The 57,671-nt window shown below is 64.6% G+C and carries 44 protein-coding genes and 1 pseudogene (1 of these 45 running past the window's edge); 21 read left to right on the top strand and 24 right to left on the bottom strand.

Features of this window, described 5'->3' with window-relative positions:
- Nucleotides 1-261 carry the beginning of a DEAD/DEAH box helicase gene (locus EDF71_RS14510; RefSeq protein ID WP_133857290.1) on the bottom strand. 1,518 nt of this gene lie to the left of the window's left edge, so the window shows 261 of its 1,779 coding nt (coding positions 1-261); its start codon is at nucleotides 259-261; the stop codon falls past the left edge of the window.
- A gap of 254 nt (nucleotides 262-515) precedes the next feature.
- Between EDF71_RS14510 and ettA the strand changes: the two genes are divergently transcribed.
- From ettA to EDF71_RS14475, 7 genes are all read left to right on the top strand, one after another.
- Nucleotides 516-2,177 (top strand): energy-dependent translational throttle protein EttA, encoded by a 1,662-nt coding sequence (gene ettA, locus EDF71_RS14505; RefSeq protein ID WP_133857289.1) that lies wholly within the window; start codon nucleotides 516-518, stop codon nucleotides 2,175-2,177.
- A gap of 63 nt (nucleotides 2,178-2,240) precedes the next feature.
- Complete coding sequence (locus EDF71_RS14500) at nucleotides 2,241-4,253, top strand: DUF1631 family protein (RefSeq protein ID WP_133857288.1); 2,013 nt, start codon at nucleotides 2,241-2,243, stop codon at nucleotides 4,251-4,253.
- A gap of 199 nt (nucleotides 4,254-4,452) precedes the next feature.
- Nucleotides 4,453-5,475, top strand: coding sequence for a tripartite tricarboxylate transporter substrate binding protein (locus tag EDF71_RS14495; RefSeq protein WP_021025452.1), 1,023 nt, complete (start codon nucleotides 4,453-4,455; stop codon nucleotides 5,473-5,475).
- A 136-nt stretch (nucleotides 5,476-5,611) separates the two neighbouring features.
- Entirely contained in the window at nucleotides 5,612-9,199 is a 3,588-nt protein-coding gene (recC, locus tag EDF71_RS14490) for an exodeoxyribonuclease V subunit gamma (RefSeq protein WP_208301059.1), read from the top strand.
- Nucleotides 9,196-13,029: an exodeoxyribonuclease V subunit beta gene (gene recB, locus EDF71_RS14485; protein WP_208301058.1), complete on the top strand. Its 3,834-nt coding sequence runs from the start codon at nucleotides 9,196-9,198 to the stop codon at nucleotides 13,027-13,029. The genes recC and recB overlap by 4 nt, the downstream gene beginning before the upstream one ends.
- Nucleotides 13,030-13,040: 11 nt before the next feature.
- On the top strand, nucleotides 13,041-15,251 hold the full coding sequence (recD, locus tag EDF71_RS14480; RefSeq protein ID WP_208301057.1) for an exodeoxyribonuclease V subunit alpha: 2,211 nt from the start codon (nucleotides 13,041-13,043) through the stop codon (nucleotides 15,249-15,251).
- A gap of 455 nt (nucleotides 15,252-15,706) precedes the next feature.
- Complete coding sequence (locus EDF71_RS14475) at nucleotides 15,707-16,036, top strand: hypothetical protein (RefSeq protein WP_133857287.1); 330 nt, start codon at nucleotides 15,707-15,709, stop codon at nucleotides 16,034-16,036.
- Between the two features lie 84 nt (nucleotides 16,037-16,120).
- On the opposite strand, the gene EDF71_RS14470 is transcribed toward EDF71_RS14475, so the two are convergent.
- Entirely contained in the window at nucleotides 16,121-16,516 is a 396-nt protein-coding gene (locus EDF71_RS14470) for a nuclear transport factor 2 family protein (RefSeq protein WP_133857286.1), read from the bottom strand.
- A 118-nt stretch (nucleotides 16,517-16,634) separates the two neighbouring features.
- Between EDF71_RS14470 and EDF71_RS14465 the strand changes: the two genes are divergently transcribed.
- The 3 genes from EDF71_RS14465 to EDF71_RS14455 all read left to right on the top strand — a co-directional run bounded on the left by EDF71_RS14465 (nucleotide 16,635) and on the right by EDF71_RS14455 (nucleotide 19,216).
- Nucleotides 16,635-17,057 (top strand): helix-turn-helix domain-containing protein, encoded by a 423-nt coding sequence (locus tag EDF71_RS14465; protein WP_243854317.1) that lies wholly within the window; start codon nucleotides 16,635-16,637, stop codon nucleotides 17,055-17,057.
- Nucleotides 17,058-17,130: 73 nt separating this feature from the next.
- Nucleotides 17,131-18,678, top strand: a complete 1,548-nt coding sequence (rlmD, locus tag EDF71_RS14460) for a 23S rRNA (uracil(1939)-C(5))-methyltransferase RlmD (RefSeq protein ID WP_133857285.1) — start codon at nucleotides 17,131-17,133, stop codon at nucleotides 18,676-18,678.
- Between the two features lie 130 nt (nucleotides 18,679-18,808).
- Nucleotides 18,809-19,216 (top strand): heme-binding protein, encoded by a 408-nt coding sequence (locus EDF71_RS14455; protein ID WP_116925544.1) that lies wholly within the window; start codon nucleotides 18,809-18,811, stop codon nucleotides 19,214-19,216.
- Nucleotides 19,217-19,295: 79 nt separating this feature from the next.
- Here the strand turns inward: EDF71_RS14455 and EDF71_RS14450 are convergent, their stop codons facing one another.
- Nucleotides 19,296-20,585, bottom strand: coding sequence for an MFS transporter (locus EDF71_RS14450; protein ID WP_133857284.1), 1,290 nt, complete (start codon nucleotides 20,583-20,585; stop codon nucleotides 19,296-19,298).
- Between the two features lie 169 nt (nucleotides 20,586-20,754).
- Here EDF71_RS14450 and EDF71_RS14445 point away from each other — a divergent pair, with 169 nt between their 5' ends.
- The 3 genes from EDF71_RS14445 to EDF71_RS14435 all read left to right on the top strand — a co-directional run bounded on the left by EDF71_RS14445 (nucleotide 20,755) and on the right by EDF71_RS14435 (nucleotide 24,969).
- Nucleotides 20,755-22,965, top strand: coding sequence for a TonB-dependent receptor (locus EDF71_RS14445; protein WP_133857283.1), 2,211 nt, complete (start codon nucleotides 20,755-20,757; stop codon nucleotides 22,963-22,965).
- Nucleotides 22,966-22,985: 20 nt separating this feature from the next.
- The gene (locus tag EDF71_RS14440) at nucleotides 22,986-24,233 is read left to right on the top strand and encodes an MFS transporter (protein WP_243854316.1); all 1,248 of its coding nucleotides are present in this window, start codon (nucleotides 22,986-22,988) and stop codon (nucleotides 24,231-24,233) included.
- A 70-nt stretch (nucleotides 24,234-24,303) separates the two neighbouring features.
- On the top strand, nucleotides 24,304-24,969 hold the full coding sequence (locus tag EDF71_RS14435) for a TetR/AcrR family transcriptional regulator (RefSeq protein ID WP_133857281.1): 666 nt from the start codon (nucleotides 24,304-24,306) through the stop codon (nucleotides 24,967-24,969).
- A 20-nt stretch (nucleotides 24,970-24,989) separates the two neighbouring features.
- On the opposite strand, the gene EDF71_RS14430 is transcribed toward EDF71_RS14435, so the two are convergent.
- The 6 genes and pseudogenes from EDF71_RS14430 to EDF71_RS14410 form a co-directional block, all read right to left on the bottom strand.
- On the bottom strand, nucleotides 24,990-26,075 hold the full coding sequence (locus EDF71_RS14430) for a metallophosphoesterase (RefSeq protein WP_133857280.1): 1,086 nt from the start codon (nucleotides 26,073-26,075) through the stop codon (nucleotides 24,990-24,992).
- A 147-nt stretch (nucleotides 26,076-26,222) separates the two neighbouring features.
- On the bottom strand, nucleotides 26,223-26,738 hold the full coding sequence (locus tag EDF71_RS14425) for a dihydrofolate reductase (RefSeq protein ID WP_133857279.1): 516 nt from the start codon (nucleotides 26,736-26,738) through the stop codon (nucleotides 26,223-26,225).
- Nucleotides 26,739-26,867: 129 nt separating this feature from the next.
- On the bottom strand, nucleotides 26,868-27,515 hold the full coding sequence (locus EDF71_RS25440) for a glutathione S-transferase (protein ID WP_279586291.1): 648 nt from the start codon (nucleotides 27,513-27,515) through the stop codon (nucleotides 26,868-26,870).
- A gap of 15 nt (nucleotides 27,516-27,530) precedes the next feature.
- Nucleotides 27,531-28,493: pseudogene (locus EDF71_RS25435) on the bottom strand (rhodanese-related sulfurtransferase); the annotation flags it as partial.
- 288 nt (nucleotides 28,494-28,781) lie between these two features.
- On the bottom strand, nucleotides 28,782-29,312 hold the full coding sequence (locus EDF71_RS14415) for a DUF3617 family protein (RefSeq protein WP_133857277.1): 531 nt from the start codon (nucleotides 29,310-29,312) through the stop codon (nucleotides 28,782-28,784).
- A 167-nt stretch (nucleotides 29,313-29,479) separates the two neighbouring features.
- Nucleotides 29,480-30,355 (bottom strand): LysR substrate-binding domain-containing protein, encoded by an 876-nt coding sequence (locus EDF71_RS14410; RefSeq protein WP_133857276.1) that lies wholly within the window; start codon nucleotides 30,353-30,355, stop codon nucleotides 29,480-29,482.
- A gap of 115 nt (nucleotides 30,356-30,470) precedes the next feature.
- On the opposite strand from EDF71_RS14410, the gene bla reads away from it, so the two are divergent.
- Entirely contained in the window at nucleotides 30,471-31,361 is an 891-nt protein-coding gene (bla, locus tag EDF71_RS14405; RefSeq protein WP_133857275.1) for a class A beta-lactamase, read from the top strand.
- 82 nt (nucleotides 31,362-31,443) lie between these two features.
- Here bla and argA read toward each other — a convergent pair whose 3' ends face one another.
- Complete coding sequence (gene argA / locus EDF71_RS14400; protein ID WP_133857274.1) at nucleotides 31,444-32,790, bottom strand: amino-acid N-acetyltransferase; 1,347 nt, start codon at nucleotides 32,788-32,790, stop codon at nucleotides 31,444-31,446.
- 261 nt (nucleotides 32,791-33,051) lie between these two features.
- Between argA and EDF71_RS14395 the strand changes: the two genes are divergently transcribed.
- The 4 genes from EDF71_RS14395 (at nucleotide 33,052) to hrpA (ending at nucleotide 39,718) form a co-directional block, all read left to right on the top strand.
- Nucleotides 33,052-34,047 carry a tripartite tricarboxylate transporter substrate binding protein gene (locus EDF71_RS14395; RefSeq protein WP_133857273.1) on the top strand — a complete coding sequence of 332 codons (996 nt, stop codon included), beginning with the start codon at nucleotides 33,052-33,054 and terminating at the stop codon, nucleotides 34,045-34,047.
- 79 nt (nucleotides 34,048-34,126) lie between these two features.
- Nucleotides 34,127-34,732, top strand: a complete 606-nt coding sequence (locus EDF71_RS14390; RefSeq protein WP_133857272.1) for a flavin reductase family protein — start codon at nucleotides 34,127-34,129, stop codon at nucleotides 34,730-34,732.
- Nucleotides 34,733-34,789: 57 nt separating this feature from the next.
- Complete coding sequence (locus EDF71_RS14385; protein WP_133857271.1) at nucleotides 34,790-35,566, top strand: hypothetical protein; 777 nt, start codon at nucleotides 34,790-34,792, stop codon at nucleotides 35,564-35,566.
- 81 nt (nucleotides 35,567-35,647) lie between these two features.
- The gene (hrpA, locus tag EDF71_RS14380; protein ID WP_133857270.1) at nucleotides 35,648-39,718 is read left to right on the top strand and encodes an ATP-dependent RNA helicase HrpA; all 4,071 of its coding nucleotides are present in this window, start codon (nucleotides 35,648-35,650) and stop codon (nucleotides 39,716-39,718) included.
- A gap of 55 nt (nucleotides 39,719-39,773) precedes the next feature.
- On the opposite strand, the gene EDF71_RS14375 is transcribed toward hrpA, so the two are convergent.
- The 4 genes from EDF71_RS14375 to EDF71_RS14360 are packed head-to-tail and all read right to left on the bottom strand — an operon-like array spanning nucleotide 39,774 to nucleotide 43,137.
- On the bottom strand, nucleotides 39,774-40,439 hold the full coding sequence (locus tag EDF71_RS14375; RefSeq protein WP_133857269.1) for an isochorismatase family cysteine hydrolase: 666 nt from the start codon (nucleotides 40,437-40,439) through the stop codon (nucleotides 39,774-39,776).
- A gap of 47 nt (nucleotides 40,440-40,486) precedes the next feature.
- Complete coding sequence (locus EDF71_RS14370) at nucleotides 40,487-41,329, bottom strand: ABC transporter permease (RefSeq protein ID WP_243854315.1); 843 nt, start codon at nucleotides 41,327-41,329, stop codon at nucleotides 40,487-40,489.
- A 2-nt stretch (nucleotides 41,330-41,331) separates the two neighbouring features.
- Nucleotides 41,332-42,120, bottom strand: coding sequence for an ABC transporter ATP-binding protein (locus tag EDF71_RS14365; RefSeq protein ID WP_133857268.1), 789 nt, complete (start codon nucleotides 42,118-42,120; stop codon nucleotides 41,332-41,334).
- Nucleotides 42,121-42,129: 9 nt separating this feature from the next.
- Nucleotides 42,130-43,137: an ABC transporter substrate-binding protein gene (locus EDF71_RS14360; RefSeq protein WP_133857267.1), complete on the bottom strand. Its 1,008-nt coding sequence runs from the start codon at nucleotides 43,135-43,137 to the stop codon at nucleotides 42,130-42,132.
- A 276-nt stretch (nucleotides 43,138-43,413) separates the two neighbouring features.
- Here EDF71_RS14360 and EDF71_RS14355 point away from each other — a divergent pair, with 276 nt between their 5' ends.
- Both EDF71_RS14355 and EDF71_RS14350 read left to right on the top strand, forming a co-directional pair.
- Complete coding sequence (locus EDF71_RS14355) at nucleotides 43,414-43,986, top strand: hypothetical protein (RefSeq protein ID WP_208301056.1); 573 nt, start codon at nucleotides 43,414-43,416, stop codon at nucleotides 43,984-43,986.
- 69 nt (nucleotides 43,987-44,055) lie between these two features.
- Entirely contained in the window at nucleotides 44,056-45,795 is a 1,740-nt protein-coding gene (locus tag EDF71_RS14350) for a long-chain-fatty-acid--CoA ligase (protein WP_133857266.1), read from the top strand.
- Between the two features lie 40 nt (nucleotides 45,796-45,835).
- On the opposite strand, the gene EDF71_RS14345 is transcribed toward EDF71_RS14350, so the two are convergent.
- From EDF71_RS14345 to EDF71_RS14335, 3 genes are all read right to left on the bottom strand, one after another.
- Nucleotides 45,836-46,060: a hypothetical protein gene (locus tag EDF71_RS14345; RefSeq protein ID WP_133857265.1), complete on the bottom strand. Its 225-nt coding sequence runs from the start codon at nucleotides 46,058-46,060 to the stop codon at nucleotides 45,836-45,838.
- A gap of 77 nt (nucleotides 46,061-46,137) precedes the next feature.
- Complete coding sequence (locus EDF71_RS14340) at nucleotides 46,138-46,452, bottom strand: cupin (RefSeq protein WP_116925560.1); 315 nt, start codon at nucleotides 46,450-46,452, stop codon at nucleotides 46,138-46,140.
- 22 nt (nucleotides 46,453-46,474) lie between these two features.
- Nucleotides 46,475-48,523, bottom strand: a complete 2,049-nt coding sequence (locus EDF71_RS14335) for an ATP-binding cassette domain-containing protein (protein ID WP_133857264.1) — start codon at nucleotides 48,521-48,523, stop codon at nucleotides 46,475-46,477.
- Nucleotides 48,524-48,765: 242 nt separating this feature from the next.
- Here EDF71_RS14335 and EDF71_RS25055 point away from each other — a divergent pair, with 242 nt between their 5' ends.
- A complete protein-coding gene (locus EDF71_RS25055; RefSeq protein WP_243854314.1) occupies nucleotides 48,766-49,659 on the top strand; it encodes a ferritin-like domain-containing protein in 894 nt (297 codons plus the stop codon).
- 30 nt (nucleotides 49,660-49,689) lie between these two features.
- On the opposite strand, the gene prmB is transcribed toward EDF71_RS25055, so the two are convergent.
- The 7 genes from prmB to phaZ form a co-directional block, all read right to left on the bottom strand.
- Nucleotides 49,690-50,601: a 50S ribosomal protein L3 N(5)-glutamine methyltransferase gene (prmB, locus tag EDF71_RS14325; RefSeq protein ID WP_133857263.1), complete on the bottom strand. Its 912-nt coding sequence runs from the start codon at nucleotides 50,599-50,601 to the stop codon at nucleotides 49,690-49,692.
- 82 nt (nucleotides 50,602-50,683) lie between these two features.
- Nucleotides 50,684-51,832: a succinyl-diaminopimelate desuccinylase gene (gene dapE, locus EDF71_RS14320; RefSeq protein ID WP_133857262.1), complete on the bottom strand. Its 1,149-nt coding sequence runs from the start codon at nucleotides 51,830-51,832 to the stop codon at nucleotides 50,684-50,686.
- Between the two features lie 93 nt (nucleotides 51,833-51,925).
- Nucleotides 51,926-53,086: a PilT/PilU family type 4a pilus ATPase gene (locus EDF71_RS14315; RefSeq protein WP_133857261.1), complete on the bottom strand. Its 1,161-nt coding sequence runs from the start codon at nucleotides 53,084-53,086 to the stop codon at nucleotides 51,926-51,928.
- A 159-nt stretch (nucleotides 53,087-53,245) separates the two neighbouring features.
- Nucleotides 53,246-54,070, bottom strand: coding sequence for a 2,3,4,5-tetrahydropyridine-2,6-dicarboxylate N-succinyltransferase (gene dapD / locus EDF71_RS14310; protein ID WP_116925564.1), 825 nt, complete (start codon nucleotides 54,068-54,070; stop codon nucleotides 53,246-53,248).
- A gap of 3 nt (nucleotides 54,071-54,073) precedes the next feature.
- Complete coding sequence (gene dapC, locus EDF71_RS14305; RefSeq protein ID WP_133857260.1) at nucleotides 54,074-55,282, bottom strand: succinyldiaminopimelate transaminase; 1,209 nt, start codon at nucleotides 55,280-55,282, stop codon at nucleotides 54,074-54,076.
- A gap of 103 nt (nucleotides 55,283-55,385) precedes the next feature.
- Nucleotides 55,386-56,117: an RnfABCDGE type electron transport complex subunit B gene (locus tag EDF71_RS14300; protein WP_133857363.1), complete on the bottom strand. Its 732-nt coding sequence runs from the start codon at nucleotides 56,115-56,117 to the stop codon at nucleotides 55,386-55,388.
- Nucleotides 56,118-56,155: 38 nt separating this feature from the next.
- A complete protein-coding gene (gene phaZ / locus EDF71_RS14295) occupies nucleotides 56,156-57,484 on the bottom strand; it encodes a polyhydroxyalkanoate depolymerase (RefSeq protein ID WP_133857259.1) in 1,329 nt (442 codons plus the stop codon).
- Nucleotides 57,485-57,671: the final 187 nt, after the last annotated feature.

Raw genomic sequence — 57,671 nt, 5'->3', positions numbered from 1 at the left:
GCGGGTAGGGGCCAGAATCAGTGCACGGATGGCCTTGTTGCCCCATTTGTTGCGGCTGCCTTCGGATTCGGTCAGGCGCTGCAGCATGGGCAGGGTGAAGGCGGCCGTTTTGCCGGTGCCGGTCTGTGCGCCTGCCAGCAAATCGCTGCCTTGTAGCACGACAGGAATGGCCTGGGCTTGGATGGGGGTAGGCGTGTCGTAGCCTTGTTCGCGCACAGCCTGCACAATGGCAGGTGCCAGATTCAGTTCTTCAAAGTTCATTGGATCAGATGCGTCCAACCTGGACGCTGGGTATCGGCCTCGTCTAAGCAATTTTTTGGAATAATTGCAGCCAGTCAGGTAGGCAGATGGGTTCAAAGAGGGAGCCCGGAACTGTGTCCATCGTCCCCAGCATTAGCGCTGAAGTCCTAGGCAACTGGAGCCTTTGACTGCGGGTATTGTCGCATGCACCGATAATCCCAGGGTGGCCGCGATCAAAAATCGCATATTTTTTTACTGATTTACCAAAAGAACACATGGCTCAATACGTTTTTTCGATGAACAACGTCACCAAGACGGTTCCTCCGAAGCGACAGATTCTGAAGGGTATTTCTCTGAGCTTTTTCCCGGGCGCCAAGATCGGTGTGCTGGGTCTGAACGGCTCGGGAAAGTCCAGCTTGCTCAAGATCATGGCGGGCGTCGACAAGGAGTTCGAAGGCGAAGCCATCCCGATGGCAGGCCTGTCGATTGGCTACCTGCCACAAGAGCCCCAGCTCAACCCTGAGCACACCGTGCGCCAGGCAGTTGAAGAGGCGATGGCCGAAGTCAACAACGCCAAGGCACGCCTGGAAGAGGTGTATGCCGCTTACGCCGAAGAAGACGCCGACTTCGACGCACTGGCCGCCGAACAAGGCCAGCTGGAAGCGGTGATTGCCGCTGCCGGCACCGACTCCGAGCACCAGCTGGAAATCGCGGCCGACGCGCTGCGCCTGCCCGCCTGGGATGCCATCGTCGGCCAGCTGTCCGGTGGTGAAAAGCGCCGCGTGGCGCTGTGCAAGCTGCTGCTGTCCAAGCCCGACATGCTGCTGCTTGACGAACCCACCAACCACTTGGACGCTGAATCGGTGGACTGGCTCGAACAGTTCCTGCACCGCTTTACCGGCACCGTGGTGGCCATTACCCACGATCGCTACTTTCTGGACAACGCGGCCGAATGGATTCTTGAACTGGACCGTGGCCACGGCATTCCCTACAAGGGCAACTACTCCGACTGGCTGCTGCAAAAGGGCAACCGCCTGGAGCAGGAGCAAAAGGGTGAAGAAGCCCGCGCCAAGGCCTTGAAGAAGGAACTGGAATGGGTGCGCCAGAACGCCAAGGGCCGCCAGGCCAAGTCCAAGGCCCGTATTGCCCGCTTTGAAGAGCTGAGCGATTACGAATACCAACAACGCAATGAAACCCAGGAAATCTTCATTCCTGTGGCCGAGCGTCTGGGCAGCCGCGTGATCGAGTTCAAGAACGTCTCCAAGGCCTTTGGCGACCGTCTGCTGATCGACAACCTGAGCATGAACATCCCTGCGGGCGCCATCGTCGGCATCATCGGCCCCAACGGCGCGGGTAAATCCACGCTGTTCAAGCTGATTGCCGGCCGCGAGCAACCCGATTCGGGCGAGGTCGAAATCGGCCAGACCGTGAAGATGGCCTTTGTGGACCAGCACCGCGATGCGCTGGGCAACGACAAGACCGTGTGGGAAGACATCTCCGGCGGTCTGGACATCATCAACGTGGGCAAGTTCCAGATGGCCTCGCGTGCCTACGCGGGTCGCTTCAACTTCAACGGCCAGGACCAGCAAAAGAAGGTCGGCAACCTGTCCGGTGGTGAACGCGGTCGCCTGCACCTGGCCAAGACCTTGATCCAGGGCGGCAACGTGCTGCTGCTGGACGAACCGTCGAACGACCTGGACGTGGAAACCCTGCGTGCACTGGAAGACGCCTTGCTGGAATATGCGGGTACAGTTATGGTCATTTCCCACGATCGCTGGTTCCTGGATCGCATCGCGACCCACATCCTGGCGGCGGAAGGGGATAGCCAATGGGTATTTTTTGATGGAAACTATCAGGAATACGAGGCAGATAAGAAGAAGCGGTTGGGAGAAGAAGGGGCAGCACCTAAACGGATGCGCTACAAAGCCCTGAAGTAAACCCACACCGTACGCCCGTCGCTTTAGCCAAGTGACGGGCGTTTCAACTGGGAGAGGTGAAACGTGGAGCAACGGGCCGTATCGGTATTTGACACCTGTCTGGAGCAGGCATTGCATGAGGCCGAGCCTTTGATGGCCGCCATGTGCAATGCTGCTTTGGCGTCTCTGGGTGCACAGTTGTCGTCTTACAGCAACGCTGAAGATCAACAATTGTTGCTGCACGCGCAATCCCAATTGACCAGCAAAAAAGCGCATCTGCCGCTGGCCTATGCGCTGCGTTTGCGGCAAGCCGTCTTTGCCATTGCCGAAGGCAAACGTGAGGACTACCACGCACAGATGAGCGGCCAGATCCAGGCCGATGGCTTGCTGGAAGACCGCAATGCGCTGCGCGCCCAGATCGAATGGGGCCGCATGCAGATCAACCTGCTGCAGCAGACCGAGCAGAGCCTGACGGGCCTGGAGCGCGTCTACCGCCCCTTGCGCAAGATCACCCGCTACTGGCGCAACGGCAACCCCTTGCACCACACCGTCTACCTCGACAGCCTGCAGGCCACCTTGAGCGACGTGGAGATTTCTGCAGACGCGACCGCGCTGTTTCTGCCTGACATGGTGGGCGTGATGGCCGACCACCTGCAGACCAGCTACCAGCGCATCATGACCTTGGCGATGAACAGCTATGCCGAGCTGCTGGCCAAGGCCGAGCTCAAGCGCCGCGTCGCCAAAGACAACACCCGCAGCTTTGTGCAGCGGACCAAGACCCTGTTCGACATCCCCGCGCATTGCCCCGTCGGCGCCGTCAGGGCCTATAAAACCTTGATCCCGGTGATGGAGCGCATGGCCGCCCAGGACAGTTCGTTCTGGATCGATGCCGACCACCCGGCCCGCATGCTGGTGCAGACCATTGTCGACAAGGCGACGGTGCTCAAGGAAGAGGGGCGCGCACTGTCCGACCCGCAGTTCCCGCAGCTGGTGACCGAGACGGTCGAGACGCTGTCGGCCCTGGCCCAGCCCACTGCGGCAGATTTTGCCCAGGCGCTCAGCCGCTTTGGCGTGCGGATCAAGCCCCGGCTGTCTTCTGCGCTGCAGGATGTTGATGATTCCGGCTACTCCAGCAGCATGCTGCTGGAGAGCCAATGGGGCGCATCAGGCCTGATCAGCATCAGCCCGGAATCCGATTGGGGCCAGCTGGCGCAGCTGCAGGCCGAGCGCGAGCTCTTACCACCGGCTCCCCAAGCTGTGCCCCTGCAGGCCACCGCGTCTGCGGCAGCTCCCGTTGCTGCGCCTGAGAAGGGTGCGCCCAATGCGCTGGAGCAAATCGAATCCGATGTGATGCTGCGCCTCGCCACCAGCTTGCACAGCTTTGATGTAGATCCGGCGCTGCTGGCCGCTTTGACGGGCGCCTGGCCCAAGGTGCTGCTGCAGGCGGCCGAGCGTTCGGGCCAGGATTCCTCGCATTACCGCGCCTACCAAGAGGCGGTGGACGATGTATTGGCCCTGGCAGGGGCCAACGCCAGTGCCAGCATGCACAGCGATGCGGACATGCTGATCCCCTCGCTGCTCACCCGCCTCAAGTCGGGCCTGACCAGCATTGGCTGGATGCCCGAGCGCATTGCGCCGGTGCTGACGGCCGTGGCCCAGATGGCGCCCAGCGCGTTGGTCGAGCTGCAAATGGTGCAGGAAGAGGGTCGCCACGCGGTACCTGCCGTCGCTGGCCCCTTGTCTGCCTCAGCTGCGCCGATCAGCCTGTCGCCTGCCCCGTCTCCATCGGCCTGGGCGCAGTTGCCCGATGCTGTCGATGCCATTGGCGAGGACGAGCCCGCGATCATCGTGACTGGCTCCATGCTGGACGCCCCGAGGCCCGACAGCGTGGGGCTCTGGATTGGTGGCAAGCGGCTGGAGGCCGGTGTCTGGCTGGAGTTTCTAGGCCAAGGCGGCGGTTGGGTGCCCAAGCAGCTGAGCTGGACCAATGCGCGCGCGACCATGTTCCTGTTTGTGGCCAGCGGCGGCGCCAGCCAGTCGATCACGCGGCGCATGCTGGAGAAGCTGGCGCAGGAGCAGGCGGTGCGCCCGGTCTGAGCTCCGTTGCTGGGCCATCGGACTGCGTCGCCTGCGATGGCTTGGCGCGCAAGGGTCTTCGGGGTTTCAAGCCCTCCGTGCCGTGGCACAATCCCGGGTTTGGGGCGATAAGCCCTCGTGCATGCGGCCACCACTAGGCTGCAGCCACCATAAGCCAACCGCCTGGATGTGCTCAGCGTCCAGGTGCCAAGGAGACACCATGAGCCCATTCTCGCGCAGCCGCATCGCGGCCGCATGCCTGCCCTCGCGCCGCAACGTTCTGGCCGCCACCCTGCTGGGTGCGGCGGCCCTGCTGCCACTGGCCTCGCAAGCCGCCGATCCCAAGAAGTACCCCGAGCGCGCCGTGCGCGTGGTCGTAGGCTTTTCTGCCGGCGGCACCACCGACGTGGTGGCACGCATCATGGCCAAGGAGCTGACCGCCGAGCTGGGCCAGTCGTTTGTCGTGGACAACAAGCCAGGCGCTGGCAGCAATATCGCTACTGAGCAGGTCGCACGTGCCGAGAACGATGGCTACACCCTGCTGTTTGTCGCGGTCACCAGCGCCATCAACCAGACCCTCTACCCCAAGGTGCGCTTTGACCTGGAAAAGGACTTTGCCCCCGTTGCGCTGGGCGCCAAGGTGCCCAATGTGCTCGTGGTCAACCCCAGCGTGCCGGCCAACAATGTGCAAGAGCTGATCGCCTTTGCCAAGGCCAACCCCGACAAGGTCTCCTACGCGTCTTCGGGCAGCGGCACTTCGATCCACATGGCCGGTGAGCTGTTCAAGCTGCGCACGGGCCTCAAGACCCAGCACATTCCCTACAAGGGCAGCTCGCCGGCGCTCACCGACCTGATGGCCGGCCAGGTGCAGTTCATGTTCGACAACATGCCTTCGGCCTGGCCCCATGTAAAGGCCGGCAAGCTCAAGGCGCTGGCCGTGACCACCACCAAGCGCTCGCCCACCGCCCCCGATCTGCCAACGATGGAAGAAAGCGGCATCAAGCCTTTCGATGTTTCGTCCTGGTTTGGTCTGATTGCCCCGGCCGGCACGCCGCCTGAAGTGGTGGCAAAGCTCAATGCCGCGATGAACCGCGCCTTTGACAAGCCCCAGGTCAAGGAAGCCTATGAAAAGCTGGGCGCCGTGGCCGAGAAGAACACGCCCGAGCAGTTTGGCGCCTTCATCAAGTCCGAAGTGGCGGCCTGGGCACCAGTGGTCAAGTCCTCGGGCGCGACGGTGGATTGAGGCGGGTCCCGTTCCATTCCGCACAGGCAGCTTCGGCTGCCTTTTTTCTTGCCCGTTGCGGTCTGGGTGACGCCAGCAGGCAGTGGCCTGCGTTACAGTCCCCCATTGGCACATCCTGACTGATCTTCCTCCTCTGATGCAATCCTCCCCCGTCCATGCGATGACCCCCGGCCTGATGGTGATACACAGCAACCATCCGGAGGCTTTGCGTGACCTGGTCGTGGCCTGGATGCAGCGCTACCCGCTCAGGCCCCTGGAGAGTGAGACGATCCTGGTGCAAAGCAATGGCATTGCGCAGTGGCTCAAGCTGTCGATGGCGCAGCCGGTGGCAGACGGCGGCTGCGGCATTACCGCGGCGGTCGATGTGCAGCTGCCTGCGCAGTTTCTCTGGCAGGCCTACCGGGCCGTGCTGGGCAAGCACGAGGTGCCCGAGATTTCGCCGTTGGACAAGCAGCCGCTGACTTGGAGCCTGATGCGGCTCTTGCCTGACTTACTGGCCCAGCCCGCCTTTGCCGCATTGCAGCGTTTTTTGGCCGAGGACCATGACCAGCGCCGGCGCTACCAACTGGCCGAACGCATTGCCGATTTGTTTGACCAGTACCAGGTCTACCGCGCCGACTGGCTGCGCGACTGGGCCGAGGGCCGCGACCAGCTGCGCAGTGCGCGCGGCGATGTGCAGCCGCTGGACCAAGAACAGCGCTGGCAGGCACAGCTGTGGCGGGCGTTGCTGGACGATGTGGGCCCCGCTGGCATGGAGACCAGCCGCGCCGCCGTGCACCAGCGTTTTGTGCAGTTCTGGCAAACGCCGCAAGCCAGCAGCCCCGGCTTGCCGCGCCGTGTGGTGGTGTTTGGCATCTCGTCGATGCCTGCGCAGACCTTGCAGGCGCTGGCCGCCATGTCGCGCAGCTGCCAGGTGCTGCTCTGCGTACACAACCCTTGCCGCCACCACTGGTCGGACATCGTCGCCGACAAGGATTTGCTGCGCCACCAGTACCGGCGCCAACAGCGCAAGGGCAGCATGCAGGGGCTCATCCATGACGATGACCTGCACCAGCATGCCCACCCGCTGCTGGCCGCCTGGGGCAAGCAGGGGCGCGACTATATCCACCTGATTGACGAATTCGACCAGCCGGACCAGTACGCATCATTGCTGAGCCCGGTCAATGGCGGGCGTATTGACCTGTTTGGCGAGGCCGATCCCAACCACATGTTGGCGCAGTTGCAGGACGACATCCTGGACCTGCGGCCGCTGGCCGAAAGCCGCGCGCTGTGGCCGGCGGTGGACCCGGCGCAGGACAGTTCCATCCGCTTCCAGACCGCGCACAGCCCGCAGCGCGAGGTGGAAGTGCTGCATGACCAGCTGCTCGCCCGCCTGGGCGCTGACCCCAGCCTGCGGCCGCGCGACATCATCGTCATGGTGCCCGATATCCAGGTCTATGCACCGCATATCGATGCAGTGTTTGGCCGCATCGCCCGCAGCGATGCGCGCTTTATTCCGTATTCGCTGGCCGATCAAAGCCAGCGCGGGCGCGAGCCCATGCTGGTGGCGCTGGAGCATGTACTGGCCATGCCTGAAAGCCGCTTTGCCGTGAGCGAGGTGCTGGATCTGCTCGCCGTTGATGCGCTGCGCCAGCGCTTTGGCATTGACCCGGATGACCTGGCACTGCTGCACCGCTGGATTGAAGGCGCCGGGGTGCGCTGGGGTCTGGACGCTGCGCAGCGCAGCCGCATTGGTCTGGCGCAAGCGGGGGAGACCAATAGCTGGCGCTTTGGCCTGCGCCGCATGATGCTCGGCTTTGCGGTGGGCCGTGGCGAGGCGCTCGGCGACATCCAGCCCTATGACGAAATTGGTGGCCTGGATGCGGCCGCGCTGGGCGGCCTGGCTGCCTTGCTGCGCGCGCTGGAGCAAGCCTGCGATCTGCTGGCCCAGGACCTGCCGCCCAGCCGCTGGGTAGAGCGCGCCCGCGAGGTGCTGGCGCTGCTGTTTGACCCCCAGCAAGAACATGAAAAGCTGCTGCAGATGCAGCTAATCCATGGCCTGGAGCGCTGGCTGGGCCAGTGCGAGGCGGCAGCCTTTGACGAGGCCTTGCCGCTGTCGGTCGCGCGTGAGGCCTGGCTGGCCGGCATGGATGCCAGCAGCCTGAACCAGCGCTTTATGGCGGGGGCAGTGAGCTTTTGCAGCCTGATGCCCATGCGCGCAATTCCGTTTCGCATGGTCTGCCTTTTAGGCATGAATGACGGTGCCTACCCGCGCCCGGTGTCGGTGCTGGATTTTGACCTGATGCGCCAACAGTACCGGCCCGGCGACCGCTCGCGCCGCGACGACGACCGCTACCTGCTGCTGGAGGCCGTATTGTCGGCCCGTGAGCAGCTCTACATCAGCTGGGTGGGGCGCAGCATCCGCGACAGCACGGCCAGGCCGCCTTCGGTGCTGATCGGCCAGCTGCGCGACCATCTGGCCCAGGGCTGGCAATTGGCCGGCGCTGACGCCGGCCTGGCAGGCCCTGCCGCTGGCGAGGCGCTGCTGCGCGCGCTGACGCAGGAGCACCCGCTGCAGCCCTTCAGTCCGCGTTACTTCGCGCAGCCGTCGTCGCAGGCGGGCAGCGATGGCCTCTATACCTATGCGCAGGAATGGCATGGCGTGCATGGCGATGGCCTGCAGACCGAGGCGGTGGAAGACGCACTGGAAGCCTTGCCCGAGATGGGGCTGGAGGCCGCGCTGAACCTGCGCCAACTGCAGGACTTTGCGCAAAAGCCGGTGACTGCCTTCTTCCGCCAGCGCCTGCGTGTGTATTTTGAGGACGACGACCTGACCGGCCAGGACGAAGAGATGTTTGCGCCCGATGGCCTGCAGGCCTGGGCCTTGCAGGCCAGCTTGCTGAGCGCCTTGGAGCCCTGGGTACGCGACAACCCGCAGGCAGCGGCCGATGCGCCCCGCCTGCGTGCGCAACTGGATGCTGCCGCCCAGCGGCTGCGGCTGGAGGGGCGCTTGCCGCTGCGCGCCTTTGCCGATTGCGCGTTGGAGCCCGCCTGCGATGCCGCCCAGCGTGCCTTGCAGGTCTATGCGGCGGCGCTGCGTTATTGGCCGCAGGCTGGCAACGACGCGCTGGAGCTGCGCTACAGCGATGCTGCTGAGGGCCCGGCCGTGGCCGACTGGCTGCGCGGTCTGCGCTGGGCAGATGCCGGCCAGCAGCATGCCGCCAAGATCAGCCTGTCTGCCGGCCGCTTGCATGCCGGCGAGCAGCTGCGCTATGACCGCCTGGTGCGTGCCTGGGTCGAGCACCTGGCCTGGCACAACGCGGGCCAGGCGCTGACGACGGTGGTCTGTACCGAATCGGGCATTGCGGTGTTTCCCGCGCTGCCTGCGGGTGCTGCGCAAGCGGCCTGGCGCCAGTTGCTGGCGCTGTGGCAGCAAGGCATGCGCGCGCCCTTGCCGGCTGCTGTGCGTACCTCTATCGCCAGCCTGGCGCCCACGGCATCGGCTGGCCAATTGGCCATGCTGTATGACGACAGCTACCGAGGCACCGGTGAGCTGCAGCGCTCGGCCGAGCTGGCCCGGGTGTTTCCGGATTTTGATGCGCTGCTGGCCGCCGGTCTGCTGGATGTGGCCCAGCAGCTGTACGGCGACATGCTCGCCCATGTGCACTTGGTCAACGGCCAGCATCCGCAGGCGCTGGCGCGCTTTGCAGAGGGTGATGCGGGGGATGGGGAGGGGCCGCGATGAGCGCGATGCCAAGCGATACCACCTTGCCACTGGAGCCGCTGCGTTTTCCGCTCTGGGGCAGCCGTTTGATCGAGGCCAGTGCCGGCACCGGCAAAACCTATACGATCGCCGCGCTCTACCTGCGGCTGGTGCTGCAGCATGGCGGCGAGCAGGCCTTTGGCCGGCCGCTGGCGCCGCCCGATATCCTGGTGGTGACCTTTACCGATGCCGCCACCCAAGAGCTGCGCGACCGCATTCGCCACCGCCTGTCCGAAGCCGCCCAGCTGTTTGCGCAGATCCCAGAAGAGACCGATAGCGACGCGGCAGCGGACACCTTGCTGCGGGCGCTGCGCGCCGACTACCCCGCCAGCCGCTGGCCCGCCTGCGCCCGCTTGCTGCACGAGGCCGCCAACTGGATGGACGAGGCAGCGGTCTCCACCATCCACAGCTGGTGCTACCGCATGCTGCGCGAGCATGCGTTTGACAGCGGCAGCCTGTTCCAGCAAAGCCTCATCACCGACCAGAGCGAGCTGCTGACCCAGGTGGTGCAGGACTACTGGCGCCGCCAGTTCTATGACCTGCCCGCCACCTCACTGCGCAGCCTGCTGCAAGTCGTTGCCACGCCGCAGGCCTTGCAGGAGGCCATCCAGCCCATGCTCAGCCGCCAGGATGCCGACTGGCGCTACGAAGGCGCGGCACTGGCGCCTGCCGAGCAGGTCGATCTCGCAGCCTTGCTGGCCCAGGCCAGTGAGACCGCCGCACGCCATGGCGCGCTGGAAAACGCCGCGCGGCAGCTGTGGCAGCAGCACCGGGCCGAGCTGGAGCAACTGCTCATCGCGCTGGTGCCGGGCCTCAGCGGCACGACCTATCCCAAAAAGGACGAGCCAGGTGTGTTCGAGGCCTGGTTGGCCGCGATGGCGGACTGGAGCAGTGGCGAGCCGGCACCCGCCAAGATACGGGCCTTCAGCCAATCGGGTATCAAGGCCAAAAAAGGCGTGACCGTGCCCGAGCATGTGGCCTTTGCCGCCATCGATGCCTGGCTGGAGGCCGTAGCGCAAGACGCAGCGTCGGCCACGCCCCTCAAACCGCTGCTGCTGCGCCATGCGATTGCCCATGTGCAGCGCGCGCTGGAGGCGGAAAAGCAGCGCCGCGCCGAGCTGGGCTTTGACGACCTGCTGCAGCGCCTGGATGCCGCCTTGCATGCGCCCGGCGGTGAGGCGCTGGCGCAGCGCATCCGCAGCCAGTTTCCGGTGGCGATGATCGACGAGTTCCAGGACACCGATCCGCTGCAGTACCGCATTTTTGAACGCATCTACCGCATTGAATGCAACGATCCGGCGCAGGGCCTGTTCATGATTGGCGACCCCAAGCAGGCCATTTACGCGTTTCGCGGTGCCGATATCTACACCTACCTGCGTGCCCGGGCTTCCACCCAAGGGCGCCATTACTCGCTGGGCACCAACTACCGCTCCACGCAGGCGGTGGTGCAGGCCATCAACCACTGCTTTGTGCATGCCGAAGGCCATCCCCGCGCGGCCTTCCGCTTCCGCCAGGATGCGCAGCACAATCCGGTGCCCTTTGTGGCCGTCGATGCCAACGGCCGGCGCGACGCACTCTTTTTGCAGGGCGAAGCCACGCCGGCGATGACCTTGTGGACCATGGAGGCGGGCACCCCAGCGCAGGCCGATGGTGCCGACGAGCAGGGCGATGCGGCGGCATCCGGCAAGAGCGCACGCACCGGCGTGGCCGAATCGGCCTACCGCCAGCGCATGGCGCAGTCGGCGGCCAGCCAGATCACCGCCTGGCTCAATGCGGCCCGGGCCGGGCAGGCCGGTTTTGGCCCAGCGCCCGATGCCTTGGCCCGGGCGCTGCGCCCGGCCGATATCGCCATCCTGGTGCGGGGGCGGGCCGAGGCCGAAATGGTGCGCAATGCGCTCAAGGACCGGGGCTTGGCCAGCGTCTACCTGTCGGACCGCGATTCGGTGTTCCAGACCGCCGAGGCTGCCGACATGCTGCGCTGGCTGCGCGCCGTCAATGCACCGGGCCATGACGGCCTGCTGCGCGCGGCGCTGGCCACCGCATCGATGGACTGGTCCTGGCAGGACCTGGAGCGGCTCAACCACGATGAGCAGCATTGGGAGCAGCTGGCGCTGCGCAGCCGCGTGCTGCAGCAGCTGTGGCAGAAAAAGGGCGTGCTGCCCATGCTGCGCCAGTGGCTGCTGGATTTTGACCTGCCCGCGCGCTGGCTGGCCCAGCCGGGCGGCGAGCGGCGCCTGACCAATGTGCTGCACCTGGCCGAATGGCTGCAGCGCGCATCGACCGAGGTGGAGGGTGCGCAGGCGCTGATCCGCCGCCTGGCCGAGCAGATGGACAGCCCCGAGGGCGAGGAAGAAATCCTGCGTCTGGAAAGCGATGCCGACCTGATCAAGGTGGTCACCATCCACAAGTCCAAGGGGCTGGAATATCCGCTGGTGCTGCTGCCCTTTATCAGCAGCTGGCGCGACTTTGACGGCAAGAGCCGGGGCTATGCGCAGTACCACGATGCCGCATCGGGCGGCCTGGTGGTGGAGCTGAACAACAAGCACCAGGACGCCGTCAGCGCCCACAACGACGAGCGCCTGAGCGAAGACATGCGCCTGCTCTATGTGGCGCTGACACGGGCGCAGTACGCGCTGTGGCTGGGTGTGGCGCCGCTGGCCAAGGGCATGAGCCGCGCGGGCAGCCTGGAGAAAAGCGCCGTCGGCTACCTGCTGGCCGGCGGGCAAAAGCTGCCCGATCTGGGCTTGCATGCCTACCTGCAGGACTTTGCCAGCCACTGCCCGCAGATGGCAGTGGAGCCGGTGCCCGAGGTCAGCCTGCAGCGCTACCAGCCCGAGCGGCCGCCCGCCGTCTACCCGGCGCGCCAGCCACGCCGGCAGGCCGATGAGCACTGGTGGATCGCCAGCTTCTCGGCGCTGACCGAGCGGCTGGGCTATGCAGCCCCTTCGCCAAGCCTCTGGGTCGAAGACGCACTGACAGCCGCCGAGCCCGAAACCGCGCAGCAGGACCAGTACCTGGAGCCGCAAGAGGCGGCGCCTGATGTGGCCGCAGCCGGCCAGCCGGAGCCCGGCAGCCTGCATGCCTTCCCCAAGGGGCCAGATGCCGGCAACTTTCTGCATGGCCTGCTGGAATGGTGTGCCCAAGAGGGTTTTGCCACGGTGCTCAGCAGACCAGCAGCATTGGATGGCATCATCGCCTACCGCTGCCAGGTGCGTGGTTGGGCCGATTGGTCCGAGCCGCTGCAAGGCTTTGTGCGGCAATGGCTGCAGACGCCATTGATGCTGCAGGGCGCGGCTAGCGACATCCCGACCGAGGCAGCTGCCGCACTGCAAACGCTGGGCGACTACCAGGTCGAGATGGAGTTCTGGCTGTCGATCAACCGGGCCTCGACCGGCCAGCTCGATACGCTGGTGCAGCAGCATGTGCTGCCCGGCCAGCTCCGGCCGGCGCTGCTGGCCAACCAGCTGCACGGCATGCTCAAGGGCTATATGGACCTGGTGTTTGAGCATGGCGGCCGCTACTACGTGATGGACTACAAATCCAACTGGCTGGGTGCAGACAGTGCGGCCTACACGCCGGAGGCCATGGCCGCTGCCGTGCTGCAGCACCGCTATGACCTGCAGTATGTGCTCTACACCTATGCGCTGCACCGCTTGCTGCAGCAGCGCCTGCCCGGTTATGACTACGAGCGCGATGTGGGCGGTGTTCAGTACTGGTTTTTGCGGGGCGTGGCGGCCGAGCACCAGGGCCTTTACCAAGACAAACCTCCGCGCGCGCTGATGGATGCGCTCGATGCGCTGTTTGCGCAATGATGATGAATGCAATGACGACAGAACCCCAGGACGGCATGGCCCAGGATGGCCTGCCCAGCCAGCGATCGACAGCCCGCACATTGACCGTGCCCGACGGCGCCACTGCCAGCCTGCTGCACACGGTAGAGCGCTGGACCGCCCATGGCTGGCTGCGCAGCCTGGACCAGGCGCTGGTGCTGTTTCTGCATGAGCTCGATCCCGCCGCATCGCCGCTGGTGCTGCTGGCCGCCGCGCTGGCCAGCCACCAACTGGGCCGGGGCCATGTCTGCCTGGATCTGCAGGCTACCTTGGACAACAGCCGTTTCGCGCTGTCGCTGCCACCCGATACGGTGGCGCAGGGCAGCGGTGCCACCGAGCCCACGCCCTTGCCGCTGCCCAGCGAGCTGCTCGCCCAGGTCAATCTGCTGCAGTGGCAATCGGCCCTGCAGGCCAGTGCGCTGGTAGCGGCACCTGGCAAGCCCAGCCAGGGTGGCACACCGCTGGTGCTGCAAGGCGATCGCCTCTATCTGCGCCGCTACTGGCAGTACGAGCAGGATGTGGCGCAGGCCATTGGCCAGCGCATCACCGCCAGCCAGCATCTGCGCCAGGGCCGCAGCGCCGCGCAAGATGCGATGCTGCGCCAGGCGCTGGACCAGCTGTTTGCGCCGGCAGGCAACCAGGTTCCCGATTCGCCCGACTGGCAAAAAATGGCCTGCGCGCTGGCGGCATCCAGCGCTTTTTCCATCATCACCGGCGGCCCTGGCACCGGCAAGACCACCACCGTTGTCAAATTGCTGGCGCTGCTGCAGAGCATGGCCTTGCAGCAGGACGGCCGGCCACTGCGCATCTGCCTGGCCGCACCCACCGGCAAGGCGGCAGCGCGCCTGTCTGAATCCATCGTGCAGGCTTTGCAACGCCTCGATGATGCGCAGCTGCCGGCGGTGGCGCCAGCGCCTGGCAGTGGCGAGGCGCGCAGCCTGAAACCGCTGATCCCGTCCGATGCCCAAACCCTGCACCGGCTGTTGGGCAGCCGGCCCGACAGCCGGCATTTTCGCCACGATGCCCAGCACCCGCTGGCGCTGGATGTGCTGGTGGTCGATGAGGCCTCGATGGTCGATCTGGAGATGATGGCGGCCTTGCTGTCGGCCTTGCCGCCGCAGGCCAGGCTGGTGCTGCTGGGCGACAAGGACCAGCTCGCCTCGGTGGAAGCCGGCGCGGTGCTGGGAGAGCTGTGCGCACAGTCCGAGCGCGGCCTGTACTGGCATGAAACGGCGCAGTGGCTGCAACAGGTGACTGGCCAACAGGTGCCTGCCGAGCTGCAGGACATAGCAGGCAAGCCGCTGGACCAGGCGGTGGTGATGCTGCGGGTCAGCCACCGCTTCCATGCCGACAGCGGCATTGGCCAGCTGGCTGGCGTCGTCAATGCCGGCCGGCGCAAGGCGATCAAGCCGCTGTTGAAGGCGGGCTACCCCGATCTGGCCGCCTATGCGGTGCCGGATCTGACGCATTCCTCGCTGGCCCAGCTGGTGCTGGATGGCGGCGGCAAGCGCTTTGTGGACAGCGCCGCCAAGCGTGAAGCGGGGCCGGTGGGCTATGGCCACTATTTGCAGGTATTGCGCGAGATGCCGGCCAATCCCAGCCCCGAGGCCTTGAACCAATGGGCGCTGCGTTTGCTGAAGGCGCATGGCGAGTTCCAGGTGCTCTGCGCGCTGCGCAGCGGGCACTGGGGCGTGGAAGGGCTCAATGAGCGCATTGCCCAGCTGCTGGCCCACCGCGAGTTGATTGCGCAAAGCAGCGGCTGGTATGCCGGCCGCCCGGTGCTGGTGACCCGCAACGACTACAGCCTCAAGCTGATGAATGGCGATATCGGCATCACCGTGCAGATGCCGGCGAACCAGGCGCCCGAAGCTGGCGGGGCCGGCATGGCCCAGGGTGCCCTGCGCGTGGTGTTTGCGACCAGCGAAGGCCTGCGCTGGGTGCTGCCCAGCCGCTTGCAGGCAGTGGAGACCGTCTATGCGATGACCATCCACAAATCGCAGGGCTCGGAGTTCAGCCATGCAGCCGTTGTGTTGCCGCCCAGCCTGTCGCCCATCATGACGCGCGAGCTGGTCTACACCGGCATGACCCGGGCCAAGCGCTGGTTGACCGTGGTGGCAGGTGGCAACAGTAACTTCTTGGTGCTGGAAGAGGCGACGGAGCGCCAGGTGAGGCGCTCGAGCGGCCTGCGACAAGGCGAGCTGTAGCAGCTGTTGGCAGAGCTTGGGGAGTCGTAGACGAGGCGCGCCCGTGCAGCAGGGCAGGGCCATCGCAGCGTTGGCAATGGGCAAGTGCCCAGCGGCTGCGCGGGTTTCATCGAAAAAATGCGTGGCTGTGCGAAAAGATCGTTGGCTGGCCAAAACGACCCTGGGGCAGAACGGGCCCCAAGAGTCGCCCCACGATGAAACAATCACCGTTGCGAAGGGCGGGGGCATGTTTGCATGCACCAAGCCCTTGACAGCGGCGATGGGCGCATCTTATCATTGAATGAGAATAATTATCAATATCAAATCTGAATAAAACAGTGCCAAGCGCTCGTTTTATGTAAGTTTTTGTTTTTGGTTGATTTTTCTTGACCTTTCCCCTGGAAATGGGGATGCGCCGTTTGGAGAAATTTGGTAACTTCGCAGGATCGATAAAAAATATTGCGGGAGTACCAACCATGCCTGGTTCCAGTTACAGCTTCAAATCCACAGCGCTCGCCGTCCTGGCGCTCACGGCCTCTGCCTGGGCGCAGGCCGCCTGCTACACCGTCTATGACGGCAAGAACGAGGTGATTTACCGCAGTGCTGAGCCACCGGTCGATATGTCCAAGCCGCTGCACCAGACCGCCGGCGAGCTGCCCAACGGCAGCCGCGTGGTGTTTACGCCCGATAGCGCCGTCTGCGTGACCGAGGTATATGCCCTGCCTGGCGCCAAGAAGCTGGCGTCCAGCAGCGCCAACATGGTGACCGACCAGCTGAAGATGCGCAGCATGATCAGCGCGCAGTAATCGCTACACAAAACACCAAAGGGCAGCGTGGCTGCCCTTTGTGTTTTTCAAGCAGGCCTCATCGTGCTGGCCTGCACAGCGCTATTAGCCCCAGAAGGCGTCCTCAGCATCCTGATCCTCAGAGAAGAGCCATACTTCCCGGATCAGTCCGTTCTCGATGCGCAGCACATCGATGCCCGACATGGCGATGGCTGCATCTGGCTTTTCAGCGCAGAAGTGCAAGGAGGTGCTGACCAGATCGCCCTGGGCCATCAGCGGGCCGACTTTGTCGATGCGAAAGCTTCCCTGGCTGCGCTGCATGAATTGGCCCAGCAGCGCGAAAACGGCAGCCTTGCCACGGTGCAACCCAGATAGCGTGCCCTTGCCGGGCTGGTGCCATTCAATGTCGTCACTGAAAGCGGCGCCAACGCTCTCTAGATCGCCTTTTGCGACTGCCTCAAAGTAGCGACGTACGACATCCATGTTCTGTGCTGTGTTCATCTTCTCTCCTTGTTGAATAAGCCAAGCTGCCGTGGGCAGATGCATGAAAAACGATGAGATTAAAGGTAGTGATCAATAGTTGCAATAAGACACTGAAAAGTGACATAGGAACCAAAAAGTGACCATCGATCCCTGCCGCCCCGTCTGGAACCCTTATCTCGCCACCTGCCCCACCAGGCAGGTGCTCGATTGCGTAGCCGACAAATGGACAGTGCTGGTGCTGGGCCTGCTGCGCACAGGGCCTTGGCGGTTTGGGCAGTTGCGCAAGGGCATTGAGGGCCTGTCTCAAAAGATGCTGACGCAAACGCTGCGGGCATTGGAGCGGGATGGCATCGTGCGGCGCGAAGTCTTTGCCTGTTCGCCACCCAAAGTGGAATACAGCCTGACTCCGCTGGGTCAGTCGCTGGCTGCAACGCTGGATGCGCTGCGCCTGTGGGCCGAGCGGCACATGGATGAGGTGATGCGCCATCGGGACAGTTACGACGAGGCGGCAGCACAGCAAGACCCGGCATTGGCAAAGCTGATCTGGGCGCCACCGTGATTTTTTGCGCTCCCGCACGCCAAATTGCCAGAGGTTGGCCGCAGGCCATTGCCCAGCCTGCGAAAATACCGGGATGAGCGAAGCGCAGACCCCACAGAATATCCCCGAATCCCCCGACGCCGCCGAAGCGGCCCAGTTCCCCGCAGATGCCCTGAAGATCGTGTCCATGGACATGGACGCCCAGGGCGTGGCGCGCCGTGCCGATGGCAAGGTCGTCTTTGTCGATGGCGCGCTGCCTACCGAATGGGTGAGCGCCAAGACCCGGCGCAAGAAGAACAACTGGGAGCAGGCTGACCTGCTACAGATCCACCGCGAGTCCTCGCAGCGTGTGCGGCCCGGTTGCCCCAACTTTGGTTTGCATGCCGGCGCCTGCGGCGGCTGCAAGATGCAGCATCTGCATGTGGGCGCCCAGATTGCGACCAAGCAGCGCGTGCTGGAGGACAACCTCTGGCACCTGGGCAAAGTGGTGGCCGAGACGGTGATGCGCCCCATTGAAGGCCCCAGCTGGGGTTACCGCTTCCGCTCGCGCCTGTCGGTGCGCTATGTGGCCAAGAAGGGCAAGGTGCTGGTGGGCTTCCATGAGCGCAAGAGCCGCTACATCGCCGACATGGAAACCTGCAAGATTTTGCCACCCCATGTCGATGCCTTGCTGATGCCGATGCGCGCGCTGATCGGCAGCCTGGATGCCCGCGAGACCTGCCCGCAGATCGAGGTGGCCTGTGGCGACCAGGTCACCGCCCTGGTGCTGCGCCACCTGGAGCCGCTGAGCGACGCCGATATGCAGCGCCTGCGCGATTTCGCCGCAGCCCATAACGTGCAATGGTGGCTGCAACCTAAGGGGCCGGACACCGTGCACCTGATGGATGGCATCGGCGAGCAGCTGTCCTATGCGCTGCCCGATTTCGGCATCACGATGCCGTTCAAGCCCACCGACTTCACCCAGGTCAACCCCCACATCAATCAGGTGCTGGTGACGCGCTCGCTGCGCTTGCTGGATGCCAAGAAGACCGAGCGCGTGATCGACTGGTTCTGCGGCTTGGGCAACTTCACCCTGCCCATTGGCACGATGGCCGGTGAGGTGCTGGGCATCGAGGGTTCAGAGACGCTGGTGCAGCGCTCTCACGAGAACTATGCGGCCAACAATGCCACTCGCCCCGCAGGCCATGCACTGGCGCCTACGCGCTTTGTGGCCCGCAACCTGTTCGAGATGACGCCCGAGATGCTGATCGCCGATGGCCAGGCCGACAAGTGGCTGGTCGATCCACCGCGTGAAGGCGCGTTTGCGCTGTCCAAGGCGTTGGCCGACATCCACAAGGCCCGCCACCAGGTGCCTGATACCGCGCCGCTGCCTGACAGTGCCAAGGACTGGACACCGCCCAAGCGCATCGTCTATGTGAGCTGCAACCCCGCGACCTTGGCGCGCGATGCCGGCCTGCTGGTGCACCAGGCCGGCTACCGCTGCGTGGCCGCTGGCGTGGTCAACATGTTCCCGCACACCGCCCACGTCGAGAGCATGGCCGTGTTTGAATGGGATGGCCATGCACCTTCGGTCAAGACCGATGCGGACGTCGAGACGGCCGATGCCGGTGCAGCTGCAGCGACAGAAAACGCAGCGGCCTGAGCCCGACGGGGGATTACCCCCGTTTTAGGCACAAATGCTGTGATGCATGTGATTGATTAGCGTGCTGGAATGCCGTTAAGCTGGCAGGCTGAACAACCGGGTATCCCGAATCTTTTTCCAAGGAGTCACCATGAAAACCAAAGCAGTGCTGGAGTTGGCCGACGTCAAGGCGGTGTTGAATGCGGCCGAGGCCGAAGCGGTCAAGAACCAATGGATCGTGAGCATTGCAGTGGTGGATGACGGCGGCAACCTGCTGGGCATGATCCGCCGCGATGGCGCAGCCCCCGTGTCTGCCCACATCTGCGTGGCCAAGGCCCGCACCTCGGCGCTGGGTCGCCGCGAGAGCAAGGGCTTTGAGGACATGATCAATGGTGGCCGCACCGCTTTCCTGAGCGCGCCGCTGATCGATGGCATGCTCGAAGGCGGCGTGCCCATCATCAAGGACGGCGAATGCTTGGGCGCCGTGGGCGTCAGCGGTGTGAAGGCACCGGAAGATGCACAGATCGCCAAGGCGGGCATTGCAGCCCTGGGCCTGTAAGGCGCAAGCCTCCTGCGTGGGCGCCAAGCCCATCAACGACGAAGCGGCCACCGGCCGCTTTTTTCATGGGCGCCGCGTTTTAGGCCGCAGCCCTGGATGCGCTGGCACTGCGGGCATAGAGGCCCAGCACCAGCAGCATGCATGCTGTCGCCATCCAGTATGGCGCATGCGGGTGGACGCGGTAGCTGCTGGCCCCCAGCAAGGGGCCGACGACCATGCCCAGGCCTTGCGCGGCGCCGCTGAGCCCGCCTATGCGGGTCTGGTCGCCGGCCTGCTGTGCGCGCTGGGTCAGCAGGCTCAAGGTGAATGGCATAAAGGCCCCCAGGCTCAGGCCAAACAGCGCCGCGCTCAGCAGCTGTGCCTCAAACGGGATATCGGCCGTCAGGCAGAGCAGCCCCAGCAGGCCAAAGCTGCCAGCCGACAGCACCACACGCCGCTGCGCGGACAGGCTGGGTAATTGGATCTTCGCCAGGCCCATCTGCGTGGCCACCAAGGTCGCGGCAATGGCCATCAACGCCATGCCGGCGTGTGCGGTGGCATGCGCGGCATCGAGATGGAACTGATCGCGCATGCGGAAGCCCGTCACCTGCATGAGGATGCCGTACACGGTATAGAGCAGCGCAAGAATGGCCAGCGGATGCCGGATCAGCGACCAGGCTGTCTTGGCCGTGCCTGGTCTGTAGCCAGATTGCGGCAGGGCCTGTGCCGCTGGGTGCTTGCCCGGCAGCCATAACCAGGTGCAGAGCGCTGCCGCCACCAGCAAGGCGGCCACCACATAGAACGGCGTCAGCAGACCCAGGCCCGTGGCAATGGCCGCCAGCCCGGGCGAGGCGACCATGCCCAGCGCAAAGCTGGCCCCCATGCTGGCAAGGGCCCGGGGCCGGCTGCTGCTGTCCGTGGTGTGGGCGATATAGGCCTGCGCGGTGGGCAGCATGGCTGCCGAGAAGGGCGACAGCAGCATGCGGCTGCTGACCAGCAGGGCCCAGCAGAGCAAGACCGAGATGCGCGCCTCCAGCCGCCAGGCCAGCGCAAAGCCAAACAGCAAGGTGAACACCGCCACCAGCAGCAGTGCCGCGGTGAAGATGCTGCGCGCCGGCCAGCGTTGCCCCAAACGGCCCCAGACGGGGCCGAACAGCACAAACACCAGCGCGGCGGGCGCAACCACCCAGCCGATCTGGGGTTCGCTCAGGCCCAGGTCCCGGCCTACTGAGGGAAGGATGGCGAACACGCAGGACATGCTGGTGGCTGCCGCAAACAGCGCAAAGCAAATGCCCAGCAGGGATCGGGCAGAGGCAGTTGCAGCAGGGGCTGCCGTGGAGGCGGTCACTTGGACCGGGGCGGTGCTGCGCAGGGATTCTGGAGGGGTCATGTTGACAAAGCTTGTTGCAAACCATTAGCATTCGGACTGATCAATTGGTTAGTCTACCAACTGATTAGTTAAATCGTCAATGCGGAATGCCAGCCCAGCCACTCGGCCGTGACATGCGGAGGGGCACGACAGCCAGGGCTGCGCCGCGCAACAAGTTTTGAGGGACACCATGTTTACGACCACCCCGCGCGGCACTGTCCGCGCGCCTGTGCTGCCGCTGTCGCGCAGCTGTGTTGCAATGGCCGCGCTGTTGGCCGCCACCGCGCCGGCCTGGGCACAAGCGCCTGAGGCGCAAGACCCGTCCGGCGCTGCTGCCGAGCTTCCCACCGTGACCGTCACCGCCCGCAAGCGGGAAGAGTCGCTGCAGAACGTGCCCATCAGCATGAGCGTGCTGGACGGGCAGGACAGCCGGGAGGCGGCATCGCCCTCGGACGGCAATGCCGGGCTGGCGCGCGCGGCGCCCAATGTCTCTTTTGCTGACAGTGGCGGCCAGTTTGGCAACCTCTTCGTCATCCGGGGCGTGGGCTCGTTTGCGCCGCTGTCGTCCGATGACACCTCGGTGGTCATGTACCTCAACGAGGTACCACGATCGGTGTATGGCGCGCCGCCTGCCTTGCTGGACATCGACCGGGTCGAGGTGCTGCGCGGGCCGCAGGGCACCTTGTTCGGCCGCAATACCCAGGGCGGCGCCATCAACGTCATTCCCCATGGACCCAGCTTCAAGCGGGAGTTCTCCGCAACCACCGAGGTCGGCTCGCAGGGGCACCGGCTGGCCGAGGTGGTGGCCAATGGCGCGCTGTCAGACACGGTGGCGGGCCGCCTGGCATTGCGCTATTCCCACCTGGACGGCCAGGTGCCGAATGTGGCGACGGGCGGCCAGGATGGGCGCACCCAGGTGGGGGCGGCGCGCGGTTCGCTGCTCTGGCTGCCGGGTGAGCGCACGACCGTCCACTTCAGCGGCTTTTATGACCACCGCGCCTCCAATGCGCCGCGTTTCATCTGGCGTGAGAACCCGGCGTTTCCGCAAAGCGCGGCCAACCCCAACAGCGATATCCGCTGGCGCGACGCTGGGGCATCGCTCAAGGTGGAGCATGAATTTGACCGGGCCCGCTTGACCGCGCTGACCAGCTACCAGGACGACCGCTCCTTCCAGCCCATGGACCTGAGCGACAGCCTCCTCTATGCGGCGATGACGGGCCAGCCGCGCAGCCGCTTCGATGTGCCCTATGCCGACTATGTGGACATACGCTTTCGGGAGCGCACGCTGCAGCAGGAGTTGCGGCTGTCGTCGCTGGAGGAGGGGCCGCTGACCTGGACCGGCGGCATCAACCTTTTCCACTCGCGTTTCATCAACAACACCTGGGCGGTGGCGTCGCCGGCGGCCTTCAATTTCCAGGCGCAAAACGGCGCGCAGGACAACCGCATCCGCACCACCAGCATGGCCGCCTTTGGCGAGGGCACGCTGGCCTTGAGCGAGCAGCTCAAGGCCACCTTGGGCCTGCGCTACACCCTTGAGCGCAAGCATGCTGACTACGCGTTCAGCGGCAATGGCAATGCTGCGGTGGTGGAGCATTCACTGCACGCCCAGCAGTTGTCGGACCGTTTTCTGACGGGCCGCGCCGGCCTGTCCTATGCCTGGACGCCGCAGGCCATGGCCTATGCCAGCATCTCCCGGGGGGCGGTGGGCGCCGGTTTTCCGGTCACGCAGACGAATGGCTATGCGGGCAAAGCCGAGGTTCCCTACGAGACCTCGACCAGCTGGACCTATGAGCTGGGCTTCAAGACCCTGTGGCTGGACAAGCGGCTGGGGCTCAATGGCTCGCTGTTCTACAACAACGTCAAGAACGGCCACCTGATTGTCTTCAACCCCGCGCAAGCGCTGTTCAGCACGGCCTCGCTGAACTACCGCAGCCAGGGTGCCGAGCTGGAAGCGATAGCCAGTCTAAACTCCAATCTCAAGCTCAGCGCCGGCCTGGGCTTCACGCAGGCCGGGCTGGTGGATGTGCCAGAGGGCAGCTCCACCGGCGCCAAGTCGGGCAACCGGGTGCCCAATATGCCGCGCCTCAATGGTTCGCTGGGCCTGGAGTACCAGGCACCGATGCAGATCGCGGGCGCATCGGGTCGGCTGAAAAGCCATCTGGGCTGGCAGTACGTGGGCAAGCGGGCAGTGGACGTAAAGCAGAGCTTTGACCTGCCCGGCTACGGGGTCGTCAACGCCCGCATCGGCTGGCAGCAGGGCGACTGGGAGCTCTATGCCTTTGCCTGGAACCTGCTGGACAAGCGTTACCTGGTCGGCGGCCAGGCCTGGACGGCCGGCGTCAGCTCGGTCCGTGTCTCGCAGCCCCGCATTGTGGGGCTGGGCGCCACCGTTCGCTTTTGATGGGGCAGTCTATGCAAAGCATGGATGCGCGATCCGACGCGCCTGAGACCGCCTTGGGCCAGGGCGGCGGCTTGGTGCTGGCCGCTATCAGCCTGGCCTATGTGGCCCTGGGCATGGTGCTGGGTTTTGTGCAGGGCGGCGTGGCCCCGGTGCTGCGGGCCCAGGGTGTAGAGCTGTCGGCCTTGCGCTGGGTGTATGCGCTGTACCTGCCCTTTGGCCTGGCCTTTTTGTGGGCGCCCATGGTTGATTCCTGGCGCTGGCCCTGGCTGGGGCGGCGCACCGGCTGGATCCTGCCGATGCAGGGGCTGTCGGTGTTGGCGCTGGGCGCCATCGCCTTCGTCCAGCCCGCGCCGGGTGCCTGGGCACTGCTGCTGGCGCTGGGCCTGCTGGCCACGGTGGCTGCAGCGACCGTGGATGTGGCGCTGGACGCGCTGACCGTCGACATGGTGCCGCAGGCGCAGCGCGCTGCTGCTGCAGGCGCCAAGATGGGCGGCATCTCGCTGGGTGCGGTGCTGGGCGGCGGCGCCTTGGTGGCCTGGTACCCGCAGCTGGGCTGGCAGGGGGCGCTGTGGCTGATCGCAGCCGCCGCGGCGCTGGCCTGCCTGCCGGTGCTGGCGCTGGTGGGCCCGGAGCAGCAGCACAGGCTTCCGCTGTTGGTGCAGCGCGCCCGCTTGCTGCAGACCCTGCGCAAACCGGCCATGGGCCGCCGCCTGCTGCGCTTGAGCTTGCTGGTCTGCAGCCTGCTGGCGCTGTTCAACTTCAACCGCCTGCTGCTGCTTGACATGGGGGTGCCGCTCGCGCGCATCGGCAGCCTGCTGGGCGTGGTGGCGCCGCTGGCCAATGCGGCAGCCTGCTTTCTCGCGCCGCTGCTGCTCCGCCGCATGCCGGTGCGGCGGGCGGCATGGCTGTGTGCCGGCCTGTGCCTGGCCAGCGCCTGTCTGGTGTGGCTGGGCTGCCTGCAGGCCCACACGGGCCTGGTGATCACCGGCAGCATCCTGACGACGGCTGCCGCCGCTGCGCTGTATGTGGTGCTGGGCGGCCTGATGCTGGAGTGGGCCACGGGCGACCAGGCCGCAACCGACTATGCACTGCTCTATGGCCTGGGCCGCTTCATCGGCACCGCTGCGCTGATGGCGCTGCCGGGGGTGATCCAGTCCATAGGCTGGCCGCTGTTCCAGGGCCTGGTGGTGCTGGGCTTTGCGGCATCGGCCAGTTATTTTCTGCGTCTCTTCCCCAAGGCAGAGCGCGGGCAGGTGGCTGGGCTATGATCGTGGGTTGACCAAGCGATCAGCATGCTGATCGACGCGCGTCGCCCACCCCACTGCTGGAGAAGCCCCGATGACCGAATTGCGCAAGGTGTACACCACCGTCGATGCCCGTGACCGTATCGTGGAAGCGGCGTTGACGGTCTTTGCCCAGCGCGGCTTTGACGGTGCGACCACGCGTGAAATCGCCAAGGAAGCCGGCGTGTCTTCGGCGCTGATCCACCACCATTTCAAGGACAAGGACGGCCTGTGGCGCTTGGTGGGCGAGCGGATCTCGGCCGAGTTCGTCGAGACCATCAAGGCCAGCATGGACCCGGGGCTGCGCGGTAGCGCCGAGGGTGCGCGGCAGATGGTCGCGGCCTACCTCAGCTACTGGCGCGCCCACCCTCGCGCGCTGCGCTTTCAGCTCTGGCGCGTGCTGGGTGCCCCGGCCGATGAGCGCGAGGAGCGTTCCAGGCAGCTCAACCAGCTGTTTGTGCCCGAGATCCAGGCCGCCCAGGATGCCGGCCATGTGCGCCGTGATATGCCGGCCGGCCTGCTGATGGTGACCATGGGCGGCTTGATCCAGTACTTTCTGCACAGCGATGTGGAGACCCATCATGCTTTGGCAGTGACCGGCGCTGCCCCGATGACCGACGCGGAGGTGCTGGACTATGTCTGGGGTTTGGTGGCGACGCCGGCAAGTGCGCCGGCATCGGGCGCCGCGAAGAAGACCCGCGCGCCTGCCAAGGCGAAGTGATGGGCTGCTGAACGCCGGCCTTAAACAAGGGCCGGTGTTGCGGTTTGCATGAAATGCGTCGTTGGCTCTGCGCTGCCGTCGTCGAGCACCAGCACCCGCTCGGGCCAGCGCAGGGCTGCCAACTTGAAGTCCTGCTCGGGCGGCTGGCCGGCGAGCCGGGCGGTCCAGCGGGCGCCCACGGAAAAGTCCACGCAAAACACATTGCCGCGAAGGCCGTGCCAGGCATGCGGGTTGATATCGGCGAACAAATCCTGGTCGCCCTTGCCCAGCACTGAGCGGTCGAGTTCATGGATGCGGCGCCAGTAATGGCCCACGATGACGGGCGTGCTGTCCGCATAGGCATCCCACCAGGCCACGCGCTCGACAAAGCGCCATTTACCACCGGCATAGAAGGGCTCGGTGCCGCGGCGCTCCACACCGCAGCTCAGCACCTTGAGCGGGTTGTACTGGGATTTGTTCAGCTCGCTGTCCGCATGCGCGGGCATGAAGGGCGGGCAATGGGCGCCGTCTTCCAGGTGGTAGGGCCAGGCCTGGTTTTCAGCCTTCAGCCGGGCGGGAATGCCCAGGGTCTTGGCATGCAGATAGGCTTCCTGCTCCAGGCGGTCATAGTCCTGGGCGACATGGCCGGGTCGCAAGGCACGGGCCTGGTTGATCTTGTCGCCGATCCAGGCGGCATGGACGATGCGCAGGTCGGCCCGCTCCAACGCCAATGGCAATTGGCGCAAGAACGGCAGCATGTCCTCGTCAAAGGTATGGTCAGCGCGCGCATAGGGCGCATATTTGGGGTTGTCGGCCTCGATGCGCTCGTCAAAGTACCAGCCCGATCCGTCCTTGGCATCTTCGCGCAGCAGGTTGATCTCGTGGTTGCCGAGCACGGCATAGGCGTTGCCGGCTTCCACCCAGCGGCGCACCAGGGCCAGCACGCCGGGGCTGTCGGGGCCCCGGTCACAGAAATCGCCGACAAAGACCAGCTTGCGGCCTGCGGGGTGGCCGCCACGGTCGTCATAGCCCAGATGCCGAACCAGCGCCTCCAGTGCCTGGCGCTCGCCGTGCACATCGCCGATGACATCCAATGGGCCGGCGGGCAAAGCTTGTACCAGGCTCATCGTCACAGTATTCCGTCTTGTTGCGGCTCCAGGTGCTTGGTCCGGCGCGCCGCAGATTGCTATGGGTTAAAAATCCATTTTGCATCAGTTTGCTGCGCTGCACCAGCATGGTGCCATCGGATACGCTGGCTGTCCTACTCGGGACGTTCAGGCTTTCCGACGCTGGTAGCAGACAAAGGCAAAGGGCAGGCCGTTGCTGCTGGTCTGGGCGTCGCGCGACACCTCCTGCCACTGCGCATGCAGCATCGGCGCATGGGCATCGCCGTCAAAGTCCCGGTCGATCTCGGTCACCCAGACCTCATCGGCCAAGGCCAGCGATTGCGCATAGATCTGCGCACCGCCAATCACCCAGACCGGCTGGCCCAGCGCCTGGGCCGTGGCCAGCGCCTGCGACAGGTCGGCTGCGACATGAACTTTTTCACTGGCGGGGCTGGGCTGCCAGCCGCTTTGGCGGGTGACGACCACGTTGTCGCGGCCGGGCAGCGGGCGAAAACGTGGCGGCAGCGAATCCCAGGTCTTGCGGCCCATGACGACCGTACCGCCAGCGGTCTTTTGCTTGAAAAAAGCCATGTCCTCGGGCAGGTGCCAGGGCAGTTGGTTGTCGCGGCCGATAACGCCATTGCGGGCGCGGGCATAGATCAGATGGATACGGGCTGGGGTCATGGCTTGGGGGCCGCCCAGCGTGCAATGGCGCGCCGGCAGGCTTGGTAGATGGGGAGGGCCGATGGCCCGGTAGCAAAGAGTGGCCAACAACCATCGCCCCTGCATGGGGCTTTGCTTATAGCGCTCAGCTCAGCGGAACAGCACGCCCGCTTCGTCCGGGTGCCAGGCAGGGTATTTTTCCATCACCTGTTCGAACAGCGCCGAGTCGGTCAGACGCAGCAGCCAGGCTTGCAGGTGGGGCCAGGGGTGATTCTGCCATGCGGCTTCGTCGATGCCGGCAAACTGGCGCACAAAGGGGCGGATGGCCATGTCGGCCAGGCTCGGGTCGCGGCCAAACAGGTAGCCGGTGGCAGCCAGCTGCTGGTTCAAGGCGCCCAAAAACTCGTTGGCCGTCGCCGCTGCGGCAGCAGCGTCTGCCTGCGGGTAGCGGCTGGGGTATTTGCAGCGGTCCAGTGCAGGTTTGAATTCGCTGTCATGGCGGGCAATCAGGGCCTGCATCTCGTCCAGGCTGCCGGCCGTGGGGCTCAGCCACTGGTCGGGGTCATTCTGGCGCAGCGCCCAGATCATGATTTCCAGGCTCTCTTCCAGCACGGTGCCATCGGCCAGTACCAGGACCGGCACGGTGGCCTTGGGCGATGCATCCAGCAGCGCCTGGGGCTTGTCCTTGAGGACGACCTCGCGCAACTGGCAGGCAATGCCGGCATAGGCCAGCGCCAGACGGGCCCGCATCGCATAGGGGCAGCGGCGGAAGGAATACAGCACCGGCAGGCCTTGCAGGGCCTCTTGCTGTGCGGCCGTTTTTTGCTGGCGCGATTGCTGCGAGCTGGCCTGGGTGTGGCCCAGGTGGGTGTCACCGCGCTCTTGCGCCAGGTCCATCTGCCGCTGGCGCTCAGCCAGCGATTGCAGCTGCTCAGGCGTGCGGCTGCCATGGCAGTAGGGGCAGCTGACGCCGCGCACATAGTGGACATGGGCCAGTTCGTCTGCGCCCAGCGGCATGCGGCAGCTGCGGCAGAGCTGGTGCGGGCCGCGCACCAGGCCATGGCCTACCGAGACGCGCTCGTCAAACACAAAGCAGTCGCCCCACCACATCGATGCGTCTTCGGCCACCGTCTCCAGGTACTTGAGGATGCCGCCTTCAAGGTGGTAGACGTCCTCAAAGCCCTGGGTCTTCATGTAGGCGGTGGATTTTTCGCAGCGGATGCCACCGGTGCAGAACATGGCCACCTTTTGCTTGCCATGCAGCGCGCCGCCGGGCTGCGACTGCTCGGCCACCCATTGCGGAAACTCGGTAAAGCTCTTGGTGTGCGGGTTGATTGCGCCTTCAAAGCTGCCAATGCCCACCTCGTAGTCGTTGCGGGTGTCGACCAGCACCACATCGGGCTGGCTGATCAGTGCATTCCAGTCCTCGGGCTTCACATACTGGCCGGCATTGAGGGCCGGGTTCAGCTCGGGCACGCCCAGGGTCACGATCTCCTGCTTGAGCCGCACGCGCATGCGGTAGAAGGGGTTGCTGTCGGCATGGGCCTCCTTGTGCACCAGGTTGGCCAGGCGCGGGTCACGCTTGAGCCAGTCCAGCACCGCCTGCACATCGCCGGGCAGGCCGGCAATGGTGCCGTTGATACCTTCATGGGCGAGCAACAGCAGGCCCTTGACCTGGTGCTGGTCACACAGCGCCTGCAAAGGCTGCTGCCACTGGGCAAACTCCGGCAGGTCGATGAACTGGTAAAGCGCGGCGGTAAGGTATTGCTGGGACATGGAGAAAATCTACGAGAGATGCCTGCCGGTGGGCAGCATCTCGCGGGTAAGGCATGGCAAAAGCCGGGTGGACGGGAGGAGGGCCCTGGCATCCCTGGCTGGGGATGGCTGCATGGGGCTGGCGGGCTGGGCCAGCGCAGGCATCACAGGGCGGGCCGCAGTCCAACGGCTGAACATCGTACTGTATCTGAATCGCCTATTGCTAGATCTGGATCAGCAAAATGGCCCAGCGGGCAGACGTAAAAAAGCCCGGCGGGGCCGGGCTACCGAACGGGCGCCAAGCCTTACTTACTTGGGGCTCAGACCGGTGATGTCGTAGAAGTTGATCTTGCCGCCACCATCGAACACGCGGTCGCCGGGGTTGATGCCAGCAGGGCAGGCGCCCAGGTACTCGCCCTTGATATTGCGGGTAGTCTCCACCGTGCTGCCATCGGGCATTTGCTGCTTGGTGACCGACAGCACATGGAAGTTGTGCTGGAAGTCGCCGGTGATCTTGCGGCTGCTTTCGATGCGCTGTTCGGTCTGGCCCACCTTGCAGTTGGAGGTGAACTGCCAGCCATTGCTGTCCTTCAGGCTCGCCGTCTTGCACTGCTGCACGTCGTACTTGGCCTTTTGCAGCTCGCGGGTCTTGTAGAAGGTGTCTTTGTCCATGCAGTCCTGGAACTGGACGGTCTGGCCATCCTGGTCCGTGGAGCTGATCTGCCAGTGGCCAGACTTGGGGCGGGGCAGGTCTTCGATGTCGCCGGTGGAGGCGCAACCTGCTGCCAGCAAGGCGGCAGCAATGGCGGACAGGGAGGCGAGGTAGCGGGTAGAAAGCATGGATGTCCTCTCGGTGGTTGTCATTCTGCGTAGCTGCAGAGTGTTTTTTACAAGAACGCGTTGTTACTTTATATCCTAGGCCGCAGGCTGCTCACCCATTGTCTGACAAGGGCCGGGCCGCGTGTAGGAGAGCATCCGGCAGCTGCTTGGGGCAGCCCTGGGGTGCACTATGCGCTGGGCTGCTCCTGTCCGCACTGCTCCAGCAGCCAGCGCTCAAAGGTCTCCATCGCCAAGCTGGGGCTGCGTGATTTGAGCTGGGTCAACCAGTAGCTGCCGGTGTCCAGCGTCTGCGCCAAGGGGGCGACCAAGCGGCCCGCTTGCAGATCGCGGGAGAACAGGCGCAAGGGCAGCAGCGCCACGCCCAGACCCTGGGCCGCTGCCTCGGCCAAGGTCAGCGATGAATCAAAGACCGTGCCGCGCAGGCTGGGGCAGGCCAGCTTGCTTTGCGCAAACCACTGTTCCCACTCGCCCGCGCGGTAGGTGCGCAGCAAGCTCTCATGTGCCAGGTCGGCGGGTTGCTGCAGGCGGACCGCAATGGCCGGGGCGCACATGGGAGTCAGCGGCGCTTGCAGCAGCTGCCGGGCGGCCGTGCCATGCCAGGCGCCATCGCCAAAGCGGATCGCGCAATCCCAGCCTTCGCCCGCCAGATCCACGCGGTTGTTGTGGGTGAACAGGCGCAGATCGACAAAGGCATGGGCCTCCTGAAAGGCGCGCAGCCGGGGCAGCAGCCAGCCTACGGCAAAGGTGCCCACCACGCCGACGGACAGCACCTCGTGCGGGCGCCGGTCCTGCACCTGGGCAAGGGCCCGCGACAGGTTGCCAAAGGCCTGGGCCACCACCGGCACCAGGGCCATGCCCTCGTCGGTCAGTGCCAGGCCGCGCGGCAGGCGGCGAAACAGGGGCTTGCCCAGCTGGTCTTCCAGCTGCCGAATGTGCTGGCTGATGGCGGCCTGGGTCACATGCAGCTCCAGCGCCGCCCGGGTCAGGTTGAGGTGGCGTGCAGCGGCATCGAAAGCGCGCAGGGCATTCAAAGGCAGGTGCATAGCTATAAGTTTTTCTTGTGGGTTTTCTTGGTTTTCATCGTTGGTCAAGCGCGAGCTATCTCGGTAAATTTACGCCTGTCACTTGGATAACTACAAATTTTAAGGAATGAATACCATGTATAGAAGAAAGTTTTTCTTGACTATGGGTGCGGCCAGCTTGATCGCCACCTCATCTCGCGCCTGGGCAGCAGCCCCCTCGGCAGACCCCCAGGCCGAGCGCCAGTTTGCCAAGGCGATGAAGGCGCTGGAGCGCTCAGTGGGTGGCCGCCTGGGCGTATCGCTGCTGAACACCATGACGGGCCAGGCACTGGGCTGGCGCCAGGATGAGCGCTTTCCCATGTGCAGCACCTTCAAGATGCTGCTGGCCGGCCAGGTGCTGTCCCGCGTGGATGCGGGCCAGGAAAAGCTGGATGCACAGGTCACGTTTGGCCGTTCTGCCTTGGTGGAATATTCGCCCGTTATTGAGAAATTTGCCGGTAAGGCGCCGATGAGCGTCGAGGCGCTCTGCCATGCCATCGTCACCATCAGCGACAACGGTGCCACCAATCTGCTGCTGGAACGCGTGGGGGGGCCGGCTGGCTTTACCGCCTATGTGCGCAGCTTGAACGACCCGACCACGCGGCTGGACCGCATTGAGCCGGACATGAGTGAATCCAAGCCTGGCGATGTGCGCGATACGACCAGCCCGCTGGCGATGCTGACCAGCATGCACGCGCTGACCTTGGGTAAGACCTTGAGCCCGGCAAGCCGGGAAAAGCTGCTGGGCTGGATGCTGGCCAATACCACTGGCGACCACTGCCTGCGCGCAGGCGCACCGGGCTGGAAGGTGGCGGATAAGACCGGCTCAGGCCCCGGCACCCGCAATGACATTGGCCTGTTGTGGGCACCGGGTGCTGCCAGCCCTATCTTGGTGACCAGCTATTTGACCGAAAGCAAGGCCGCGCCCAAGGCACGTGATGCCGCCCTGGCCTCGGTAGCGGCCGAGGTCGTCAAGCTCTGGGGCTAAACCGGCAGCGATAGGTCCAGCACCAACAAAAACTGCCCCTGGTCAGGGGCAGTTTTGCTGTGCGCGCTTCAAGCTGGCGCGATCAAAGGTACTTGACCAGCACCTGGCTCTTGCGGCTCCAGTTGTACTTGGCCTTGCGTTGCTCGGGCAGCCATTCCGGATCGACGGGCTGGAAGCCGCGCTTGAGGAACCAGTGCATCGTGCGGGTGGTGAGCACAAAGATGCTCTTGAGGCCGGTGGCGCGGGCCCGTTGCTCGATGCGCTTGAGCAGCTTTTCGCCATCGCCTGTGCCCTGGCTTTGCGGCGATACGGTGACGGCGGCCATCTCGGCAGTGCCGGCTTCCGGGTAGGGGTAGAGGGCGGCGCAGCCAAAGATCACGCCATCGTGCTCGATGATGGTGTAGGCGGAGATATCGCGCTCGATCTCGGTGCGGCTGCGCTTGACCAGGGTGCCGTCCTTCTCGAAAGGCTCGATCAGCTGCAAAATGCCGCCGACATCGTCAGGCTTGGCTTCGCGCAGCTCTTCGAGACGCTCATCGATCACCATGGTGCCGATGCCATCGTGCACATAGACTTCGAGCAGCAGCGCACCATCGGTGGCAAAGGGGAGGATGTGGCTGCGCTCCACACCTTCCTTGCAGGCCTTCACACAATGCTGCAGGTAAAAGCCCACATCGGTGGGCAAGGTGGCGGGGGGTAGCTCGGCCAGCAGTTTCTGCGCCACATCCAGCGGCAGCTCGGTGTCGACCGGGTTTTCTTCGCTTTCGGCTTCCAGCGGGCTTTGGCGAATGCCGGCCACCTCGGTCAGGAACATCAGCTTGTCGGCCTTGAGCTCGATGGCCACGCGCGTGGCCACTTCTTCCATGCTGAGGTTGAAGGCCTCGCCGGTGGGCGAGAAGCCGAACGGGGAGACCAGCACCATCGCGCCCATATCCAGGGTGCGGTGGATACCGCCAACATCGACCTTGCGCACCAGGCCCGAGTGCATGAAATCCACGCCATCAACAATGCCGACCGGGCGGGCGGTCACAAAGTTGCCGGAGATCACCCGCACGGTGGCGCCGGCCATCGGCGTATTGGGTAGACCCTGGCTGAAGGCCGCTTCAATCTCAAAGCGCAGCTGGCCAGCGGCCTCCTGGGCGCAATCGAGCGCCACCGAATCGGTCACCCGGATGCCATGCGAATAGCGCGGCGCATGGCCCTTGGCTGCGAGCTGCTCATTCACCTGGGGTCGGAAACCATGGACCAGCACGATCTTGACACCCAGCGCCTGGATCAAGGCCAGATCCTGGGCGATGGACTGCAGCTTGCCCGCTGCAATCGCCTCACCTGTCACGCCCACTACAAAAGTCTGGTTGCGAAACTTATGGATATAAGGTGCCACCGAACGGAACCAGGGCACAAAGGTGAAATTGAATACAGCGGACATGGGGGTGGGGTTGGGTATTTCCTAGAAGCACGCCAGATCGGCGGTTTGCGGCTGCCGCTATTGTTATACAAACATCGCGCGCCTGCATGCAGTTGGCTGCAGATTTGCCCTCGCCGCCATGGGAAAAATCCATCAGTGCCGCCATGTCCATTTCTGCTGGCGCGAAGTGGAGGTTTCGCAATCACAAACGGCGCAGGTGTGGGCAAACCGGCGCGCCGGGCCGATGATGGCGGTTTTGCAAAAAATAGCCTGGAGACAAGCATGACCACCACCATCAACCGCCGCCAGATGCTGGCGCTGGGCGCAGCGCCCCTGGCCGCCGGCCTGCCTTTGCTGCATGCGGGGGCTGCGCATGCGGCCGACTACCCCAACAAGCAGGTCAAGTTCATCGTGCCCTTCCCACCCGGCGGCCCGGTCGATACGACGGCGCGTGCCTTTGTGCCGCCCTTGGGCCAGCTCTGGGGCCAGGGCACCTTTATCGACAACCGCGCGGGCGGTGGCGGCATCATCGGTGCCGAGATGGCGTCGCGCCAACCGGCCGACGGATACAGCCTGTTTGTTGGCGCGATCCACCATTCGGTCAACCCCTCGCTGCACCCCAAGCTGAGCTATGACATCCAGAAGGACTTTGTGCCGGTGAGCTTTGCGGCCATGTTCCCGGTGTTCTTGGTGGTCAACCCCAGCGTGCCGGCCAAGAATGTGCAGGAGCTGATTGCGCTGGCCAAAAAGCCGGGCAGCAACCTGGCCTTTGCCTCGTCGGGCAATGGCGGCGGCACCCACCTGGCGGGGGAACTCTTCAACATGCATGCCGGCACCAAGCTGCTGCACATTCCCTACAAGGGCAGCGCCCCCGCGATGACCGATGTGCTGGGCGGCCAGGTGGCCATGATGTTCAGCGATGCGCCCACCGCCATTGGCCATATCAAGAGCGGCAAGGTGCGGGTGCTGGGCGTTGCCAGTCCCAAGCGCTCGGCGATCATGCCCGAGGTGCCGACCATTGCCGAGCAGGGCCTGCCCGGTTACGAAGCCTATTCCTGGGCGGCGCTGTTTGCGCCGGCCGGCACGCCCAAGGAGATCGTCGCCAAGGTCAATGCCGATTTCAACCAGGTGATGCGGGCGCAGGAAGTGCGCCAGCGTCTGTATGTGGCGGGTGCCGAGGCCGACCCCGGCACGCCCGAAGAAATGGCGCAGCGCCTGCAGTCCGAGATCGACAAATGGGCGCGGGTGGTCAAGGCCGCGCAGATCCGCATCGATTGAGCGGCAGGCTGCGCTGGCGGATGCGCTGGAGGGCGCAGACATGCACAATGGAGGCATCTTGTATTTGCAGACCGCCTCTATGGACCTGATCTCTGGCAGCGCCAACCCCCACTTCCAACCCGTGGCGCTGGAAAAAGCCTACCGCCTGCTCAACCACGGCCCCACGGTGCTGGTGTCCGCTGCCCATGGCGGCGAGCGCAATGTGATGGCCGCCGCCTGGGCCTGCGCGCTGGACTTCATGCCGCCCAAGGTGACCGTGGTGCTGGACAAGGCCACCCGCACCCGTGCGCTGGTTGAGGCCAGCGGCCGCTTTGCGCTGCAGCTGCCCACCGTACCCATCGCCGCCTTGACGGTGGAGCTGGGCACCATCAGCGCGCTGCAGCAACCGGGCAAGCTGGCCCAATCCGGCGTGCAGCTGTTTGATGCCCCCGGTCAGCAAACGCCCCTGGTGGCTGGCTGCGCCGCCTGGCTGGAATGCCGGCTGCTGCCCGAGCCCCACAACCAACAAAGCTATGACCTGTTCATTGGCGAGGTCACCGGGGCCTGGGCCGACGACCGGGTGTTCCGCGACGGCCACTGGCATTTCGAGACCGCACCGCAGGCGCTACGCACTTTGCACTATGTCGCCGGCGGCCATTTCTATGCCATCGGGGAGGCCATTGATGTACCCGTGCCCAAGGCTTGATCGCGTTGATGGCGTTCCTGGCTGCTTGCGCGCCAACCTCGGCGCTGGGTGGGCCGTATGTTTCTGATCTTTGCCGCCATCGTTGCCGCGCTGTTCGCTGTGCTGGGCTGGCGCGGGCTGCGCAGACGCCGGCAATTGCGCTTTTTGCAGCAGTACCGGTTCGATGCAGCCTACCGCAAGGCGATCTGGCGTGACTATCCCTACCTGAGCGATGCCAACCTGGCGCAGGCCGAAGAGGCGCTGCGCCAGTTTTTCATCATGCACTGGCTGGCACCCCGCGCGCAGCTGCAGATGCCCTCGCGCCTGGCCGATGCGCTCTGGCATGCCTTCATCCTGGATACGCGGCGCTACCAGCAGTTTTGCCAGCGTGCCTTCGGGCATATGTTCCACCACCTGCCCGCGCAGGCAGCCAGCGCCGGCGTTTCACAGCACCAGGCAGCGCAGAACCAGGCAGCGCAGATGCAACCGAGCTGGAATGCGGCCATGCACAGCCGGCGCTACATGGTGGGCGCGCTGCTGGGTGGCATCCCCCTGCTGTTTGCGTTGGATGCCGCAGCCGCGTTGGAGGACGGCTGGCTCTACCCGCCGGAGCTGCTGGACCAGTGGGCGGCAGCATTTGCGCAGGCGGCAGCGGCGGCGAGCAGCAGCATGGACAGCAGCTCCAGCCCGGTGTCGGGCAGCGACAGCAGCAGCTACCGCGACGACAGCAGCAGCGCTGGCGATAGCAGCGATGTGGCGAGCAGCAGCACCAGCGCGGACAGCGATGGCGGCTCGTCCAGCTGCAGTGGCAGCAGTTGCGGCGGTAGCAGCTGCGGGGGCGGCAGCAGCGATTGAGCGGCAAAGCCTGCGTGGGTCCAAGGCGTTGTTGCGGCTTCGCAACCGGTGGGGGCCTGCTGCGGGGATAATGCTGCCCCTATGTCGCTCAAGATTACGTTTCCCGAATCCCTGCCAGTTTCCGCCCGCCGTGATGAAATCATGGAGGCCATGGACCGCCACCAGGTCATCATCGTCTGCGGCGAGACCGGATCGGGCAAGACCACCCAGCTGCCCAAGATTGCACTGGCCCTGGGCCGCGGCAAGATCAATGCCACCCCCAATGACAAGGGTGAGGTGCGCGGCCATTTGATCGGCCACACCCAGCCCCGCCGTATTGCAGCCAGCAGCGTGGCCAAGCGCATCGCCGAAGAGCTGCAGACCCCCCTGGGCGATGTGGTGGGCTACAAGGTGCGTTTCCAGGACCGTTTGTCCAAGGACGCCTCGGTCAAGCTGATGACCGACGGTATCTTGCTGGCCGAGACCCAGACCGACCCGCTGCTCAAGGCCTACGACACCTTGATCATTGACGAGGCCCATGAGCGCAGCCTCAATATCGACTTTCTGCTGGGCTATCTGCGCCAGTTGCTGCCCAAGCGCCCCGATCTGAAAGTGGTGGTGACCTCGGCCACCATCGATGCCGATCGCTTTGCCAAGCACTTTGCCGGCCCGCAAGGCCCGGCGCCGGTGATCATGGTCTCGGGCCGCACCTTCCCGGTGGAGATGCGCTACCGCCCCTTTGAAGATGCCAAGGACTACGACCTCAACGATGCGATAGCCGATGGCGTCGATGAGCTGTGGACCGGTGGGGCCGGCGGCGACATCCTGATTTTTCTGCCCGGCGAGCGCGAGATCCGCGAGGCTGCCGACCATTTGCGCAAGCACCTGCAGCATTCGCCGGTGTTGCGCAATGCCGAGGTGCTGCCGCTGTTCTCGCGCCTGTCGCAGGCCGAGCAGGACCGCATTTTTGAAGGCCATACCGGCCGCCGCATTGTGCTGGCCACCAACGTGGCCGAAACCTCGCTTACCGTGCCCGGCATCCGCTATGTGATCGATGCCGGCACGGCCCGGGTCAAGCGCTATTCCTTCCGCAGCAAGGTCGAGCAGTTGCTGGTCGAGCCGGTCAGCCAGGCAGCGGCCAACCAGCGCGCCGGCCGTTGCGGCCGCGTGGCCAACGGTATCTGCATTCGTCTCTATGACGAGGCCGATTTCCAGTCACGCAGCCCCTTCACCGATCCGGAAATCCTGCGCTCGTCCTTGGCCGGCGTTATCCTGCGCATGAAAGCCTTGCGCCTGGGCGATGTGGTGAACTTCCCGTTTCTGGAAGCGCCATCCGGCCGCGCGATTGCCGACGGCTACCAGTTGCTGGCCGAGCTGGGTGCCGTCGATGAGCAGGGCGAGCTGCTGCCAATGGGCCAGGCTTTGTCGCGTCTGCCGCTGGACCCGCGCGTGGCGCGCATGATTGTGGAGGCGCGCGAGCGCGGTGCACTGGCCGAGGTGCTGGTGATTGCCTCGGCGCTGAGCGTGCAGGATGTGCGCGACCGCCCGCTGGAAGCCCAGCAGCAGGCCGACCAGCAGCATGCCAAGTTTGACGACGAAAAAAGCGAGTTCAGTGGCTACCTGCGGCTGTGGAAATGGCTGCAGGATGCGCGCGGCGGCAAGGTGGTGGCCAAGAGCCGCAAGGACATGGCCCAGCAATCGGCACCGGCCAAGGGCCAGGCGTTGGGGCGCAATGCCGCCTTTTTGCCGGTGGTCCAGCGCAGCACCGGTGCTATTGCCGCAGTGGACACGGCCGCGCCGCTGGCAGCTTTCACGCCGCAGGACAGCGTGGCCGACGAGGCCAGCCACAAGCTGAGCAACCGGCAGTGGGAGCAGCTGCTGCGCCAGAACTTCATCAATATCCGCCGCGTGCGCGAGTGGCGCGACATCCATTCGCAGCTGCTGACGGTGGTCAAGGAGCAGCGCTGGCCGATGAACGAGGAGGCCGCCGGCTACGAGGCCGTGCACCTGTCCATGCTTTCGGGCCTGCTGGGCAATATCGGTTTCAAGACCGAGGAGGGCGATGGCTACCTGGGTGCGCGTGGCATCCGCTTCCATCCGCACCCCGGTGCGCACCTGTCCAAAAAACCGGGCCGCTGGATTGTCGCGGCCGAACTGGTCGAGACCTCGCGCCTCTACGGCCGGGGCATTGCCGCCATCGAGCCCCAGTGGCTGGAGCAGGTGGGCGCGCATCTGCTGCGCAAGCAGTTGCTGGACCCGCATTGGGAGAAAAAGCAGGGCGAGGTTGCGGCCTATGAGCGCGCCACCTTGTATGGCCTGGTGGTCTACAGCCAGCGCCGCATCAGCTACGGCAAGATCGACCCGCAAGGCGCGCGCGATATCTTTATCCGCCAGGCGCTGGTCGAAGGCGACTGGGAGACGCGCCTGCCGTTCTTGCAGGCCAACCAGAAGCTGATTGCCAAGGTCGAGGAGCTGGAGCACAAGAGCCGCCGGCAGGACGTGCTGGTGGACGAAGCCCTGATCTATGCGTTCTACGACCAGCAGATTCCGCAAGACATCTGCACCGGCCGGGCGCTGGAGCGCTGGGTCAAGGACGAGAGCGCGCGCAACCCCGATCTGCTGCGCCTGTCGCGCGACGAGCTGATGCGCCATGAGGCCGCCGGCATCACGACGGCCGCCTTCCCCAAGACCATCAAGATGGGTGGGGTCGATTGCACGGCCAGCTACCTGCACCAGCCCGGTGACCCGCGCGATGGCGTGACCGTGACGGTGCCGCTGTTTGTGCTCAACCAGGTAAGCGAGGAGCGAGCCGAATGGCTGGTGCCGGGCATGCTCAAGGACAAGATCCAGGCCTTGCTCAAAAGTCTGCCCCAGCGCCCGCGCAGCCGCTTTGTGCCGTTGGCTGAAAACGCCCAGCGCCTGGCCGAGCTGCTGGGCAGCGCCGAGCGCTTTGGTGCCGGCAGCCTGGTCGAGGTGCTGCTCAAGCAAGCACGCGACGAGACCTCGCTGGATATCAAGCGCGCCGATTTCAAGCTGGACATGCTCAGCCCACATCTGTTCATGAACTTCCGCATCAGCGACGAGCATGGCCGCCAGCTGGGCCAGGGCCGCAACCTGGGCGCCCTGAAGGCCCAGTGGGGCGCCAAGGCGCGCGGCGCCTTCCAGGCGTTGGCCGAGCTCAAGATCGCGCCGCAGGCCGATGGCGTGGGCGCGGCGGCGCCGGCACAAGCGCCGGCCGCCGCTGCCAAGCAGGGTGGCAAGGCGGCCCCGGCGCCCAATAGCGGGGCAGCCCAGGCCAAGCCGTCGGGGCCCGTGCATGCGGCCGACAAGCTCTGGACCGATTGGAGCTTTGGCGCCTTGCCCGAGCTGATGGAGATCAAGAAGGGCAACCAGACGCTGATTGGCTTCCCCGCACTGATCGACCACGGCAACGGCGTCGGCATCGAGGTGTTTGACGAGCCCGAGGTGGCAGCCAGCCGCCATGCGCTGGGCCTGCGCCGCCTGTTTGCGCTGCAGATCCGCGATGCGCTCAAGTACCTGGAGAAGAACATCCCCGATCTGCAGAAGATGGCGGTGGGCTATATGCCGCTGGGCACGCAGGAAGAGCTGCGCGAGCAGATCATTAATGTGGCGATTGACCGCGCCTTTCTGCAAGAGCCGCTGCCCGCCGATGCGCAGCAGTTCAAGCAGCGGGTGCAGGACGGGCGCGGGCGCCTGACCCTGATCGCCAACGAGGTGGCGCGCATGGCTGCTGGCGTGCTGCAGGAATACATGGCTGCCGTGCGCAAGATCAAGGACACCAAGAACGCCCCCGAGGCCACCGCAGATGCCCAGCAGCAGCTGCAAAAGCTGGTGCCCAAGAACTTCATCGCCATCGCACCCTGGGCCCAGCTGGGCCACTATGCCCGCTACCTGAAAGCGATCACCGCGCGCCTGGACAAGTACCGGGCCGACCCGGCACGCGACGTCGCCAAGCTCAAGGAGCTGCAGCCGCTGGAGCAGCGCTACTGGCGCCTGGTCGCAGAGCGCAAGGGCCAGGAGGATGCGCGCATGCAGGAGTACCGCTGGATGCTGGAAGAGCTGCGGGTGAGCTTTTTTGCGCAGGAGCTGCGCACGCCTTACCCGGTCAGCAGCAAGCGGCTGGACAAGGTCTGGCAGCAGCTGCAGCAGTAAGGATGCAGGGACACCGGCCATGCTGCCTCGCGCAGCATGGCCGGTTTTTTTGGAATCAACCCAGGCGGGTGACCACCTCGTCCACCGTCAGCACATCGCCAAAGAACAGCATCCAGTTGTTGAGGCTGTGCACATGCTCATAGGGTGTGACGGCGGCCAGCGCGTCGTCGACCATGATGGTGGCGTAGTCCAGCATCATCGCGTCGCGTGCGGTCGATTCGCAGCAGACATTGGTGACGGTGCCGCCGATCAGCACCGTGCGCACGCCCCTTGCCTTGAGGACGGCATCCAGGTCGGAGGCGCCCGGGGCCAGCGCGCTGTAGCAGCGCTTGACGACCGTGAGGTCGCCCGGCTGTACATCGAGCGCCGGCGGCATTGCAAAGCCGGCATGGCCGCTGCCCAGCTCCAGCAGCCGGCGCGCACTGCGCTCGGGCGTCAGCATGTGGCGGTGGTGGTGGGACCAGAACTGGTCGGCGCCGTCGGCACTGGTCTTGATCCACACCACGGTGCCGCCCTTGGCGCGCAGCGCCGCAGCGAGCTGGTTGACCTGGCCAAAGATGGCGCGGGCCGGTGCGCATTCGCCCTGAAAACCGGGCTGGGTGTAGTAGTTCTGCAGATCCACGATGACAAAGGCCGTGGTCGCGGCATCCAACCGGTCATAGGGGTGGAGCACCCCTTGGCGGGCCAGCACGCGTTCTTCAATCCAGGGTTCAAACTGCATGGGGTTGTCGTTTCTTGGTTTCTTGAAATGGGGGGCGTGAACAGGGCTCAGGCGTAGCGGTGCTGGACGCTTTTCTCCAGCCGGGTAACGGCCATGTACATCACGGCGGACAACAAGGCCAGCACGACGATGGAGGCCATCACCACATTGAGCTTGAACACCTGGCTGCCATTGACGATCAAAAAGCCCAGTCCGGCGCTGGAGGACTGGAACTCGCCGACGATGACGCCGATCAGCGAGAGGCCAATGTTCATCTTGATCGCGGCAATCACCGCCGGCACGCTGCCCGGGAACACCACGTACTTCATCACCTGGAACTTGCTGGCGCCCAAGGTGGTGGCCAGCTTGATCTTGTTGGGATCGATGGCCTGGAAGCCTTCATAGACCACCATGATGGTGATGAACAGCGAGATCGCGACGGCCATGCCGTAGACCGAGTACTCCGAGCCCAGCCAGATGTAGAAGATGGGTACAAAGGCAATCTTGGGCATGGCATTGGCGATCACCAGGAAGGGATCGAGCACCTTTTTCAGAAAGCTGCTCCACCACAGCAGCGCGGCCATGGCAATGCCCAGCAGCATGCTGACGGCAAAGCCGATCACCGTGGCCTTGAAGGTGATCCAGGTGTGGCCCAGCAGGTCGCCGTTGCGGGCCAGATCGACCAGGGTGGGCAGCACGGCCGAGGGATAGCTGGTGAGCATGGGGTTGAGGATGTGGCTGCGCGCCAGTACCTCCCAGACCAGCAGGAATGCAAGCAAGAGGCCGGCGCGGCTGAGCGCAATCAGGCGTTTGCGGCGCTGGATCTGGGCCAGCCACTGGCGGTATTCAGGGCTGGGGGTGTCGGCCTGGGCCGGGGCCGCCGTGTTGGTGGTGTTCATGACGGTGCTCATGCTTAGCCTTCCACGTGGGCATCGATCTCGTCCCACAGCACATTGAAGTAGTCGTTGAATTCAGGGCAGCCTCGGGCCTCGAAGGGCGTGGGCCGCTTGCCTCCCTGCGAGGGGAAATCCATGTGGTGTACCGACTTGATGCGCCCGGGCCGGCGCGAGAGCACGATGACGCGGTCGGTCATCGCAATGGCCTCGCCAATGTCGTGGGTGACCAGGATCACCGACTTGCCCTCGTCGCGCAGCACATCGACCACCTCATCGGCAATCGACAATCGGGTTTGCGAGTCGAGTGCGGAGAAGGGCTCGTCGAGCAGCACCACATCCGGGTTGGTGACCAGGGTGCGGGCCAGTGCCACGCGCTGGCGCATGCCACCCGAGAGCTGGCGGGGGTAGTGGTGCAGGTAGTCGCCCATGCCGCATTTGTGCAGCAGTTGGGTGGCGCGCTTTTCGGCGGCGGCCAGGTCCTTCTTCTGGATCTGGGCGCCCAGCAAGGTGTTCTCCAGAATGGTGCGCCATTCGAACAGGTAGTCCTGCTGCAGCATGTAGCCGATGCGCGGGTTGGGGCCGATGATGGTCTGGCCATCGACCAGCACGGTGCCGCTGGACGGCGGCAGGATGCCCGCCAGGATCGACAGCAAGGTACTCTTGCCGCAGCCGGACTGGCCGATCAGGCTGATGAATTCGCCCGCCTTGACCGAGAGGTTGATGTTCTGCAGCGCCTGGGTTTCTCCCTGGGGTGTGAAGTAGCGCAGGGAGACGTTGTCGACGTGGATGCGGTAGGGGAGGTTCATGGCAGCTCCTTATTTTTGCGCCAGGCTCTGCACCAGGCCCATGTCGACAAAACGCGCATAGTCCACTTTCTTGCCCACCTCCAGCACCCCGCCTTGCACCAGCATGTCCTGCAACTGGTCCATGGCCTGCTTCTCGACCATCGGCGTTTTCTTCCACAGCTGCAGTTGTTGGTAGCGCTCAATGGCGCTGACCAGCTCGGCCTTGTCCATGCCGGTGAAGTAGCTGCCCACCAGATCGGCCAACTCGCCCGCTGGCGCTGCGGCCGTGTACTGCTGGGCTTTCGCCACCGCCTGGGTCCAGGCCTGCACGGCAGCGCGGTTTTTCTTCAGATAGGCATCGGTGGTGGTGAAGACGGTGTAATCGACCATGCCGACTTCTTTGCCTACCGCGCCCAGGGTGAAGGCCTTGCCCTGCTTCTCCAGGGTGCTGGCTTCGGGTTCCAGAAAGATCGCATAGTCGTTTTGCCCGGCCAGCCAGGCGCCGGTGCGCGCAGCCGGCCCGATGTTGCTGACCATGCTCAGGTCCTTTTTCGGATCCAGCCCTTTTTTGCGCAAGGCCGTTTCCAGAAAGATGTCGGGGTTGGAGCCCGGGCGGAAGGACATGATCTTGCGGCCCTTCAGCTGCTTCCAGTCGAAATTCGGCTCAGGTTTGCGGCCCATCAGCAAGAACCCGTCGGTGGCCGTCAGGCCGGCAAACACGATGGGTTTGACGGGTGACTCGCTGTTGGCCACATAGATTGAGGCCTCGGGCCCAATCAGCACGATATCGGCGCTGCCCGAGAGCAGGGCGGCCATGCCCTTGTCGGTGCCCTGCGAGGTTTTCATGCTCATCTCTATGCCGGCATCCTTGAACATGCCTTTCTGGATGCCCACATACATGGGAACATAGAGCACGGAGCGCACGACCTCCTCATAACGTATCTTGTGCGGTGCCTGCGCCTGGGCTGGTGACAGCGGCAGCAGCGCTGCCAGCAAAGAGGCGGCGAGGGCCGCGCGGCGCCTAAACATGTTCTTCATACCCACTCCTTGTATACAGAAAATACCAATGGATGAATAAAAACGACTTCTTGCACGAGCAATATGGAGATAAATGCTGAAAATTTCTGCTAAACGCCCTTCTATGTATTCAGTATCCAATTTATTGGGCATGCCGAGGATCGGTGTTAACCATCAGGCCCAGGGCGCTGGATGGGGTGTAGGTCCGGGCTGCTCGGACGCGGATCGCAGCCTCTGCTGGAGCGCTGCTTGATGGGCAGGCAAGGCAGCAGGCCATGGGTGCAGAGGCTGCAGCGCATGCTGTTCTGGTCCCGTCCGCTGACGGCCGATGAATGGGCGCTGCTGGCGCGCTACTTTGGCCAGCCGCAGCACCCGGGCTGGACGCGCATGCGGCTTTACCTGCGCCGCTTGGGCGATACGCGGCGTGCGCTGTCGTTCAACGGCGGCTTTCTGTCGATGCCGGCCTACTGCTTTGCCGCATCCGACCCCCGGCAGTGCCTGCGCCTGGATGCGCCCCTGGTGGCGGGCTGGCTGGCGCATGAGGCCTTTCACCACTGGCAGCGCTTGCAGGGCCGGGCGGTGACCCGGCAGGCGCTGCGCCTGCAGTGGCGCTTTTGGCGCCATGGCATCAATCCCTATGCCTATACGCCCGCCGCATCACCAACAGCCTTGCTGGCCCAGTTCCAGCAGGCCCAGGTGGAGCAGCAGGCGCAGATGTGGCAGGACGCGGTGATGGCCGATATCGCCTGGCGCCAGGCTGTCCCGGGTGACGACCAGCAGCAACTGGCTGCTGCAGCCCAGCGCTGGCAGGTGGTGCTGCACTGGGTGCAGCAGCAGGGCGCCTCTCAGCCGGGCACGCTGGTCCCCTAAGCGACGGGCTGGTGGCCGGGCTGCTGGGCATACTGGACCGAAACTCGCTTTGAATGTTCGGGACCCGCCATGCATCCTGCTGCAGACCTGCCTGCCTCCACCGCTGCCTCCGTATCTGCCCCGGTATCTGTTTATTGGCCCGGGCGTGTGCCCCGGCGCCTAACCTTGCCGGCCACCTCGGTCTGGGACAACCTGGCCGTCAATGCCCGGCGCTATCCGGACCATGCCGCACTGGTGTTTTTTGACCAAGCCATCAGCTATGGCCAGATGCAGGAGCAGACCGAACGCCTGGCCGCCCACCTGCACCAGCAAGGCGTACGCAAGGGCGACCGGGTCATCCTGCTGATGCAGAACTGCCCGCAGCTGGTACTGGCGCACTACGCCATCCTGCGTGCCAATGCGGTGGTGGTGCCCGTTAACCCGATGAACACCGCCGCCGAGCTGGCGCACTACATCAGCGATGCCGATGCGCGCCTGGCTATCACTACCGCCGATCTGGCGCCTGCGCTCTGTCAGGCCAGTGGCAGCCTGCCACCGGAGCAGCAGCTGGCGCACCTGGTCATCAGCCATCTGTCGGATACCATGCCGGCCGATGCTGCGAGGCAGCCGGATTTTCCGCCTGCCTGGCTGCCCTGGCTGTTGGGCCAGCAGCCTTTGCCAGGGGCCGATCTGCTGGGAGCGACCACGGTCAGCCGGTGGCTGGATGCCGTCCAGTGCGCGGCCGAGCCACCGGCGATCGAGGTGGCGGCCAGCGATATGGCGATCCTGCCCTACACCAGTGGCACCACCGGCCTGCCCAAGGGCTGCATCCATGCGCACAGCCATGTGCAGCATGCGGCGATGGCGGGCGTGCTCTGGGGCCGGCAAAGCACCGAGAGCGTGAACCTGGTGGTGGCGCCGATGTTCCACATCACCGGCATGGTGTCCATCATGCATGTGCTAATCTGTGCCGGGGCCACCCTGGTGATCATGCCGCGCTGGGACCGGCAGCTGGCGGCCGCGCTGATGGCGCGCTGGCGGGTGACGCACTGGGCCAATATCCCGACCATGGTGGTGGACCTGCTGGCCAGCCCGAACCTGGCGCAGATGGACACCCGCAGCCTCGTCTACATGGGCGGCGGCGGCGCAGCGATGCCGCAGTCGGTGGCGCAAAGTGTCAAGGAGGTCTGGGGCCTGGACTATATCGAGGGCTATGGCATGACGGAAACCTGCGGCGCCTCCCATGCCAACCCCTACGAGCACCCCAAGCAGCAGTGCCTGGGGCTGCCGCATATTGGCATGCAGTCGTTGGTGATCGACCCCGACACCGGGCAGCCCATGGCCGATGGCGAGGTGGGAGAGATTGTGGTGCAGGGCCCGCAGGTGCTGCAGGGCTACTGGAAGCAGCCTGCGGCCACGGCCGCCAGCTTTATTGAGGTGGGAGGCCAGCTTTTCTTCCGCACCGGGGACCTGGGTTACCGCGATGCCGATGGCTACTTCTTCCTCACCGATCGCCTGAAGCGCATGATCAACGCCAGCGGCTACAAGGTCTGGCCGGCCGAGGTCGAGAGCCTTATGTACCGCCATCCTGCGATCCTGGAGGCCTGCGTGATCTCCGCCCGCGATGAATACCGGGGCGAGACCGTCAAGGCCGTGGTGGTGCTGCGGCAAGGCCAGCAGGGCCTTGTCAGCGCGCAGGACATCATTGACTGGTGCCGTGAGCACATGGCGGTGTACAAGGCGCCGCGCCTGGTGCAACTGGTGGAGCAGCTGCCCAAGAGTGGCAGCGGCAAGGTGATGTGGCGCTTGCTGCAGGAAAAGGAGCAGTGACTGGCGAGCTGGAGGCCCGTCTGCGGCGTAGAGAGATGCGCTACCACCAACGCATCAGATGCAGCATCCTGTGCCAGAAACCATCGCCATACTGGACCGCAAGCCAGGCGCAAACCGCTGCGCAGATGACGCAGAGCAAGGCCCATGCCATCCAGCTGGGCTCGGCATGAAAGCCGATGACAGCTGCGATGAACAGGCCCAGCAAGCTACCAAAAAAGATACGCACATGGCGCTCGCTGCTGTCGCGGGGTGGGTCTTCATGCATGGCTTGGAGGGGCAGTGCCGGGCCTGGCAGTGTAGGCGGATGCAGTCAGCGCTGCCAAGCCTGACGTAGGGTGCAGGCTACACGCTGCCAGCCTTTTCAATCACCAAAATCCGCGCCTCACCCTGCGGGTGGGCCACATGCTCGCAGCCCACGCCGGCATGGAAGATATCGCCGGCCTGCAAAAGCGTTTGCTTTTCTTCGCCGGCCTCGCGCCAGTGCATCACCACCAGGCCCTGCATCACCGCAAAGACTTCCTCGCCGTCGTTGACATGCCAGATGTAGGGCTGGTCCGTCCAGTGCAAACGGACGCTGGTGCCGTTCATCTGGGCAATGTCCTGGGCGCCCCAGGGGCGCTCGGCGGTGAAGTCCTGGCTGCGGATGATGCGTTGCATGGCGTCTCTGCACGTTGGCCGTTTAAGCGGTCGCGTTCAGCTCCTGGCTGATGGCCTCGATCTGCTCGGACAGCTCCAGCCAGCGCTCTTCGAGCTGCTCGATCTCGCCATTGACGGCGCTCAGCTGCTTGCCGGCTTCGACGATGTCGGCACCCGACAGACCCGGGGTCGCCAGCTTGGTCTCCAGCGCATCGCGCTGGGTGTTGAGCTGGGGCAGCTTCTTGTCGATCTGTTCCAGCTCTTTCTTGAAGGGCTTGGTCTTGTCGGCCAGTTGCTGGCGGGCCAGTGCCGCCAGGCGGCGCGCTTCCTTGGGGTCACCCACGGGCTCGGCCTTGGCGGGCGCAGGCGCAGGGGCTGGCGCGGGTGCCGCAACCGGTGCGGCGACGGGCGCGGCCGCTGGTGCAGGCGCTGCATCCTTGCTGCGCGATTGCATATCGGCTTGGCGGGCTTCTTCGCGCAGGCGCTTGGATTCGTCCAGCAGGTAGCGCTGGTAGTCGTCCAGGTCGCCATCGAAGGGGCCGACCTGGCCACGGCCGACCATCCAGAAGTCTTCGCAGACGGCGCGCAGCAGATGGCGGTCATGGCTGACCAGCATCACGGTGCCGTCAAAGTCGTTCAGTGCCATCGCCAGCGCTTCGCGGGTGGCCAGGTCCAAGTGGTTGGTTGGCTCGTCGAGCAGCAGCAGGTTGGGGCGCTGCCAGACGATCATCGCCAGCACCAGGCGCGCTTTTTCGCCACCGCTCATGCTGCCCACGGCCTGCTTGACCATGTCGCCGCTGAAGTTGAAGGTGCCCAGGAAGTTGCGCAGGTCCTGCTCACGGGCGCTGTTGCCTTCGCTGCCAAGTTCCTTAGCCAGGCGAATCATGTGCTCCATCGGGTTCTCGCTGGGGCGCAGCACGTCCAGCTCCTGCTGGGCAAAGTAGCCGATGTTGAGGCCCTTGCCCTCGGTCACAGTGCCGGCCAGCGCCTTCATCTCGCGGGCGATGGTCTTGACCAGGGTCGATTTACCCTGGCCGTTGGCACCCAGAATACCAATGCGCTGGCCTGCCAGCACCGAGCGGTTGACGCCCTGCAAGATGGTGGTCTGCTTGCCGTCCTCGTCCTCGTAGCCAAAGGCGGCATCGGTGATGGCCAGCATCGGGTTGGGCAGGTTGGCCGGTTCCTTGAACTCGAAGGTGAACTCGGCCTCGGCCAGCACCGGCGCAATCTTCTCCATGCGGTCAAGCTGCTTGACCCGGCTTTGCGCCTGCTTGGCCTTGCTGGCCTTGGCCTTGAAGCGGTCAATGAACTTCTGCAGATGCGCCATCTTCTCTTGCTGCTTGGCAAAGCTGGCCTGTTGCAGCTCCAGCTGCTGGGCACGCAGCTCTTCGAAGCGGCTGTAGTTGCCGCCGTAGCGCGTCAGCTGCCCACCCTGGATCTGCAGGGTCACATTGGTGATGGCGTCGAGAAATTCGCGGTCGTGGCTGATCGTGATCAGGGTGCCGGGGTAGCGCTTGAGCCAGGCTTCGAGCCAGACGAGTGCATCCAGGTCCAAGTGGTTGGTCGGTTCGTCGAGCAGCAGCAGATCGCTGGGGCACATCAGTGCGCGGGCCAGCTGCAGGCGCATGCGCCAACCGCCTGAGAAGCTGTTGACCGGGTGTTCCAGCTCCTGCACCTTGAAGCCCAGGCCCAGGATCAGCGCCTGCGCACGGGGCACGGCATCGTGGGCACCGGCATCGGCCAGGTCGGCATAGGCCTGGGCCAGGGCCATGCCGTCACCGGAAGCTTCCGCAGCCTCCAGCTGGGCCTGCACTTCGACCAGACGGGTATCGCCTTCCAGCACGAACTGGGTGGCCGATTCCTCGGTTTCGGGCATGTGCTGGGCCACCTGGCCCATGCGCCACTGGGCGGGGATGTGGAAATCGCCACCGTCTTCCGTCAGCGAGCCGTTGAGCAGCGCAAACAAGGTGGACTTGCCGGCGCCGTTGCGGCCGACCAGGCCCACCGATTCGCCCGGGTTGATGGTGGTGGTGACGCCGTCAAGCAGCACTTTGGTGCCGCGGCGCAGGGTGATATTTTTCAGCGTAATCATGAATGGGCTCGATTATCGCCGCCCTGGGCTTGGCCCAGGGGCATGCAGGGCATAGCGGGCGGTGGTTAGTTGTGCTGAAAAGCTGATTTTCAGCCCAGGTAGGCCAAGGCCTCGTGCCCTTGTAGGCGAGTGCTGCTGTTAAACGCTGTCACCTGCCTGGGCCTACCCAAGCTCCTGCCTCAGGGCCATACTGCAGTGTGCAAACGCCATATTTCAGTGATGGCCATCACAAGGATCGTGTTATGACAACAGCCTCTGAAATGCATGGACGGCCTGCCGACGACCGCCAGCCAGCCAGCAATGAGGATTCGGCCGCGGCGGCATCCGCCAAGGCCCATTGGCAACTGGCCGATATTCGCTACGCACAGATCGACCACAGCGCCGTGGCGAACGACGAGGACATGTTTTACCTGCTGATGAGCGCCTCCTTTGTCGAGACCGGCTCGGACACCTATGCCGCCAACCTGGGCGCGCACTATGCGCGTTACCCGGACATCCAGCATTGGCTGGAAGACCGCTGGGAGCATGAGGAGTTGCAGCACGGCGAATCGCTGCGACGCTATGTGGAGACTGTGTGGCCCAGTTTTGACTGGCAAAAGGCCTATGACAGCTTTTTTGCCGAGTATTCGCTGCTGTGCACGCAAGAGGCCTTGCTGGAAGACCCGCGCCTGGAGATGGTGGCGCGCTGCGTGGTGGAGACCGGCACTACCGCTTACTACCACACCCTGCGCGCGCTCAGCCAGGAGCCGGTGCTGACCGAGCTGCTGGGCCATATCCGCAATGACGAGGTCGGCCACTTCAAGCATTTTTTGAGCTACTTCAAGAGCTTGCAGGCCAAGGAGCCCGTTGGCCGGCTGCGCATTGCGCAGGCGCTGTACAGCCGCCTGAAAGAACTGCGCGAGAGTGATTCCGACGTGGCGCTGCGCCATGTGTTTGCCAACAAGGGTGTGCTGTTTGCGGACCGGCAGCGCAGCTTTGACGATGTCGCCCAGCGCATCTACCACCTGATCAGCACCGGCCTGCCGGCCCAGCTGGCGGTGCAGATGCTGCTCAAGCCCATGCTGCTGCCGCCCAAGCTGGAATCCTGCCTGCACCGGCCTATCAGCCGGCTGGCCTGCAGAATGCTGGCTTACTGAGCCAGAACAGGATTCGCTGAGAACAGGTGCTTAAAGCTGCGTGGGTTGCTCTTGCGACCAGTGCATCAGCGCTTCACGCGTCAGCAGCAGCACCTGGTCATCGCCCGCGCTGGTGTCCATCCAGAACACTGGCAAGCCGGGGAAGGCGGCCTCGAAGTAGGCGCGCTCGTTGCCAATCTCCAGCACCAGCACACCGTCCTCATTCAGGCGCTGGGGCAGCTCCAGAATCAGGCCACGCACAAAGTCCATGCCATCCTGGCCACCGGCCAGGGCCAGCACCGGCTCGGCCTGGTATTCCAGTGGCAGGCTCGCCATGCTTTGGGCATTGACATAGGGCGGGTTGCAGATGATCAGATCCCAGGGGCCGCGTGCGTTGGCCATGCCGTCCGACTGCACGAGCTGCACACGCTCCTGCAGGCCATGCTGGTCCACATTGATGCGGGCCACGGCCAGCGCATCGGCTGACAGATCGGCACCGGTCACCTGCACATCCGGGTAGGCCATGGCGGCCAGGCAGGCCAGGCTGCCATTGCCGGTGCACAGGTCCAGCACCTGGCGGGTCTTGTCGCTCAGCCAGTCGTCAATGCTGCCATCGGCCAGCAGCTCGGCAATCAGGCTGCGCGGCACGATGGAGCGCTCGTCGATGTAGAAGGGCACGCCTTGCAGCCAGGCTTGCTGGGTCAGGTAGGCGGCGGGCTTGCGGCTGCGGATGCGCTCGGTCACAAGCGTTTCCAGCTTGCCGCGCTGTTCATCGCTGACGGCCTGGTTCGCCACCGATTCGGCGCCATCGGGGCTGGTGTCGCTGTCCACTGGCAAGCCCAGCGACCAGAGCACCAGCCAGCTGGCTTCGTCCTGGGCATTGGTCGTTCCATGGCCAAAATGCACGCCAGCAGTGCTCAGGGCAGCTGCGCTGTCATCAATCAGGGTGCGGATGGTGGTCATGGCTCAACTCTGGCAAAAATCAAAGACCGCCATTGTAGGCTTGATGACAGCCGCAAGACGCCAGGGCTATACGGGTGCTGGATTAGCGTGCCAGGTTTTCCAGAATGCGGCGGTAGATGTTTTTCAGCGGCTCGATATCGGCCACGGCCACGCACTCGTCAATCTTGTGGATGGTGGCGTTCGACGGGCCGATCTCGATGACTTCCGGGCAGATGTCGGCGACAAAGCGGCCATCGCTGGTGCCGCCGGTGGTGGAGAGCGTGGTTTCCAGCCCTACTTCGTCGTGGATGGCCTGCTGCACGGCCGTCACCAGCACACCGGGCGTGGTCAGAAAGGGCTTGCCACCCAGGGTCCACTTCAGGTCGTACTCCAGCGCATGGCGCTCCAAGGTGGATTTGACGCGGGCCTTCAGGTTCTCGGCCGTCGATTCGGTGCTGAAGCGGAAGTTGAAATCCACCACCATCTGGCCCGGGATCACATTGCCGGCGCCCGTGCCCGCATGGATATTGCTCATCTGGAAGCTGGTGGGCGGGAAGAAGGCATTGCCTTCGTCCCAGACGGTGCTAGCCAGCTCGCCCAGCGCGCCCAGGCCCTGGTGGATGGGGTTGCGGGCCAGTTGCGGGTAGGCGATATGGCCTTGCACGCCATGGACGGTGAGCTTGCCGGTGAGGCTGCCGCGACGGCCGTTCTTGACCATGTCGCCGAGCTTTTGCACGGCGGTGGGTTCGCCTACCAGGCAGTAGTCCAGCACCTGGCCGCGCTGGCGCAGCTGCTCGACGACGACCGCCGTGCCGTCCACGCTCGGGCCTTCTTCGTCACTGGTCAGCAGCAGCGCAATATCCAGCGGCGCTGCGGCGTTCTGGGCGACAAACTCCTCGGCGGCCACGACAAAGGCGGCGATCGATGTCTTCATGTCGCTGGCGCCACGGCCATAGAGCTTGCCATCGCGGTGCGAGGGGGTGAAGGGGTGCGAGTTCCATTGCTCCAGCGGGCCGGTGGGCACCACATCGGTGTGACCGACAAAGACCACAGTCTTGGCACCGGCCACGCCGCTGCGGCGCAGCGCCCAGAGGTTGCTCACCCGGAAGCTGTCCGGGCCACTGTCCATGCGCTCGCAGGCAAAACCCAGTGGCTGGAGCAGGTCGGAAATCATTTCCAGACAGCCTTCGTCGTTGGGCGTCACGGAGGGACGGGCGATCAGTTGCTCGGTCAGTTGCAGGGTGCGGGACATGGCGTCTAATGGGTGGGGCGGAGGGGTCAACAACAATGCGGCCCGCAGGCCGCATTCAAGGCATATTGCCACCAAGGGGCAACGGCCGCTATCTTACTCTTGGTTCACATCGAGCACGATTTCGGTGAACGAGGCCGCGTCGTCCAGCTCGGGCTTGGCGGCGACCTGGGCCTTGGCGGCATTCGCTGCCATCTGGAAGTCATTCTGCAGGCGCCACATCAGGTTGGTTGGCGAGTCGGAGTTGGCCAGGCCTTCCTCGCGGCTGATCTTGCCGCTGTGGATGAGCGCGGCCAGCGCGCCTTCAAAGGTGACCGAGCCTTCGGCCATGGACTTTTCCATCGCCTCGCGCACGGCCGAGAAGTTGCCTTGCTCGATCATCTCGCCCACCAGCTTGGTGTTCAGCATCACCTCGATGGCCGCCGTGCGCTTGCCGCTGACGGTCTTGACCAGGCGCTGCGACACCACGGCGCGCAGCGCCGATGCCAGGTCGCCCAGCATCGTGGGGCGCACTTCGACGGGGTAGAAGCTCAGGATCCGGTTGAGCGCATGGTAGCTGTTGTTGCCGTGCAAGGTGGCCAGGCAGAGGTGGCCGGATTGGGAATAGGCAATCGCGGCCGACATGGTTTCGCGGTCGCGGATTTCGCCAATCATGATCACATCAGGGGCCTGGCGCAGCGCGTTCTTCAGCGCCGTCTGCAGCGAGCTGGTATCGCTGCCCACTTCGCGCTGGTTGACGATGGAGCGGCGGTTGCTGAACTGGTATTCGATCGGGTCTTCCACCGTCAGGATGTGGCCGCTTTGCTGGCCGTTGCGGTGGTCGATCATCGCGGCCAGCGAGGTGCTCTTGCCCGAGCCGGTGGCGCCAACAAACAGCACCAGGCCACGGCGGGTCATGATCAGATCCTGGAATATCTCGGGCAGCTCCAGCTGCTCCAGGCTGGGGATGTCCTGCGGCACATAGCGGATGACCACGGCGCAGGTGCCGCGCTGGTGCATGGCGCTGACACGGAAACGGCCCACACCTTCGAGCGGCACACCGATGTTGAGCTCACCGGTTTCATCCAGCTCTTCGATGCGTTCGGGTGGCACGATCTCGGCCAGCAGGGTGCGCGGCGCATCCGGCGTCAGGGTCTGGTTGTTGAGGGGGATGCACTCGCCCTGGATCTTGACCAGCGCAGGCGCATTGGCTGACAGATAGACATCCGAGGCTTTGTTGTCCGCCATCAGGCGCAAGATTCGCTCCATGGTTCCCATGTCAGTTCCCTCCAATAATTTGTGCTGAGATTGTAGGCTTAGCGAGACTATGAATAAATGATGTTGTGCCCGCGCTGCAAGCAAAGCGCCAGGGAGGCGATCACAAAAAAGCCCTGCAGCGCAAAGCGTGCAGGGCTTGTGGATCGCCTGGGCGGCAGATCAGTCGCGCAGCAGGTCGTTGATGCTGGTCTTGGCGCGGGTCTCAGGCGTCACTTGCTTGACGATCACGGCGCAGTACAGGCTGTGGCTGCCGTCCTTGGCAGGCATGGAGCCGCTCACCACCACCGAGCCCGAAGGCACGCGGCCGTAGGTCACTTCGCCGGTCATGCGGTTGTAGATCTTGGTGGACTGGCTGATGTACACGCCCATCGAGATGACCGAGTTCTCTTCGACGATCACGCCTTCAACGATTTCGGAGCGGGCGCCGATGAAGCAGTTGTCTTCAATGATGGTGGGGTTGGCTTGCAGGGGTTCGAGCACGCCGCCCAGGCCCACGCCACCGGAGAGGTGAACGTTCTTGCCCACTTGAGCGCAGGAACCCACGGTGGCCCAGGTGTCGACCATGGTGCCTTCGCCCACATAGGCGCCGATGTTGACGTAGGAAGGCATCAGGATGGCGCCCTTGGCCACATAGCTGCCGCGGCGTGCCACAGCAGGCGGCACCACGCGCACGCCGGTGGCCGCGATGTCGGCTTCGGACATGCCGGCGTACTTGGTGGGCACCTTGTCGTAGAAGTTCAGGTCACCGGCTTGCACCAGCGCGTTGTCCTTCAGGCGGAACGACAGCAGCACGGCCTTCTTGATCCACTGGTGCACGGTCCACTGGCCCACGCCTTCACGGGTGGCCACGCGCAGTTCGCCCTGGTCCAGGGCGTTGATCACATGGTCGACCGCATCGACGATTTCTTTGGGAGCGGAGGCAGGCGAGAGCGTCGTGCGGGCTTCCCAGGCGGATTCGATGATGGTTTGCAGTTGTTGCGTCATGGTTTAGGCTTTTTTCCAGGATTGAATGAATTGGGCAATGCGCTGTGCGGCTTCCAGGCATTCGGCGGTCTGGGCAACCAGGGCCATGCGGATGCGGCCAGCGCCAGGATTGCTGCCGTTGAAGTCACGGGCCAGATAGCTGCCTGGCAGAACCGTGACATTGTATTGGGCATAGAGTTCGCGCGCGAACTCGGTGTCCGACAAGCCCATGTGCTCGGGCACGCCGGCCCAGAGGTAAAAGCTGGCGTCGGGCAGCTGCACGTCCATCACGGCCGACAACACGGGCGTGACTTCGGCAAACTTGCGGCGGTACTGCTCGCGGTTGTCTTCGACATGGCGCTCATCGCCCCAGGCCGCAATGCTGGCCGCCTGCACCGGCGGGCTCATCGCGCCGCCCTGGTAGGTGCGGTAGAGCGCGAAGGCCTTGATCAGCTCGGCATCACCGGCGACAAAACCGCTGCGCAGGCCGGGCACATTGCTGCGCTTGGACAGGCTGGTGAAGGACACCAGGCGACGGAAGTCGCTGCGGCCCAGCTGCGCCGCTGCCTGCATGCCGCCCAGGGGGGGCTCGTCGCGGAAATAGATTTCGCTGTAGCACTCGTCCGAGGCAATGACAAAGCCATAGCGGTCGGAGAGCTCAAACAGCTTCTTCCACTCTTCGAGCGGCATCACCGCGCCGGTGGGGTTGCCGGGCGAGCAGACAAAGATCAGCTGGGTGCGTTGCCAGATGTCCTCGGGCACGCTGGCCCAGTCCACGGCAAAGTTCTTGCTGGCGATGCTGGGCACGTAGTAAGGCGTGGCGCCTGCGAGCAGGGCTGCGCCTTCGTAGATTTGGTAGAAGGGGTTGGGGCAGAGCACGACCGGGTCGGGCTTGCTGCTGTCCACCACCGTTTGCGTGAAGGCAAACAGCGCCTCACGGCTGCCATTGACCGGCAGGGTGTGCTTTTGCCTATCCACCTGCAGGCCGTAGCGGGTCGATAGCCATTTGGCAAAAGCCTCGCGCAGTGCGGGCGTGCCAGCGGTGGCCGGGTAGACCGACAGACCGGCCAGGTTATCCGAGAGCGCTTGCTCAATGAAGGCGGGGGTGGGGTGGCGGGGCTCACCGATACCCAGGCTGATGGGCGACTTGTCTGCGGACGGTGTCACACCGGCAAACAACTGGCGCAGGCGCTCAAACGGGTAGGGCTGCAGTTTCTGGAGCAAGGGGTTCATAAGCCAGCCATTATGGTGCAGAGGCGCCGGTTTTTTTGCGCCGTTCTGTCATGCCCGGTAGGGGCTTGGCGGCCTTTGGCAGGCGCCCGGCGCCTAGCAGCCATTAAGACGAGGGCTTGCCGCCTTGTTGCTGCTTGGCTTTGGCCAAAATGGCAGCCAGGATTGCCTTTTTGTCGGCGGCGGCCGGTGCTGCCAGGTTGGCCTTGCTGGCCGCGTTATTTTGCGCTGCCGCCGCACTGACGGCAGCCGCCTGGGCCGCTTGGGCGCTGAGCCCTGCAGGGGCAGCGCGTGGCGCGCTGGTTGCGCTGGCCGCTGGGGCGGATGCCTGCGGGCGGTGGGCTCCGTCCAGGCGCTGCTGGTGCCGGTGGTAGCGCTGCCGGGCCTCGTCGGCCTGCGCCGGGCTCCAGGCGGCCCAGCCGGTGGCATCACCGCTGGCATTGTCCAGCTCGATGCAATCGACCGGGCAGACCGGCAGGCAGAGCTCGCAGCCGGTGCAGGCCTCGGGGATCACGGTGTGCATGCGCTTGTTCGCGCCCAGGATGGCATCGGTCGGGCAGGCCTTGATGCACAAGGTGCAGCCGATGCACCAGTTCTCATCGATCCTGGCGATGACGCGCACGGCTTCCAGGCCGTTGTCGGGGTTCAGCGGCAGCGCGGCCTGGCCGGTGATGGCGGCCAGCCGCGCCACGCCTTCCTGGCCGCCGGGCGGGCATTGGTTGATTGGCGCCTCTCCCTGGGCAATGGCCTGGGCATAGTGGCGGCAGTCGGGGTAGCCGCAGCGCGTGCACTGGGTCTGCGGCAGGGCGGCATCGATGGCGCCAATGAAAACAGCCAGCGCAGAGGCTGGCTGGTGGCTGGTTTTGAGAAGGTCGGTCACACCGTGTGCAAGGTATTCTGCTTGGAAGTGGCCGATTTTACGTTGCCTGGGCGCTCCTCGACACGGTTGTTGGCGAGGATGAAGTCCTTGAGCATGGGGTAGACCATGGTGCGCCAGCGCTTGCCGCTGAAGATGCCGTAGTGGCCTGCGCCCTTGACCTCGAAGTGGCGGGTGTCGACCGCCTTGAGGCCGGTGCACAGATCATGCGCGGCCTGGGTCTGGCCCGAGCCGGAGATGTCATCAAGCTCGCCCTCGACCGTCAGCAACGCGCTGTGGCGGATGTCCTGCGGCTTGACCAGCTCCAGATTGCCTTCGGGCGAGCGCACCTCCCAGGTGCCCTTGACCAGTGCAAAGTCCTGGAACACGGTCTTGATGGTTTCCAGGTAGTAGGCGGCATCCATGTCGAGCACGGCGTTGTACTCGTCGTAGAACTTGCGGTGGTGCTCGGCGCTGTCTTCGTTGCCCTTGAGCAGGTCCTTGAAGTAGTCGTAGTGGCTCATCGCATGGCGGTCGGGGTTCATGCTGACAAAGCCCATGTGCTGCAGGAAGCCGGGATAGACCAGGCGGCCTGCGCCGGGGAAGTTACCCGGCACCGGATGGATCACATTCGACTCAAACCACTGCAAGTCATGCGTGGTGGCCAGGTTGTTCACCGTGGTGGGCGACTTGCGGGCATCGATGGGGCCACCCATCATGGTCATCGACAGCGGGGTCTTCTCGCCACGGCTGGCCATCAGCGACACGGCAGCGAGCACCGGCACGGTGGGCTGGCAGACGCTCACCACATGGCAGTTGCCATAGATGCCCTGGATGTGGCGGATGAACTCCTGCACATAGTTGACGTAGTCGTCGAGGTGGAAGACGCCTTCTGTCTGTGGCACCAGACGCGCATTGGTCCAGTCGGTGATGTAGACCTTGTGGTCGGCCAGCATGGTGCGCACGGTCTCGCGCAGCAAGGTGGCGTAGTGGCCGGACAGTGGCGCTACTACCAGTACCACGGGCTGTTGCTTCATCGCGGCCAGGCTGGTCTGGTCGTCGGAGAAGCGCTTGAAGCGGCGCAGCTCGCAAAAGGGCTTGGTCAGCTCGACACGCTCGTGGATCGCGATCTCATGGCCATTGGCCTCGATGGTGTTGATGCCAAAGGCGGGCTTTTCGTAGTCCTTGCCCAGACGATAGAACAGGTCAAAGCCTGCCGAGGCGCGCTGGGCCGTGTTCGTCTGGCTGATCGGCCACAGCGGATTGCTCAGCATCTTCGATGTGGCGTGGGCGTATTCTGCAAAGGGCTCCATCAGGGCCCGCTGGGTTTCATACAGTTGGTACAGCATCAAAACTCCGTGAATGTTGCATTGCAATATAGCAGCAGCCTGTGTCAGAAAGCATGGCCAGCCATGCTCGTAAACACGGGGAGGGCCCTGTGCGCCGGGATCAGCGCGCTCGCCCGCTCTGTGCTACACCCGCCTGCCAGCCGCATGGCCGCTGCAATGCAGCCATCTGGATGGGCGTTGTTAAAAA

The sequence above is a fragment of the Comamonas sp. JUb58 genome, assembly GCF_004364775.1.
GTDB lineage: Bacteria > Pseudomonadota > Gammaproteobacteria > Burkholderiales > Burkholderiaceae_C > Comamonas.
This window is presented reverse-complemented; position numbering and strand designations above follow the sequence as displayed.

Excerpts from the sequence above, each read along its gene's own strand:
- ettA (WP_133857289.1), top strand. The coding sequence starts at position 516 with ATGGCTCAATACGTTTTTTCGATGAACAACGTCACCAAGACGGTTCCT.
- EDF71_RS14495 (WP_021025452.1), top strand. The coding sequence starts at position 4,453 with ATGAGCCCATTCTCGCGCAGCCGCATCGCGGCCGCATGCCTGCCCTCG.
- recC (WP_208301059.1), top strand. The coding sequence starts at position 5,612 with ATGCAATCCTCCCCCGTCCATGCGATGACCCCCGGCCTGATGGTGATA.
- recB (WP_208301058.1), top strand. The coding sequence starts at position 9,196 with ATGAGCGCGATGCCAAGCGATACCACCTTGCCACTGGAGCCGCTGCGT.
- recD (WP_208301057.1), top strand. The coding sequence starts at position 13,041 with ATGACGACAGAACCCCAGGACGGCATGGCCCAGGATGGCCTGCCCAGC.
- EDF71_RS14475 (WP_133857287.1), top strand. The coding sequence starts at position 15,707 with ATGCCTGGTTCCAGTTACAGCTTCAAATCCACAGCGCTCGCCGTCCTG.
- EDF71_RS14470 (WP_133857286.1), bottom strand. The coding sequence starts at position 16,516 with ATGAACACAGCACAGAACATGGATGTCGTACGTCGCTACTTTGAGGCA.
- rlmD (WP_133857285.1), top strand. The coding sequence starts at position 17,131 with ATGAGCGAAGCGCAGACCCCACAGAATATCCCCGAATCCCCCGACGCC.
- EDF71_RS14455 (WP_116925544.1), top strand. The coding sequence starts at position 18,809 with ATGAAAACCAAAGCAGTGCTGGAGTTGGCCGACGTCAAGGCGGTGTTG.
- EDF71_RS14450 (WP_133857284.1), bottom strand. The coding sequence starts at position 20,585 with ATGACCCCTCCAGAATCCCTGCGCAGCACCGCCCCGGTCCAAGTGACC.
- EDF71_RS14445 (WP_133857283.1), top strand. The coding sequence starts at position 20,755 with ATGTTTACGACCACCCCGCGCGGCACTGTCCGCGCGCCTGTGCTGCCG.
- EDF71_RS14440 (WP_243854316.1), top strand. The coding sequence starts at position 22,986 with ATGGATGCGCGATCCGACGCGCCTGAGACCGCCTTGGGCCAGGGCGGC.
- EDF71_RS14435 (WP_133857281.1), top strand. The coding sequence starts at position 24,304 with ATGACCGAATTGCGCAAGGTGTACACCACCGTCGATGCCCGTGACCGT.
- EDF71_RS14430 (WP_133857280.1), bottom strand. The coding sequence starts at position 26,075 with ATGAGCCTGGTACAAGCTTTGCCCGCCGGCCCATTGGATGTCATCGGC.
- EDF71_RS14425 (WP_133857279.1), bottom strand. The coding sequence starts at position 26,738 with ATGACCCCAGCCCGTATCCATCTGATCTATGCCCGCGCCCGCAATGGC.
- EDF71_RS14415 (WP_133857277.1), bottom strand. The coding sequence starts at position 29,312 with ATGCTTTCTACCCGCTACCTCGCCTCCCTGTCCGCCATTGCTGCCGCC.
- EDF71_RS14410 (WP_133857276.1), bottom strand. The coding sequence starts at position 30,355 with ATGCACCTGCCTTTGAATGCCCTGCGCGCTTTCGATGCCGCTGCACGC.
- bla (WP_133857275.1), top strand. The coding sequence starts at position 30,471 with ATGTATAGAAGAAAGTTTTTCTTGACTATGGGTGCGGCCAGCTTGATC.
- argA (WP_133857274.1), bottom strand. The coding sequence starts at position 32,790 with ATGTCCGCTGTATTCAATTTCACCTTTGTGCCCTGGTTCCGTTCGGTG.
- EDF71_RS14395 (WP_133857273.1), top strand. The coding sequence starts at position 33,052 with ATGACCACCACCATCAACCGCCGCCAGATGCTGGCGCTGGGCGCAGCG.
- EDF71_RS14390 (WP_133857272.1), top strand. The coding sequence starts at position 34,127 with ATGGACCTGATCTCTGGCAGCGCCAACCCCCACTTCCAACCCGTGGCG.
- EDF71_RS14385 (WP_133857271.1), top strand. The coding sequence starts at position 34,790 with ATGTTTCTGATCTTTGCCGCCATCGTTGCCGCGCTGTTCGCTGTGCTG.
- hrpA (WP_133857270.1), top strand. The coding sequence starts at position 35,648 with ATGTCGCTCAAGATTACGTTTCCCGAATCCCTGCCAGTTTCCGCCCGC.
- EDF71_RS14375 (WP_133857269.1), bottom strand. The coding sequence starts at position 40,439 with ATGCAGTTTGAACCCTGGATTGAAGAACGCGTGCTGGCCCGCCAAGGG.
- EDF71_RS14370 (WP_243854315.1), bottom strand. The coding sequence starts at position 41,329 with ATGAGCACCGTCATGAACACCACCAACACGGCGGCCCCGGCCCAGGCC.
- EDF71_RS14365 (WP_133857268.1), bottom strand. The coding sequence starts at position 42,120 with ATGAACCTCCCCTACCGCATCCACGTCGACAACGTCTCCCTGCGCTAC.
- EDF71_RS14360 (WP_133857267.1), bottom strand. The coding sequence starts at position 43,137 with ATGAAGAACATGTTTAGGCGCCGCGCGGCCCTCGCCGCCTCTTTGCTG.
- EDF71_RS14355 (WP_208301056.1), top strand. The coding sequence starts at position 43,414 with ATGCTGTTCTGGTCCCGTCCGCTGACGGCCGATGAATGGGCGCTGCTG.
- EDF71_RS14350 (WP_133857266.1), top strand. The coding sequence starts at position 44,056 with ATGCATCCTGCTGCAGACCTGCCTGCCTCCACCGCTGCCTCCGTATCT.
- EDF71_RS14345 (WP_133857265.1), bottom strand. The coding sequence starts at position 46,060 with ATGCATGAAGACCCACCCCGCGACAGCAGCGAGCGCCATGTGCGTATC.
- EDF71_RS14340 (WP_116925560.1), bottom strand. The coding sequence starts at position 46,452 with ATGCAACGCATCATCCGCAGCCAGGACTTCACCGCCGAGCGCCCCTGG.
- EDF71_RS14335 (WP_133857264.1), bottom strand. The coding sequence starts at position 48,523 with ATGATTACGCTGAAAAATATCACCCTGCGCCGCGGCACCAAAGTGCTG.
- EDF71_RS25055 (WP_243854314.1), top strand. The coding sequence starts at position 48,766 with ATGACAACAGCCTCTGAAATGCATGGACGGCCTGCCGACGACCGCCAG.
- prmB (WP_133857263.1), bottom strand. The coding sequence starts at position 50,601 with ATGACCACCATCCGCACCCTGATTGATGACAGCGCAGCTGCCCTGAGC.
- dapE (WP_133857262.1), bottom strand. The coding sequence starts at position 51,832 with ATGTCCCGCACCCTGCAACTGACCGAGCAACTGATCGCCCGTCCCTCC.
- EDF71_RS14315 (WP_133857261.1), bottom strand. The coding sequence starts at position 53,086 with ATGGGAACCATGGAGCGAATCTTGCGCCTGATGGCGGACAACAAAGCC.
- dapD (WP_116925564.1), bottom strand. The coding sequence starts at position 54,070 with ATGACGCAACAACTGCAAACCATCATCGAATCCGCCTGGGAAGCCCGC.
- dapC (WP_133857260.1), bottom strand. The coding sequence starts at position 55,282 with ATGAACCCCTTGCTCCAGAAACTGCAGCCCTACCCGTTTGAGCGCCTG.
- phaZ (WP_133857259.1), bottom strand. The coding sequence starts at position 57,484 with ATGCTGTACCAACTGTATGAAACCCAGCGGGCCCTGATGGAGCCCTTT.